Annotated in this window: 46 protein-coding genes and 1 pseudogene (2 of these 47 running past the window's edge); 22 read left to right on the top strand and 25 right to left on the bottom strand. The window is 72.0% G+C overall.

What is annotated here, in order from left to right:
* On the bottom strand, window positions 1-1,967 hold the 5' portion of the coding sequence (locus ABKA17_RS20490; RefSeq protein WP_353693551.1) for a hypothetical protein. It extends 328 nt beyond the left edge of the window; 1,967 of the gene's 2,295 nt are visible here — the first part of the coding sequence; it begins with the start codon at window positions 1,965-1,967; its stop codon lies off the left edge, out of view.
* 292 nt (window positions 1,968-2,259) lie between these two features.
* On the opposite strand from ABKA17_RS20490, the gene ABKA17_RS20495 reads away from it, so the two are divergent.
* Together ABKA17_RS20495 and ABKA17_RS20500 are read left to right on the top strand one after the other, a co-directional pair.
* Window positions 2,260-3,090 carry a DeoR/GlpR family DNA-binding transcription regulator gene (locus tag ABKA17_RS20495; protein WP_353693552.1) on the top strand — a complete coding sequence of 277 codons (831 nt, stop codon included), beginning with the start codon at window positions 2,260-2,262 and terminating at the stop codon, window positions 3,088-3,090.
* A 51-nt stretch (window positions 3,091-3,141) separates the two neighbouring features.
* Window positions 3,142-3,612: an SRPBCC family protein gene (locus tag ABKA17_RS20500; RefSeq protein WP_353693640.1), complete on the top strand. Its 471-nt coding sequence runs from the start codon at window positions 3,142-3,144 to the stop codon at window positions 3,610-3,612.
* 122 nt (window positions 3,613-3,734) lie between these two features.
* Here ABKA17_RS20500 and cds1 read toward each other — a convergent pair whose 3' ends face one another.
* A complete protein-coding gene (gene cds1, locus ABKA17_RS20505) occupies window positions 3,735-4,859 on the bottom strand; it encodes an L-cysteine desulfhydrase Cds1 (protein ID WP_353693553.1) in 1,125 nt (374 codons plus the stop codon).
* Between the two features lie 334 nt (window positions 4,860-5,193).
* Between cds1 and ABKA17_RS20510 the strand changes: the two genes are divergently transcribed.
* Window positions 5,194-5,517, top strand: coding sequence for a hypothetical protein (locus tag ABKA17_RS20510; protein ID WP_353693554.1), 324 nt, complete (start codon window positions 5,194-5,196; stop codon window positions 5,515-5,517).
* A gap of 188 nt (window positions 5,518-5,705) precedes the next feature.
* Complete coding sequence (locus ABKA17_RS20515) at window positions 5,706-6,242, top strand: ATP-binding protein (protein WP_353693555.1); 537 nt, start codon at window positions 5,706-5,708, stop codon at window positions 6,240-6,242.
* A 67-nt stretch (window positions 6,243-6,309) separates the two neighbouring features.
* Here the strand turns inward: ABKA17_RS20515 and ABKA17_RS20520 are convergent, their stop codons facing one another.
* From ABKA17_RS20520 to ABKA17_RS20530, 3 genes and pseudogenes are all read right to left on the bottom strand, one after another.
* Window positions 6,310-8,862, bottom strand: coding sequence for an ABC transporter permease (locus ABKA17_RS20520; RefSeq protein ID WP_353693556.1), 2,553 nt, complete (start codon window positions 8,860-8,862; stop codon window positions 6,310-6,312).
* Window positions 8,859-9,643 (bottom strand): annotated as a pseudogene (locus ABKA17_RS20525) (ABC transporter ATP-binding protein). Before ABKA17_RS20525 ends, ABKA17_RS20520 begins: the two are co-directional and overlap by 4 nt.
* Window positions 9,640-9,954 (bottom strand): SHOCT domain-containing protein, encoded by a 315-nt coding sequence (locus tag ABKA17_RS20530; protein WP_353693641.1) that lies wholly within the window; start codon window positions 9,952-9,954, stop codon window positions 9,640-9,642. Before ABKA17_RS20530 ends, ABKA17_RS20525 begins: the two are co-directional and overlap by 4 nt.
* A gap of 161 nt (window positions 9,955-10,115) precedes the next feature.
* On the opposite strand from ABKA17_RS20530, the gene ABKA17_RS20535 reads away from it, so the two are divergent.
* The 5 genes from ABKA17_RS20535 to ABKA17_RS20555 are packed head-to-tail and all read left to right on the top strand — an operon-like array spanning window position 10,116 to window position 12,819.
* Complete coding sequence (locus ABKA17_RS20535) at window positions 10,116-10,709, top strand: TetR/AcrR family transcriptional regulator (protein ID WP_353693557.1); 594 nt, start codon at window positions 10,116-10,118, stop codon at window positions 10,707-10,709.
* A 12-nt stretch (window positions 10,710-10,721) separates the two neighbouring features.
* Window positions 10,722-11,117 (top strand): (R)-mandelonitrile lyase, encoded by a 396-nt coding sequence (locus ABKA17_RS20540; RefSeq protein WP_353693558.1) that lies wholly within the window; start codon window positions 10,722-10,724, stop codon window positions 11,115-11,117.
* 11 nt (window positions 11,118-11,128) lie between these two features.
* Window positions 11,129-11,713, top strand: a complete 585-nt coding sequence (locus ABKA17_RS20545) for a DUF4865 family protein (RefSeq protein WP_353693559.1) — start codon at window positions 11,129-11,131, stop codon at window positions 11,711-11,713.
* Window positions 11,710-12,618, top strand: coding sequence for a phosphotriesterase family protein (locus tag ABKA17_RS20550; protein WP_353693560.1), 909 nt, complete (start codon window positions 11,710-11,712; stop codon window positions 12,616-12,618). The genes ABKA17_RS20545 and ABKA17_RS20550 overlap by 4 nt, the downstream gene beginning before the upstream one ends.
* A gap of 24 nt (window positions 12,619-12,642) precedes the next feature.
* Entirely contained in the window at window positions 12,643-12,819 is a 177-nt protein-coding gene (locus tag ABKA17_RS20555) for a DUF1272 domain-containing protein (protein ID WP_353693561.1), read from the top strand.
* A gap of 34 nt (window positions 12,820-12,853) precedes the next feature.
* Here ABKA17_RS20555 and ABKA17_RS20560 read toward each other — a convergent pair whose 3' ends face one another.
* Entirely contained in the window at window positions 12,854-14,323 is a 1,470-nt protein-coding gene (locus ABKA17_RS20560; protein WP_353693562.1) for a ketol-acid reductoisomerase, read from the bottom strand.
* Between the two features lie 88 nt (window positions 14,324-14,411).
* Between ABKA17_RS20560 and ilvY the strand changes: the two genes are divergently transcribed.
* Window positions 14,412-15,308 carry an HTH-type transcriptional activator IlvY gene (gene ilvY / locus ABKA17_RS20565; RefSeq protein ID WP_353693563.1) on the top strand — a complete coding sequence of 299 codons (897 nt, stop codon included), beginning with the start codon at window positions 14,412-14,414 and terminating at the stop codon, window positions 15,306-15,308.
* Here ilvY and ABKA17_RS20570 read toward each other — a convergent pair.
* Window positions 15,295-15,744 carry an RpiB/LacA/LacB family sugar-phosphate isomerase gene (locus ABKA17_RS20570; RefSeq protein ID WP_353693564.1) on the bottom strand — a complete coding sequence of 150 codons (450 nt, stop codon included), beginning with the start codon at window positions 15,742-15,744 and terminating at the stop codon, window positions 15,295-15,297. The two genes, ilvY and ABKA17_RS20570, sit on opposite strands and share 14 nt — an antisense overlap.
* A gap of 10 nt (window positions 15,745-15,754) precedes the next feature.
* A complete protein-coding gene (locus tag ABKA17_RS20575; protein ID WP_353693565.1) occupies window positions 15,755-16,756 on the bottom strand; it encodes a helix-turn-helix transcriptional regulator in 1,002 nt (333 codons plus the stop codon).
* 83 nt (window positions 16,757-16,839) lie between these two features.
* Between ABKA17_RS20575 and ABKA17_RS20580 the strand changes: the two genes are divergently transcribed.
* The gene (locus ABKA17_RS20580; RefSeq protein ID WP_353693566.1) at window positions 16,840-17,154 is read left to right on the top strand and encodes a hypothetical protein; all 315 of its coding nucleotides are present in this window, start codon (window positions 16,840-16,842) and stop codon (window positions 17,152-17,154) included.
* Here ABKA17_RS20580 and ABKA17_RS20585 read toward each other — a convergent pair.
* A complete protein-coding gene (locus ABKA17_RS20585) occupies window positions 17,121-17,828 on the bottom strand; it encodes an SDR family oxidoreductase (RefSeq protein ID WP_353693567.1) in 708 nt (235 codons plus the stop codon). The genes ABKA17_RS20580 and ABKA17_RS20585 overlap by 34 nt on opposite strands.
* Before the next feature lie 101 nt (window positions 17,829-17,929).
* Between ABKA17_RS20585 and ABKA17_RS20590 the strand changes: the two genes are divergently transcribed.
* Window positions 17,930-18,769 (top strand): helix-turn-helix transcriptional regulator, encoded by an 840-nt coding sequence (locus ABKA17_RS20590; protein WP_353693568.1) that lies wholly within the window; start codon window positions 17,930-17,932, stop codon window positions 18,767-18,769.
* Here ABKA17_RS20590 and ABKA17_RS20595 read toward each other — a convergent pair.
* Both ABKA17_RS20595 and ABKA17_RS20600 read right to left on the bottom strand, forming a co-directional pair.
* Window positions 18,755-19,999 (bottom strand): ROK family protein, encoded by a 1,245-nt coding sequence (locus ABKA17_RS20595; RefSeq protein ID WP_353693569.1) that lies wholly within the window; start codon window positions 19,997-19,999, stop codon window positions 18,755-18,757. The genes ABKA17_RS20590 and ABKA17_RS20595 overlap by 15 nt on opposite strands.
* 36 nt (window positions 20,000-20,035) lie before the next feature.
* Window positions 20,036-20,713, bottom strand: coding sequence for an alpha-ketoglutarate-dependent dioxygenase AlkB family protein (locus ABKA17_RS20600; protein ID WP_353693570.1), 678 nt, complete (start codon window positions 20,711-20,713; stop codon window positions 20,036-20,038).
* 67 nt (window positions 20,714-20,780) lie between these two features.
* On the opposite strand from ABKA17_RS20600, the gene ABKA17_RS20605 reads away from it, so the two are divergent.
* Entirely contained in the window at window positions 20,781-21,917 is a 1,137-nt protein-coding gene (locus ABKA17_RS20605) for a methyltransferase (RefSeq protein WP_353693642.1), read from the top strand.
* A 3-nt stretch (window positions 21,918-21,920) separates the two neighbouring features.
* Here the strand turns inward: ABKA17_RS20605 and ABKA17_RS20610 are convergent, their stop codons facing one another.
* The gene (locus ABKA17_RS20610) at window positions 21,921-22,775 is read right to left on the bottom strand and encodes a class II fructose-bisphosphate aldolase (RefSeq protein ID WP_353693571.1); all 855 of its coding nucleotides are present in this window, start codon (window positions 22,773-22,775) and stop codon (window positions 21,921-21,923) included.
* An 8-nt stretch (window positions 22,776-22,783) separates the two neighbouring features.
* Window positions 22,784-23,668 (bottom strand): SIS domain-containing protein, encoded by an 885-nt coding sequence (locus tag ABKA17_RS20615; protein ID WP_353693572.1) that lies wholly within the window; start codon window positions 23,666-23,668, stop codon window positions 22,784-22,786.
* Between the two features lie 137 nt (window positions 23,669-23,805).
* On the opposite strand from ABKA17_RS20615, the gene ABKA17_RS20620 reads away from it, so the two are divergent.
* The 4 genes from ABKA17_RS20620 (at window position 23,806) to argB (ending at window position 28,259) form a co-directional block, all read left to right on the top strand.
* Window positions 23,806-24,585, top strand: coding sequence for a DeoR/GlpR family DNA-binding transcription regulator (locus ABKA17_RS20620; RefSeq protein WP_353693573.1), 780 nt, complete (start codon window positions 23,806-23,808; stop codon window positions 24,583-24,585).
* A 58-nt stretch (window positions 24,586-24,643) separates the two neighbouring features.
* Window positions 24,644-26,470 (top strand): glycoside hydrolase family 15 protein, encoded by a 1,827-nt coding sequence (locus tag ABKA17_RS20625; RefSeq protein WP_353693574.1) that lies wholly within the window; start codon window positions 24,644-24,646, stop codon window positions 26,468-26,470.
* A 78-nt stretch (window positions 26,471-26,548) separates the two neighbouring features.
* Entirely contained in the window at window positions 26,549-27,205 is a 657-nt protein-coding gene (locus tag ABKA17_RS20630; protein WP_353693575.1) for an isochorismatase family protein, read from the top strand.
* Between the two features lie 208 nt (window positions 27,206-27,413).
* The gene (gene argB / locus ABKA17_RS20635) at window positions 27,414-28,259 is read left to right on the top strand and encodes an acetylglutamate kinase (RefSeq protein ID WP_502994318.1); all 846 of its coding nucleotides are present in this window, start codon (window positions 27,414-27,416) and stop codon (window positions 28,257-28,259) included.
* Here the strand turns inward: argB and ABKA17_RS20640 are convergent.
* Window positions 28,192-28,413, bottom strand: coding sequence for an MbtH family protein (locus ABKA17_RS20640; protein WP_353693577.1), 222 nt, complete (start codon window positions 28,411-28,413; stop codon window positions 28,192-28,194). The two genes, argB and ABKA17_RS20640, sit on opposite strands and share 68 nt — an antisense overlap.
* A 120-nt stretch (window positions 28,414-28,533) precedes the next feature.
* Here ABKA17_RS20640 and ABKA17_RS20645 point away from each other — a divergent pair, with 120 nt between their 5' ends.
* Window positions 28,534-29,619 carry an alpha/beta hydrolase-fold protein gene (locus tag ABKA17_RS20645; protein WP_353693578.1) on the top strand — a complete coding sequence of 362 codons (1,086 nt, stop codon included), beginning with the start codon at window positions 28,534-28,536 and terminating at the stop codon, window positions 29,617-29,619.
* Between the two features lie 12 nt (window positions 29,620-29,631).
* Here the strand turns inward: ABKA17_RS20645 and ABKA17_RS20650 are convergent, their stop codons facing one another.
* From ABKA17_RS20650 to ABKA17_RS20685, 8 genes are all read right to left on the bottom strand, one after another.
* Window positions 29,632-31,332 (bottom strand): ABC transporter ATP-binding protein, encoded by a 1,701-nt coding sequence (locus ABKA17_RS20650; RefSeq protein WP_353693579.1) that lies wholly within the window; start codon window positions 31,330-31,332, stop codon window positions 29,632-29,634.
* Window positions 31,319-42,211 (bottom strand): non-ribosomal peptide synthetase, encoded by a 10,893-nt coding sequence (locus ABKA17_RS20655; RefSeq protein WP_353693643.1) that lies wholly within the window; start codon window positions 42,209-42,211, stop codon window positions 31,319-31,321. Before ABKA17_RS20655 ends, ABKA17_RS20650 begins: the two co-directional genes overlap by 14 nt.
* A gap of 58 nt (window positions 42,212-42,269) precedes the next feature.
* Window positions 42,270-44,057, bottom strand: a complete 1,788-nt coding sequence (locus tag ABKA17_RS20660) for an ABC transporter ATP-binding protein (RefSeq protein ID WP_353693580.1) — start codon at window positions 44,055-44,057, stop codon at window positions 42,270-42,272.
* A gap of 2 nt (window positions 44,058-44,059) precedes the next feature.
* Complete coding sequence (locus ABKA17_RS20665; protein ID WP_353693581.1) at window positions 44,060-45,121, bottom strand: iron-siderophore ABC transporter substrate-binding protein; 1,062 nt, start codon at window positions 45,119-45,121, stop codon at window positions 44,060-44,062.
* A gap of 127 nt (window positions 45,122-45,248) precedes the next feature.
* Complete coding sequence (locus ABKA17_RS20670; RefSeq protein ID WP_502994319.1) at window positions 45,249-46,070, bottom strand: ABC transporter ATP-binding protein; 822 nt, start codon at window positions 46,068-46,070, stop codon at window positions 45,249-45,251.
* A gap of 56 nt (window positions 46,071-46,126) precedes the next feature.
* Entirely contained in the window at window positions 46,127-47,212 is a 1,086-nt protein-coding gene (locus tag ABKA17_RS20675; protein WP_353693583.1) for a FecCD family ABC transporter permease, read from the bottom strand.
* Window positions 47,209-48,267 carry a FecCD family ABC transporter permease gene (locus tag ABKA17_RS20680; RefSeq protein WP_353693584.1) on the bottom strand — a complete coding sequence of 353 codons (1,059 nt, stop codon included), beginning with the start codon at window positions 48,265-48,267 and terminating at the stop codon, window positions 47,209-47,211. Before ABKA17_RS20680 ends, ABKA17_RS20675 begins: the two co-directional genes overlap by 4 nt.
* Window positions 48,268-48,278: 11 nt before the next feature.
* Entirely contained in the window at window positions 48,279-49,658 is a 1,380-nt protein-coding gene (locus ABKA17_RS20685) for a lysine N(6)-hydroxylase/L-ornithine N(5)-oxygenase family protein (RefSeq protein ID WP_353693585.1), read from the bottom strand.
* Window positions 49,659-49,918: 260 nt separating this feature from the next.
* Between ABKA17_RS20685 and ABKA17_RS20690 the strand changes: the two genes are divergently transcribed.
* Window positions 49,919-50,866 (top strand): methionyl-tRNA formyltransferase, encoded by a 948-nt coding sequence (locus tag ABKA17_RS20690; protein WP_353693586.1) that lies wholly within the window; start codon window positions 49,919-49,921, stop codon window positions 50,864-50,866.
* Between the two features lie 110 nt (window positions 50,867-50,976).
* Here the strand turns inward: ABKA17_RS20690 and ABKA17_RS20695 are convergent, their stop codons facing one another.
* Complete coding sequence (locus ABKA17_RS20695; RefSeq protein WP_353693587.1) at window positions 50,977-51,921, bottom strand: DUF8832 domain-containing protein; 945 nt, start codon at window positions 51,919-51,921, stop codon at window positions 50,977-50,979.
* A gap of 177 nt (window positions 51,922-52,098) precedes the next feature.
* Between ABKA17_RS20695 and ABKA17_RS20700 the strand changes: the two genes are divergently transcribed.
* A complete protein-coding gene (locus ABKA17_RS20700) occupies window positions 52,099-54,357 on the top strand; it encodes a heavy metal translocating P-type ATPase (protein ID WP_353693588.1) in 2,259 nt (752 codons plus the stop codon).
* 65 nt (window positions 54,358-54,422) lie between these two features.
* Here the strand turns inward: ABKA17_RS20700 and ABKA17_RS20705 are convergent, their stop codons facing one another.
* Window positions 54,423-55,118, bottom strand: a complete 696-nt coding sequence (locus ABKA17_RS20705) for a type 1 glutamine amidotransferase domain-containing protein (RefSeq protein ID WP_353693589.1) — start codon at window positions 55,116-55,118, stop codon at window positions 54,423-54,425.
* 50 nt (window positions 55,119-55,168) lie between these two features.
* Between ABKA17_RS20705 and ABKA17_RS20710 the strand changes: the two genes are divergently transcribed.
* Window positions 55,169-56,098 (top strand): LysR family transcriptional regulator, encoded by a 930-nt coding sequence (locus ABKA17_RS20710; protein ID WP_353693590.1) that lies wholly within the window; start codon window positions 55,169-55,171, stop codon window positions 56,096-56,098.
* On the opposite strand, the gene ABKA17_RS20715 is transcribed toward ABKA17_RS20710, so the two are convergent.
* Window positions 56,099-57,055, bottom strand: a complete 957-nt coding sequence (locus ABKA17_RS20715; protein WP_353693591.1) for a zinc metalloprotease — start codon at window positions 57,053-57,055, stop codon at window positions 56,099-56,101.
* Between the two features lie 181 nt (window positions 57,056-57,236).
* Between ABKA17_RS20715 and ABKA17_RS20720 the strand changes: the two genes are divergently transcribed.
* Window positions 57,237-57,471 carry the 5' portion of a hypothetical protein gene (locus ABKA17_RS20720; protein ID WP_353693592.1) on the top strand. The gene runs 86 nt beyond the window's last position, so the window shows 235 of its 321 coding nt (coding positions 1-235); it begins with the start codon at window positions 57,237-57,239; its stop codon lies beyond the right edge, outside the window.

Below are 57,471 nucleotides of genomic sequence, written 5' to 3' on the forward strand. Positions count from 1 at the left end.
CCGTAGGTCAGCAGAGCGACCCGCCTGCGGTCGGCCGGCGTCAGCTGCCAGGCCGCGGCGGCGGCGAGGACGCTGCCCTGGGAGTGCCCGGAGATCACCAGCCGGCCGCCCGTCTTCCGCGTCCAGGTGGCCACCCGCCAGGTCAGGTCGGGTACCGCGCGCTCGGCGTAGCAGGGCGGCGAGAAGGGGTGCGCGGCGCGCGGCCAGAACGTGCCGACGTCCCACAGGATGCCGATGGTGCGGCGCGCGGAGGCGTCCTTGTAGGCGCGCCGGCCCCAGGTGACGAACAGGATGAAGCCCACCCCTATCAGCCAGGAGCCCAACGCCTGCGACGTCTCGGCGGCGCCCTGCACGAAGGCGTACGACTCCTGGGCCGCCTCGCTGGGTGTCCTGCCGGTGGTGAGGGCGCCCACCAGCGCGCCGGCGCCCAGGAGCAGGGTCGTGGCGGAGGTGACGGCGACGATCAGCGGGGCCCGGTCGGTGAGGGTGGCCAGCGCCCGCGTGGTGGCGATACCGCGGGTGCGGGTCCGGTCCTTGGGCTTGTCCGGGTAGTCGCTCTCCACGACCGCCAGCTCGGTGCGGCGCAGCTGCCAGGTGCGTCGGCCCAGCCAGGCGATCAGCACCAGCAGGACGACGATGAGCGGCGGGATCACGGAGGACTGCCAGGTCAGCAGGACCGGCGGGCCGGCGATGGAGCTCCCGGTGCCGTCCAGCCAGTCGGCGACACGCTGGGACACCCCGCCGGACATCACCCCGCCGAGGGCGCAGGCCAGCATCGCGACGGCCGGCCCGCCCAGGCCCCGCATCGCGGCGCGCGGGTCGGGGTGGGTGCGGTGCAGCAGGTGGGCCACCACGGCGAGGACGATCACGATCAGCCCCTGCACCAGGGCGATGCCGCCGAAGGTCGCGTCGCCCGGCAGCCGCCCGGACGACACCCATCCCGGGCGTTCCCAGCCGGCGTACACCAGGGTCAGGGCGAGCAGGCCGAGCGCGGCCAGGGGCAGCCGGCGTACGAGATGCTCGTCGAGCTCTCGGTCCAGGCGGTTCTCGCTGCGGCCGCGGCGGCAGACCACCCAGACGGTCATGACCGCGCCGCCCGCCAGCGCCACGATCAGCGCTCGGCCCAGCAGGTCGAGCAGGGCGGGCCCGCCGGGGCGGCGGTCGAAGCGAGCCGCCGCGGAGCCGACGGCCGCGGCGACCGTGAGCAGGGCCGCGGCGGTGTGGGCGGCGCGCAGCCGGGCCACCAGCCGGCGTCCGTACCAGAAGCCGGGGCGGCCGAGGGCGGTGCGGGCCGTCTCCTCGTCGGGCTCGGACGGGCGGGACATCGGTGCCTGCGACTCGTAGGCGTTCCAGGTGCGGTGGGACAGGTACCACAGCAGGCAGGTCAGTACGGCGGGCAGCAGGGCGGCGAGGGCGAGCCTGCGGCCGGGGTCGCTCCACCAGCCGCCGCCGGAGACGGTCGGCGACAGGAAGCCCAGCCAGGTGTGCCGGTCGGCGCACGCGCGCGTGCCGGCGCACTGCCATGCGGTCAGGTCGACGGCCACCTCGCAGACGGCCGCGACCAGCAGCACCGTCAGGGACAGCCCTGCGAGCCGCACCAGCAGTCCGTACAGCCGGACCGTGCGGGTGCGGCCCCGGGCGGCGGGGCGCATCCAGTGGGTGAGGTTGACCACCATGAACGGCAGCAGCAACAGCCACAGGGCGCGCGAGGCGTTGCCGGAGGTGAGGTTGCACCACACGTAGGCCTCGGGGACCGGCTCGCTCCGGGGACCGGCGGGTCCGGTGTCGGCCCCTTCGACGTCCTCGGCGCGCCGGAACATCGCCGCCGTGTCGTCGCCGGTGATCCGCACCGCGCGCGGATCGTCGAGCATCTTCTCGGGCGTCGTACCGCCCACCCCGTGGACCAGAAGCTCCAGCGCGGAGCCCTCCGGCCCGCCCGTCGAGGCACGTTCCTGCACATGTTCCACTGTGTCGCTCTTCCCCCGTGACGCGCCGTACGCAGATGTCGGTGCGGGCTCAAGGATCTCCGCTGCGGTCCGGTCGTACACCCCTCGTCACGGAATCTCCCCGATCCGTGTCACGATCGGGGCGGCGATGAGACCGAGGTGACATGCGCGCGTCGTGACGGTCGGTGGCACGACCGGTACGGTGCCGTGCGAGGATGGGGCGTCCACGCACCGGGTCACGGGGAGAATCTCCTCGTCGGAGCAGGTGCGCCGGGCGTGTCGGACGGGTTGAGGCGAAAGGACCGGAGCGTACGTGAGCGAGAATCAGAACCTCCTCGCGGAGCAGCGGCGCGCCCTGATCCTGGACGAGGTCCGACGCCGCGGCGGCGTCCGGGTGAACGAGCTGACCCGCAAGCTCGGCGTGTCGGACATGACCGTACGGCGTGATCTGGACGCGCTCGCCCGGCAGGGCGTGCTGGAGAAGGTGCACGGCGGCGCGGTCCCGGTGGTCGAGGCGAGCACCCACGAACCGGGCTTCGAGGCCAAGTCGGGCCTGGAGCTGAGCGCCAAGGAGGACATCGCGCGAGCGGCGGCCGAACTGGTGGCCCCGGGCTCCGCGATCGCCCTGTCGGGCGGTACGACCACGTACGCGCTCGCCCATCACCTGCTCGACGTCCCCGACCTCACGGTCGTCACCAACTCGGTGCGGGTGGCCGACGTCTTCCACGCGGCGCAGCGCACCTCGGGCCCCCGTCAGGGCGCGGCCACGGTCGTGCTGACCGGCGGGGTGCGTACACCGTCGGACTCGCTGGTGGGTCCGGTGGCCGACCAGGCGATCGCGGCGCTCCACTTCGACGTGCTGTTCCTCGGGGTCCACGGGATATCGGTCGAGGCCGGTCTGTCGACGCCGAACCTCGCGGAGGCGGAGACCAACCGCCGGCTGGTGCAGTCGGCGCGCCGGGTCGTGGTGGTCGCCGACCACACCAAGTGGGGCACGGTGGGCCTGAGTTCGTTCGCGGCGCTGGACCAGGTCGACACGCTGGTGACGGACGCGGGGCTGCCGGCCGAGGCACGCGAGGAGGTCGCCGAGCAGCTGCGGCGACTGGTGGTGGCCGGCGAGTCCGGTGGGGCTACAGACAGCTGACTGGTCGTCAGTTAGGGTGTCACCCCTCTGTCGTCAGCTGGGGGTGTGACCGTGGCTCACCAACTGCGCGCCGTGGGGCTCGACTTCATCGAGGTCGCTCCCGTGCGCATGGTCTTCGTCCGGCAGATGGCCGCCGCCCCGGAGGCCGTCTACCGGGCCCTCGCCGACGATGTGCCGGGCTGGTCGGAGTGGTTCTCGGCGGTCACCTTCGCCCGGCCGACCGGCGACGGCTCGACGCGCGAGATCCACCTCAGGGGCGGCGGACGCTTCCAGGAGACGATCATCGCGGCGAAGGAGCCGGAGGTGTACGCCTACCGCGTCGACGTGGCGAACACCCCCGGCATCCGCGCTTTCGCCGAGGAGTGGCGGCTCACTCCCTCGGGGACGGGCACCCTCGTGCGCTGGACCTTCGCCCTCGACGGCACGGCCCCGATCCGCCTCGCGGCGAAGCTCGGCCGCGCCGGGCTGAGGCGGGCGTTCCGGGGCGCGGTCGCCGCGCTGGACCGGCGTATCGCCGTCTGAGCGGGTCGGGTGAAGTCTTTTACGGTTCGGCAGCGCCCTGAAGGGGCGCGGGGAACTGCGCGACCAGCCACGACGGCGCAGCAGACGGACGACGGCACATCGCGGCACTTCCCGCGGAGCGCCTAGCAGGGCCAGACTCCCGTCTCGAGCAGCGACTCGATCGCCGCCGCGTACGGCTGGATGTCCAGGCCCTGGTCGGCCAGCCACGCGTCCGAGTAGTACTTGTCGAGGTACCGGTCCCCGGGGTCGCACAGCAGTGTCACCACGCTGCCGCGCCGCCCCTCGGCGACCATCTCGGCGACGATCTTCAGCGCGCTCCACAGCCCGGTGCCGGTCGAGCCGCCCGCCTTGCGGCCGATGGCCTGCTCCAGCGCCCGTACGGCGGCGACGCTGGCCGCGTCGGGGACCTTCATCATCCGGTCGACGGCGCCGGGCACGAAGCTCGGCTCCATGCGCGGCCGGCCGATGCCCTCGATGCGGGAGCCGCAGTCGCAGGTGACGTCCGGATCGCCGGTGGTCCAGCCCTCGAAGAAGCAGGAGTTCTCCGGGTCGGCGACACAGATGCGGGTGTCGCGCTGGGTGTAGTGGACGTAGCGGGCGATGGTCGCCGAGGTGCCGCCGGTGCCGGCCGTGGCGACGATCCACGCGGGTTCCGGGAACCGCTCCAACTCCAGCTGGCGGAAGATGGATTCGGCGATGTTGTTGTTGCCGCGCCAGTCCGTGGCGCGTTCCGCGTAGGTGAACTGGTCCATGTAGTGGCCGCCGGTGTCCACCGCGAGCCGGGCCGACTCCTCGTACATCCGGCGCGAGTCGTCCACGAAGTGGCACCGCCCGCCGTGGAACTCGATCAGGCGGATCTTCTCGGCGCTGGTCGTGCGCGGCATGACGGCGATGAAGGGCACGCCGATCAGTCCGGCGAAGTACGCCTCGGAGACGGCCGTCGAGCCGCTGGACGCCTCGATCACCGGGCGGTCCGGCCGGATCCAGCCATTGCACAGGCCGTAGAGGAACAGGGAGCGGGCGAGGCGGTGCTTGAGGCTGCCGGTCGGGTGGGTCGACTCGTCCTTGAGGTACAGGTCGATGCCCCACTTCTCCGGCAGCGGGAAGCGCAGGAGGTGGGTGTCGGCCGAGCGGTTGGCATCGGCCTGGACCTTGCGGACGGCCTCTTTCAGCCAGGCGCGGTAGGCGGCGTCGCTGTGGTCGACGTCGAGGGTGGCGCCGGTCCGGATCTGCTGAGGGGTGCTCACGGCGGGGCTCCTTAGGCTGAGCGCCGGCGGCGGGTCGCGCGGCCGACGCACCGATCATAAGCACCTTCCGCACGCTTCTCACCTGCATAAACACACCTTTGAGCACCCCAAAGACCACCCTGGGGTGCGGGCTCCGCACGGTCATGGGGGCGCATTCGAACGAGTGCTCCGGGCGCTCGCAAGCGGCAGCGCATGCGTACTGGTGCTCGACGCCGGGTGCGGGCAGACTGCACCGGACGGGACGCGCCGGTCCCGGACGGGGGCGCACACTGGATCACGTAACGAGCCGGATCACGGGCCGGCACACCCAGGACGCACGAGGGGGCGGGGAGGCATGGCGGAGCCGGAGTTCACGGCCACGGGCGTGCGGATCGGGAAGCGGCTGCGTTCGCTCACCCGGGCCGGACAGGTCCGGATCAGCGACGGCAGGCTGGAGTTGCTCACCAGCTACGGCAGCGAGATCGACAGCGCGCCGGTCCAGGCGGTGCGGGCGTCCAAGCCCTGGTTCGCCGCGGACGACCGGGCCCTCGCCGACCTCAACGGCAAGCGGTACCTGCTGACCCTGGGCGATCACGATCCGGCACCGGGCGAGCCCGGCCCACCCGCGGCACGCCGGTTCATCGAGGCCGTACGGAAGGCCGCGGGACGCAACGGATGAGGCACCGCGAGTTGCGGGGTCTCGTCCCCTGAGTCACGCTGTTCACACGTCACTCTGGGTTTACCGGCGATAACGCTGCGAACCAGCCCGCCGGGCATGGCAGCAGGCGGCCGTCTCACCAGGCACCCTGCTGGATCGATCCGAACTCCGTGTTCTGCCGGACCTCTGTCAGTCGGGGAGTCGCAGCCGTGATCAGTCACCCAAGCAGGCACTGCACGGTGGAGCTCCAAGCCCTGCCGTCGCGGATCGGCCAGGTCCGCAGAATCGTCTCTGCGCAATTGCGCTACTGGCATCTGGACCCCCTCATAGACCGGGCGGCGCTCGGTGTGACGGAGTTGTTGACCAACGTCCACCGGCACGCCCAGCCCGACAAGATGTGCACCGTCGAGATCGAGCTGCTGCTCGACCGGCTCATGGTCTCGGTGCACGACCACGACCCGCGTCTGCCGGTCGTGGCGGACCCGCAGGAGGCCGACACCGACGCGCTCGCCACATGTGGACGAGGGCTGTCGATGGTGGCCGCCGTGAGCGAGAGCTGGGGGGTGCGGCCGGACGGGGAGGCGGGGAAGGTCGTGTGGTTCGCGCTGTCCGCGCCGGCCGCCGTGAAGGCCGGGGCGGCGCGTCCGCCGCGGCGTGCGGCGGTGGAGAAGACACCTCGGGTGTTCGCCGAGGTCGACTCCCATCGGGTCGAACATGCTCCCGCCCGGTCGGCCGTTGTCGGCTGACCGGGCGGTGACGTGCCGAGTACGTCGACTGCACTTTTGTTGACTCGGTGGGCCCGGGCCCTCCCGCTCACTCCGTGGCGATCGCTCGCAGTACGTCCAGGCGCGCCGCCCTCCTGGCAGGGCGCAGGCCCGCGAGGGCGCCCGCCGCCAGGCCGACCAGGGCCACGATCGCGAGCTGGGTCGGCGGCAGCGCGAAGGCGAAGGCGCCGTCGGACGCCTTGACCAGGACCCAGCCGAGGAACGCGCCGAGGGCCAGACCGCCGACCGTGCCGAAGGCGGCGACCAGGACCGACTCCCAGCGGACCATGGCCCGCAGCTGGGGGCGGGTCTGCCCGACCGCCCGCAACAGGCCCAGTTCCCGGGTGCGTTCGTGGATCGCCAGGGTCAGGGTGTTGGCGATGCCGAGGAGTGCGATCAGGACCGCCAGGGCCAGCAGGGCGTAGACCAGGGTGAGCATCATGTCGATGCCGCCCGCCGAGGACTGCGCGTACTCGTCCCGGGTCTGCACCTCGGGGTTGCCGTAGCGCTCGGCCACCTTCTCGACCGCGGCCTTGCCGGTGACGGCGTTGACGCCGTCCTTGAAGGAGACGGCGACGAGACTGTCGGAGTCCTGGGTGCGGTGCGGTTCCCAGGCCGCGCGGGTGATGACGTACTCCCCCGCCAGTTCGGACCGGCCGAAGACCGCGCGGACCGTGAAGGTCTGCTGCTCACCGTCGGTGAAGGTCAGCCGGGTCGTGTCGCCGGTCCGCACGCCGAGCTTGTCCGCCTCGCTGCCGGTGATGGCGATGCCGTCCGTGCCGAGGTCGTCCAGGGAGCCCCGGATCTCGCCGAGGTCGAAGGTGCGCTTCAGTGCGCGCGGGTCGGTGACGGTCAACGCCCTTCCCCTGCCGTCGACTTCGGCGACGCCGCGACCGAGTCCGACCGCCGTGTCCACCTCGGGCAGCGCGCTGACGGCGTCGGCCAGACGAGGGCTCAGCCCGCTGCCGCCCGCGCCGAACGACGGGGTGCTCACCGCGATGTCGCCCGCGAAGGAGCGGGAGACGGTCTGGTCCATGGTCGCCTTCAGGGAGGCGCCGAACACCGTGAACAGGGAGACGACCGCGACGCCGATCATCAGGGCACTGGCGGTGGCGGCGGTGCGCTTGGGGCTGCGCAGGGCGTTGCGGCGGGCGAGGCCCCCGGTGACGCCGCGCAGCCGGTCGAGGGGGCCGCCGAGGACGCGTACGGCCGTGGTGGAGGCGACCGGGCCCAGGACCACGAAGGCGGCCGGCGCCAGAACGGCTCCGGTGCCTGCGAGCCAGAGGGACGGGGAGAGGAGGACGCCGCTGAGCGTCACACCGAGGGCCAGGGCGGCGAGCCCCATGCCCGTGACGGCACGGACGCGGGAGGCGCCCGAGGTGTCGACGGCCGTCTCGCGCAGTGCCGCCATGGGTGCGGTGCGGCCCGCCCGTAGCGCGGGCAGGAGCGCGGAGCCGAGGCAGACCACGACGCCGACCGCGAACGGCAGCAGCAGGGACAGGGCGCTGACCACCAAGTCGCCCTCGGGGAAGGGGAATCCGATGGCCGGGAACAGTGCCTGGAGACCCGCGGCGATCCCGATGCCGCCCGCCAGGCCCGCGAGGGACGCCGTCACCGCCACCACGGTCGCCTCGCCGAGGGTCGACGCGGTGATCTGGCGACGGGAGGCGCCCAGGGCGCGCAACAGGGCGTTCTCCCGGGTGCGTTGGGCGACGACGATCGCGAAGGTGTTGTGGATGGAGAAGGTCGCGACCAGCAGGGCGACGCCGGAGAAGACGAGCAGGAAGAGCGTGAAGACGGTCAGGAACTGACTGGCGATCATCTCCGTGTTCTCCTCGGCCGACTCCTGACCGGTGATGGCCTCGACTCCCTTGGGCAGTACGGGAGTCAGCCGGTCGACGAGCTCCCGCTGGCTCACTCCGGGTCCGGCGCGCACCTGGATGCTCGACGCCTCGCCGGGGCGTGCGGTGAGGTACTTCTCGGCGTCGGCCCGGGTCATGCCGGTGAAGGTCACCTGGGCCATGCCGTCCTCGCCGCCGAAGGTCGCAAGGCCGACGATGGTCACCTCGACCGGGTCCGGCGTGCGCAGCGTCGTCCTGTCGCCGATGTTCAGGTCGCCGCGCTTGGCGGTGCCGCGGTCGATGACGACCTCGCCCGGCTTGGCGGGGGCGCGGCCCTCGGCGAGCTGGTAGGCGTTGAGTTCGGCGGGGTCGGTGATCCAGTTGCCCGCGAGGGTGGGCGGTCCCTGGCCGCCGATGGGGTCGCCGTTCGCGCCGACGAGCTGGCCGGCGCCCTGGATGACGGGGGCGGCGGCCGCCACGACGGGCACCTTCTCGAGGGCGTCGGTCAGGTCGGCGGCGACCGGTTGGCGGACGCCCTCGCTCTCGCCGGGCGTGGTGATGGCGTCGGCGCTGCGGACCACGGCGTCCGTGCCGCTGGTCGCCCTGCCGAACATGGTGTCGAAGCTGGCGCGGAGGGTGTCGCCCATGACGAGCGTGCCGGCCAGGAAGGCGACGCCGAGGAAGACCGCGAGGAAGGTGCCGGCGAAGCGGCGCTTGTGGGCGCGCAGGGAGGACACACTCAGGCGGACGGCGGCGTTCATGACAGCTCCTCCAAGGACGGGGGTGCCTCGCGGGACGGCGTGTCGAAGGCCTTCATGCGGTCCAGGACCTTGTCGGCGGTGGGGGCGGTCATACGGTCGACCAGGCGTCCGTCCGCGAGGAAGACGACCTCGTCGGCGTGGGCGGCGGCCACCGGGTCGTGGGTGACCATGACGACCGTGCGGGACGTCTGGCGCACGGCGCGGCCGAGCAGGCCGAGGACCTCCCCGCCGGAGCGGGAGTCGAGGTTGCCGGTCGGTTCGTCGGCGAACACGACGTCGGGCTGTCCGGCGAACGCGCGGGCCACGGCGACGCGTTGCTGCTGACCGCCGGAGAGTTCGGAGGGACGGTGGTGGAGGCGGTCGCGCAGTCCGACGACGTCGACGAGCGCGTCGATCCACTCGCGGTCGCCCCTGCCGCCCGCCAGGTCGAGGGGCAGCGTGATGTTCTCCGCGACGGTCAGCGTCGGCACCAGGTTGAAGGCCTGGAACACGAAGCCCACGCGGTCGCGGCGCAGCAGGGTGAGGCGGCGGTCGTCGAGGGAGCCCAGTTCGGTGTCGCCGATGTGGGCGGTGCCCGAGGTGAGGGTGTCGAAAGGCCGGCCGCGCAGTGCATCAGGGTGGACTTGCCGGAGCCCGAGGGCCCCATGATCGCGGTGAAGCGGCCGACCGGGAAGTCGACGCTCACCCCGTCCAGGGCCCTCACGCTGGTGTCGCCGGTGCCGTAGACCTTCACGGCGTCGACCACCCGGGCGGCCGACCGGGTCGCGGTCGCGGTGGTCATGCCGCACCGCCCTTGCCCGTACGGCCGAACTGCTCGTCCAGGACGGACAGCCGGCGCCAGTACTCGTCCTCGTCGATCTCGCCGGCGGCGAAGCGGCGGCCGAGCATCGCGATGGGCGAGTCCCCGGACGGGCCGGTGGCGTCCGTCGCACGCCACGGGGCGTCGGACATCCCACGCCACGGGCCACGGCGGCCGCGCCAGACGGTGCGGCGCAGGACGGTGACGGCGCCGACCACGACGGCCGCCCAGATCAGCGGGAAGAGAAGAATCCACGGGCCGGGCCCGCCGTCCCAGTGCGCCAGGGTCTGCATCTCGGTCATCTCCCTTGAGGTGTGTTCCGTTGATGCATCGAGACTGGCTCCGGGGAGGGGTCCGGGTCGTCGTACGGCCAGCGGCAGTACGCGTACCTCCCGGGGAGTACGCGGGGTCGTGCCGCCTGCTTCCTCAGGGCTCGACTTCTGTAACTACTAGTATGTACAGTGCGTGTATGAGCACCCCGGAGCGTCTGATCGAGTCCACCCGCGAGCTGCTGTGGGAGCGCGGTTACGTGGGCACCAGCCCCAAGGCCATCCTGGAGCGTTCCGGTGCCGGGCAGGGCTCCATGTACCACCACTTCAAGGGCAAGCCCGACCTGGCGCTGGCCGCGATCCGGCGGACGGCCGAGGAGATGCGGGCCACCGCCGAGGGAGTACTCGCCGGCCCGGGGACGCCGTACGAGCGTATCCAGGCGTATCTGCTGCGCGAGCGCGACGTGTTGCGCGGCTGTCCGGTCGGGCGGTTGACGATGGATCCGGACGTCATCGCGAGCGACGAGCTGCGCGCGCCGGTCGACGAGACGCTCGATTGGCTCCGGGAACGGCTCGCCGGGATCGTCGAGGAGGGCAAGGAGCAGGGACAGTTCGCGCCCTCCCTCGACGGCGAGGCGATCGCGGCGACCGTCGTCGCCACCGTGCAGGGCGGCTATGTCCTCGCCCGCGCGTCCGGTTCGCCCTCGGCCTTCGACGCGGGCGTCCGCGGCCTGCTCTCGCTGCTCGCACCGCTCCCCTCTCCCGCGCCGATCCACTAGGAGTCCACGCACGTGCACATCACCAGGAAACGTCCCGACACCCGGCAGGGTCCGGCCGAGAACTTCACCGGCACGGTGTGGCTGGACGAGGTCGCCGCGCCCCAACCCCCTTCCCGGCTGCGGATGTTCAACGTCCACTTCGCGCCGGGCGCGCACACCGCCTGGCACCGCCATCCGCACGGCCAGGTCCTGCACGTCCTGGAGGGTGAGGGCCTGGTGCAGCGGGAGGGCGGCGCGGTAGAGCCGATCCGGGCGGGCGACACGGTGTGGATCGAGCCGGGCGAACGGCACTGGCACGGCGCCGGGCCGCGCACCTTCATGACCCACCTCGCGGTCGTGGAGGCCGCCGAGGACGGCACGACCACCCACTGGGAAGCGCACGTCGACCCCGCGGAGTACCCCGCCTGAGGAGGCACGCGATGCATGCCATGCAGTACGAACTCACCCTCCCCGCCGACTACGACATGGGGATCGTCCGCGGCCGCGTGGAGCGCGTCGGGCATCTGCTGGACGCGTGGGAGGGGCTCGGTCTGAAGGCGTACCTGCTGCGCGAGCGCGGGCTGCACGGCTCCCCGGTGAACCAGTACGCGCCGTTCTACCTCTGGGACACCGTGGCCGGCATGAACACCTTCCTGTGGGGCGGCGCCTTCCAGGGGCTGAGCGACGATTTCGGGCGACCGTCGGTCCGGCAGTGGACGGGGCTGGCCTACGAGGAGGGCGGCGCCGCGGGTTCGCCCGCGCGGGTCGCCGTGAGGCGGCGGCAACCGGTGCCGGACGGGGTGGAGTTGGCGGAGTTCATGGGCGACGCGGCGCACGAGGCGGGGCGGCTCGCGGCGCAGGACGGGGCGGTGCTGGCGGCGGCCGCGGTGGACCCGAGCCGTTGGGAGCTGGTCCACTTCTCGCTCTGGGCGCACGACACGCCCAAGGCCGACGGTGAGGTGTTCCAGGTGCTGCACCTGTCGGCGCCCGGCCTGGCCGGACTGGAGCGGGGGCGCCAGTGGTGAGCGCGGTCCGAACAGTGCTCGGGGACGTGGCGCCGGAGGAGCCGGGGGTGTGCGACGCGCACGACCACCTGTTCTTCGGCAGCCCGCGACTGCCCGGACAGGAGCTGCGGGACGTCGCCGCGGCGCGCGCGGAGTTGGCGGCCTTCCGCGCCGAGGGCGGGAACAGTGTCGTGCAGTGGACGCCGTACGGGCTGGGACGGCGGGCCGCCGATCTGCCCGCGCTGTCCCGGGAGTCGGGCGTCCTGGTGGTGGCCGCGACCGGACTGCACCAGGCCGTCCACTACGACGACCGGACCCTGGCGGACCTGCGCGGCAGGCTCGCGGAGGTCTTCGTCGCCGAACTGACCGACGGGATCGGCATATCGGGGGTGCGCGCCGGGATCATCAAGGTCGCGGGCGGCTTCCACGCCCTCGACGCGCACGCCCGCCGGACGATGAGCGCGGCGGCCGAGGCGCACCATGCGACGGGCGCGCCGATCGCCGTGCACCTGGAGCTGGGCACGGGCGCCCTCGACGTACTGGACCTGCTGTGCGGCGAGTTGGGGGTGCCGCCCCACCGGGTGATCCTCGGCCATCTGAACCGCTCCCCCGACTCCGTGGTGCACCTCCAGGCCGCGGCGAGCGGCTGCTATCTCGCCTTCGACGGCCCCTCACGCGCGAACCACGCCACGGACTGGCGAATGCCGGAAGCCGTACGGGCCCTGGCGGAGGCGGGGTTCGGCGACCGGCTCCTGCTCGGCGGCGACACCACGACCGCCGCCGCGCGCTCGGTGAACGGCGGCCCGGGGATGCCGTATCTGCTGCGCCGGGTGCGGCCTCGTCTGGTCGCCGAACTGGGCGCCGAGCTGGTCGGACGGGTCATGAGCGAGAATCCTGGTCGGGCCCTCGCCGTCGAGTGGCACTGACCGGGATCGAGCACGGGAGCGGACATGGCACTGGAGATGCGCGAGAGATGCGAACGCTGCGAGACGGCCGAGCTGCCGCCGGACGCGCAGGCCCGCATCTGCTCGTACGAGTGCACCTTCTGCGTGCCGTGCACCGAGGCCATGAACGACATCTGCCCCAACTGCGGCGGCGAACTGGTTCCCCGGCCGCGTCGCGGCTGATCGTCCTAGCAGACGTCCGCCGACTGCCAGAGGGCTAGGCCACGGAGATGTCCACGGACGGCCGCAGTTTCGCCGCCGCGGACAGGGCCTCGTGGACCGGGTGGGTGTCGAAGGACGTCAACAGGGCCTGGTCGGCGGGGAGTTCGGTGGCCGGGAAGGCGATCTGCTCGTAGGCGCTCTGGAAGCGCGGGCCCCAGCGGCGGGCTCCGAGACGGGCCGTGCGGGAGCAGTTGTCGACCATGTGGGCGACGTCGCGCGCGTGCATGTAGGGCAGGAGCGAGTCGACGGCCTCGATGACGGACTCGTTCACGATCTCGGACCAGGGGTGGCCGCGGTCGACGAACTCGTCGATCTGGGCGGTCATCGTGGCGACGAAGACACCGGCGGTGAACGGGTCGACCGGCAGGTCGTGGGATGCGCGGCGGGCGTGTGCCCGCTCGCTCACGGACCACATCGGCGAGCCCCCGATCCGGCTCATCTCCCGGGCGCCGAGCCGCTGTTCGGCCAGGACGACACTGCGCAGCTCGGTGCCGTCAGCGACCTCGTCGTAGATCTCCGCGACGATCTCGCGGGCGGGGGCGTAGGTCGCCGTGTACGCGCGGTCGAACACGTCACGGGCCGGCGCGTCGAGGTTCTCGCGGACCGCTCGCAGTCCGTCCCGGGAGATCGTGCGGGCGATCGGGCCGGTCACGTTCTCGCAGGAGCGCTCGTACGCGGTCACCTCGTCGTCCCCTGCGAGGCGGTAGTGCGTGAAGAGGCTCTCGACGATGCCGTGGACGGCGCCGAGCAGGACGGCGCGTTCGCCGACGATGTCGGAGAGGTATTCGCTGTCGAGCGTGGTGCGGAAGGTGTACGGCGAGCCGAGCGCCACCGACCAGCCGAGCGCGAGGTCGACGGCGCGGCCGTCGGGGTCGGCGTGGACGGCGTAACTGCTGTTGATCCCGGCGCCGTTGATCTCCGCGCCCTGCTGGTACAGCCGTCGCACGGAGTCGCCCATGCCCTTGGGGCAGACCGCGATCACGGCGTGGTCCGGCGGGAAGTCGCCCCCGGTCTCGCGGAGGTGGCCGAGCAGGAAGCCGTGGGACAGTCCGATCGCGGCGCCCTTCTTCAGCGCCGCGAAGATCTCCTGGTGGTGGGCGGCGAGCGCGGCGTCCGCGATCAGCAGGATCACCAGGTCGCTGTCGGCGGCGACGGTGAGCCAGTCGCCCAGCGTGCCGTCCTCCTCGGTGAAGCCGTGGGCGCGGGCGTCGGCGGCCGAGGCCGAGCCGGGGCGCAGGCCGACCGCCACCCGGATGTCCGTGCCGGCGAGGGAGTCGCGCAGGTTGAGGGCCTGGGCTCGACCCTGCGGGCCCCAGCCGAGGACGCCGATGCGGCGGACCCCGGCGAAGGCCTGCGGGAGCAGCGGGAAGAGGTGCCTGCCGCCGCGCAGGATGGTCTCGGTGCCGCCGGGCACCTCCATCGTCTCGAGCGGGAAGACACGGGAGCTGTACGTGGTCGAGGTCATGGTCGAGTTGTAGGCTCCGGGAGAGCATTGCGGCAAGCGCAACTTCCGCATCGCACTCTTACGCGAACTGAAAGACACAGGTCACGGTATGCGCGACGACCATCGCGAACTGCGCCTCTTCCTGCATCTGGCGCAGACGCTGAACTTCGGGCGGACCAGTCTCGACTGCCATGTCAGCGCGGCGACGCTGACGCGGACCGTGCAGCGGCTGGAGGCCGGGCTCGGGCACCGGCTGTTCGACCGGGGGCCCCGCGGGGTGTCGCTGACCGCGGAGGGGCACCGGTTCCGTGAATACGCCGCCGAGGCACTGGAGTTGTGGCGCTCCTACCGCGAGGAGCACCCCGACCCGGCCGAACTCACCGGCCGCCTCGCCGTGTTCGCCACCGTCACCGCCTGCCAGGCGCTGCTGCCGGACCTGTTGGCCCCGTTCCGCGCCGCCCATCCCCAGGTCCGGCTCGACCTGCGTACCGGTGACGCGGCGGCGGCGCTGGCACGGCTCGACGAGGGGGAGGTGGACGTGGCCGTGGCGGGTATCCCGGCGCGGCTGCCGGAGCCGCTGGTGGGCCGGACCGTCGCCGTCACCGAGCTGGTCCTGGTCACGGCCCTGGACCGCCCGGACCCCGGCCTCGACGGACCGTTCGTCCTCCCCCACCGCGGGCTGGTCCGGGACGCGGCCGACCGCTGGTTCCGCGCCCGCGGCCCCGCGCCGGAGGTGGCCTGCGAACCCGACGGTCACGAGGGGCTGTTGACGCTGGTCGCCCTCGGCTGCGGCACCGGCCTGGTCCCTCGCCTCGTCCTGGAACACAGCGCGGTACGCGACCGGCTCGCGGTGATCCCGGCGGATCCCGCGCCCGAGCCCTTCCCCATCGGGCTGTGCGTACGGCGGGCCGATCTGCGCCGACCACTGGTGGCCGCCCTGTGGAGCCTCACGGCACCCGAGGTCACGGCACCCGGCGTGACGACACCCGGGGTCACGGCTCCCTGAGGTCCAGGCGTCCGATCCGGGCCACGTTCTCCCGGTCCTCGGCGTCCTCGCTGGCCGCGCCCGCGAACCAGGCGTCGAGGATCTCCTTGAGCAGGGGCTCCGAGGTCAGACGCAGGCTGAGGGCGAGCACATTGGCGTCGTTCCAGCGGCGGGCGCCGTCCGCGGTGTACGCGTCGGTGCACAGCGCGGCCCGTACGCCAGGAACCTTGTTCGCGGCGATCGAGGCGCCCGTGCCGGTCCAGCAGCACACGACCGCCTGGTCCGCCGTACCGGAGGCGACGTCCCGGGCCGCCGCCTGCGAGCACACGGCCCACTGGGGGTCGGAGCCGGGGGCGAGGGCCCCATGGGTGAGGACCTCGTGGCCACGGGAACGCAGTTCGGCGACGAGGCCGCGGGCCACGGGTTCGTCCATGTCCGAGGAGACGGAGATCCGCATGACCCCGAGCCTACGCGCCGAGCGCGCGGGCGAGCAGGTCGCGTCGGTTGTGGGTGCCGGTCTTCGCGAACACCGACTTCAGGTGGTCCTGCACGGTGTGTTCGGAGACGTACAGGGCGGCGGCGAGCGTGCGGCTGTCACCGCCTTTGGCGAGCAGGCCGAGCAGTTCGGTCTCGCGGGCGCTGAGGGCATGGGCCCGGCAGAAGACGGAGAGCCGCTCGGCCGGTGCGGACTCCTCGATGGTGACGGCGACGGCGCCGGCCATCCGTGCGGCGCGCAGGGTCAGCCACAGTCCGTCGGCGAGGTGCACCCGGGCCCTGGGCGGGTGGTCGTCGACCCCGGCCTCCACGGCCAGGAGCTGGGCGGCGACGTTGTACGCGCCGGCGGGCACGGTCGGGCGGCCGTCCTCCGGAGGGACCAGGACACGCAGATAGGCGTGGGTGCCGGGGGTCTGGCCGACGACGCCCAGGTCGGGTGAGAGCACCAGCACCAGGGGTTCGGCGCGGGGCTCGTGGGAGGGTCGGACGACGAAGGTGGCGGCCTGGGCCCGGCGCAGTGCCGTGGTGACGGGCGCGGTGAGGTCCGCGAGGTGGGCGGCCTCCCCCGCGGTGAAGTCGCGGTCGCGGCGCCACAGGTCGAGGAAGCCCCAGGTGCCGTGGCGGTCCCGGAAGACGGTCGAGGCGATGTCACGGATGCCGTGGTGGCGCAGGAGGTCGTTCCACAGAGGGCTGACCGAGCGGTCGGGGAGTTCGCTCAGCAGAGCGGTCCGCCGCAGGTCGGTCCAACGGTTCGCCCGGGTCAGGTACTTGAGGCGGATGGCCCGGGGCAGCTCCCGCAGAACGGGCACGTCGGCGAGGGGCGCGCAGCCGACCGCGGTCTCCGGGTCGGTGAGGACGAAGGCGTACGCGTCGAACCCGATGGCGGCGCGGAGCTCGTCGAGGATCCGCAGGCGCAGTTCCCGGGCGTCGCCGCCCGCCTCGCACAGCCGCACGACGCGGTCCCGTCCGGACATGGACCGAGCGTATCCCCAACTTTCTGGGATGGTCGGCGGCGAGCGCCCGGGCGCAGCCTGGTGACAAGCGCCGAGGAGGAGTCATGGCCACCCTGCACATCGAACACCCGATCACCGACTTCACCGTCTGGAAGGAGGCCTTCGACCGCTTCGCGGCAGCGCGCGCCGACGCCGGGGTACGGCGCCATCGGGTCCAGCGGCCGGTCGACGATCCCGCCTACGTCGTCGTGGACCTGGATTTCGACGAGGTGGCCGACGCCGAGCGGTTCCTGGGGTTTCTCCGGTCACGGGTGTGGGCCTCGGCCGAGAGCGCCCCGGCGCTTGCCGGGACGCCGCGGACGCGGATCCTGGAGACCGCGGAGGATCACCAGGGCAGTGGGCCGTCGACGTCGACGTAGGCGCCGGTCGGGCCGTCGGGGCCGATCCGGGCCATGCGGACGATGATCTCGGCGCCCTGTTCGACGGTCTGGGTGCCGGTGCGGCCGTTGAGGTCGGTCGAGGTGAAGCCCGGCTCGACGGCGTTGATCCGCAGGTTCGGGAAGGCCTTCGCGTACTGCACGGTGATCATGTTGACGGTGGTCTTGGAGGCCGGGTAGGCGACGGCCTGGTAGAAGTGCGCCGGTGCGTTGGGGTCGGAGAGCCGGGACAGGGAGGCCAGGCCGCTGCTGACGTTCACCACGACGGGGGCCGGTGACCGCTGGAGGAGCGGCAGGAAGGCGTGGGTGACGCGGACGACGCCGAAGACGTTCGTCTCGAACACCGTGCGCATCTCGTCGGCGGTGGTGTCCGCGGCGGCGGGGATGGCGTTGTCCTCGCCGCGCACCTCGATGCCGGCGTTGTTGACCAGGACGTCGAGTCCGCCCTCGGCCTCGACGGTCTTCGCGGCGGCCTCGACGGAGGCGTCGTCGGTGACGTCGAGCTGGACGAACCGGGCGCCCAGCTGCTGGGCGGCCCGGCGGCCTCGGTCTGCGTCCCGGGCGCCGACGTAGACGGTGTGCCCCGCGGCGACGAGGCGGCGGGCGGCCTCGAAGCCGAGGCCCTTGTTCGCTCCGGTGATGAGTGTCGTAGTCATGCCTCCACGGTCCGGCCGGGCCGGGAGGACAGCCAGGAGACCGGTTTTCCTGGGACTCGCAGTACCAGGCATCTCGCTGCCCGAAGCGGTTCACTGGGGGCATGACGACGACCGAGCTGGGGCAGGCGCTGCGGCGCTGGCGCGACCGGGTCGCTCCGGAGAGCGCGGGGCTGCCGGCCGGTGGCCGACGGCGTGCGGCGGGGCTGCGGCGCGAAGAGCTGGCCCTGCTGGCGGGGGTCTCGGTCGACTATGTCACCCGTCTCGAACAGGGGCGGGCGGCCAGTCCGTCGGCGCAGGTGGTGGAGACGCTGGCGCGGGCGCTGCGGCTGTCGGGGGACGAGCGCGGGTATCTGTTCCGGCTGGCCGGGCTGGCGGCGCCGGGGCCCGAGACGGTGCCCGCGTACATCACGCCGAGTGTGCAGCGGCTGCTGGACCGGCTGGTCGGCACGCCCGTCGGGGTCTCCGACGCGGCGATGACGCTGCTGGTGGTCAACCCGCTGTACGCGGCGCTGATGGGCGACCCCTCCGGCCTGCGCGGCTTCGAACGCAACGGGGTGTGGCGCAACTTCCTCGGTGCGCCCGGCCGGGTCCGGCACACCCCGGACGAGCGCCGCGCGTTCGAGAGCGGCATGGTCGCCGAACTGCGGGCGACGGCCGGCCGGTATCCCGCCGACCGCCAATTGCGCGGTCTGATCGCCGAGTTGCGGGCGAAGAGTAAGCGGTTCGCCGAGCTGTGGGACGCGGGTGTCGTCGGGCGCCTGGAGGTCTCGCGCAAGACGATCGAGCATCCGCTGGTGGGCCCGCTGACGTTGGACTGCGATCTGCTCCGGGTGGACGGCAGCGATCTGCACGTCCTGGTCTACTCGGCCGAGCCGGGCACCGAGGCCGCCGAGAAGCTGGAGCTGCTCTCCGTCGTCGGGACCCAGTCACTGACGGGATAGCGCTCCCAGCGGATCGTCGAGCACCGGCTGCCACGCCAACTCGGCCGCGCCGACGAGGCTGTTGTGGTCCAGGGTGCAGGCCAGGATCGGTACGCCGCCGCTCTGCCCCCACAGGCTGCGGTCGGCGACGACCGCGCGCAGCCGGTCGGGGTCGGCGTCGAGGAGGGTGCGGTGCAGTCCGCCGAGGATGATGCGGTCGGGGTTGAGGATGTTCACCAGGCCCGCGAGGCCGAGGCCGAGCCGGTCGATCAGGGCCTCGGTGGCCGTGCGGACGGCCGGGTCGTCGTAGTGGTCGCGGATCAGTTCGTTGGCCTGCTGGAGCAGGGACATCTCGGGGCCGGGGTCGCGGCCCGCGGCGTTGAGGAAGGCCAGCGGGTCGGCCTCGACGTCCAGGCAGCCTCGGCTGCCGCAGTGGCAGGGGCGGCCCTCGGGGTTGACGGTGAGGTGGCCGACCTCCAGCGCCAGGCCCGAACTGCCGGTGTGCAGACGGCCGTCGAGGACCAGCGCCCCGCCGACGCCCCGGTGTCCGGTGGCCACGCACAGCAGGTCTCGGGCGCCGCGGCCGGCGCCGTGCCGGTGCTCGGCGAGCGCGGCGAGGTTGACGTCGTTGCCCGCGAAGGCCGGTCCGGTGAGGCCGGCCGCGCGCACGCACTCCGCGAAGACCCGGCGCACGGGGGCGCCGACGGGCCAGGCCAGGTGCAGCGGGTTGAGCGCGGTGCCGTCGGGTTCGGCGACCGCGGAGGGGACGGCGAGACCGGCGCCGACACAGCGGCGGCCGGTGGTGCGCAGCAGTTCGGCGCCCGCCTCGACGACCGAGACCAGGACCTTCGCCGGGTCGGCGTCGACGGTCTCGCAGCCGGGCGCGGTGGCGACGATCCGGCCGCCCAGCCCCACCAGTGCCGCCCGGAACCCGTCGGCGTGCACCTGCGCGGCGAGCACGACGGGCCCGTCCTCGGCGACCGCGAGCCGGTGCGAGGGCCGGCCCTGCGAACCGGCGGCCGCGCCGGGCCGGGCGTCGACCCTGATCAGCCCGAGCGCCTCCAGTTCGGCGGCGACCGCGCCGGCCGTGGCGCGGGTCACGCCGAGTTCGGCGGTGAGCACGGCTCGGGTGGGCGCGCGTCCGGTGTGCACGAGCTCCAACGCGGGCCCGAGCGCACCGCGCCCCCGGTCCAGCCGCGTCCTCGAGGTGGTCCCTTCCCCCGCCGGCCGGGGGTCCGCGTCGCCGCTCATGAGGGCGAGTCTCCCATGATCCGCCGCACGGGCGTCCTACAGCCCACTGACTCTGAGCGTGATGTTCAACCGCCCGGTCAGCCCCAACTCCGGCGGCGCGGTACCGGGGTGCACCTGGGGCACTCCGTGGTACGCGAGCCGGGCGGGCCCGCCGAACACGAACAGATCGCCGCTGCGCAGCTCGACGTCCGTGTACGGCCGCGCCCGGGTCTCGGTGTTGCCGAACCGGAAGACACAGGTGTCACCGAGGCTGAGCGACACCACCGGCGCGTCCGACTTCTCGTCGCCGTCCCGGTGCATCCCCATCCGGGCCGCGCCGTCGTAGAAGTTGATCAGTGCGATGTCGTACGAGGGTGAGGGCGTCCCCGGCGCGTCCGGCACCGCACCGCCGCCCGGCTCCCCCAGCGCGTCCCGCACCGCGTCCCGCCCCAGCTCGGCCAGCCATCCCGGGAACGGTTTCACCGGCGCACCGTCGCCGTCGACGACCGTGCGGGCATAGGCGTACGGGTGCCAGTGCCAGCCCAGACACACCTGGCGGGCGGTCATCGTGCCGCCGCCGGGTGTGCGGACCGTGCGCAGGCCGGCCGGTGGACGGGCCCACTCCCGGCACGCGTCCAGCAGCTCGCGCTGGCGCGGCAGGTCGAGCCAGTCCGGGACGTGCACCGCGCCGGGCGCGATCTTTGCCCGGGATCGGGGGAACAGCTCGGCGTCCATGGCCCCATCCTGCCGGAACAGTCCTGAGCTGCGCCTCGGCTAGCCTGGGTGCACGATGAACGACCGTATGACGACGCCCTGGGGCGAGCTCGCGCTGGCCCGTTTCCCCGAGGATCCGCGCGACCGGCTGCGTGCCTGGGACGCCTCGGACGAGTACCTCCTCAAGCACCTGGCCGAGCGGGAGATCCCGCTGTCCGGCACGGTCGTGGTGCTCGGCGACCGCTGGGGCGCGCTGGTCACGGCGCTGGCCGCGCACCGGCCCGTGCAGATCACGGACTCCTACCTCGCGCAGGAGGCGACCCGCGCCAACCTGGCCCGGGCGGGCGTCGAGGCCGGTGCGGTCCGGCTGCTCACCACCCAGGATCCGCCGCCCGACCGGATCGACGTGCTGCTGGTGCGGGTGCCGAAGAGCCTGGCCCTGCTGGAGGACCAGCTGCTGCGGCTGGCGCCCGCGGTGCACGAGGGCACGGTCGTCGTCGGCACCGGGATGGTGAAGGAGATCCACACCTCGACGCTGAAGCTGTTCGAGCGGATCCTGGGGCCGACCCGCACCTCGCTCGCCGAGAAGAAGGCGCGCCTGATCTTCTGCACGCCGGAGCCGTCGCCGAAGCCCGCGGCCGGCAGTCCGTGGCCGTACAGCTATGCGCTGCCCGACGGCATCGGGCCGGTCTCGGGGCGCACCGTCGTCAATCACGCCGGGGTCTTCTGCGCGGACCGGCTGGACATCGGTACGCGGTTCTTCCTCGGGCATCTGCCGGTCGGCGAGGGCGCCCAGCGGGTGGTGGACCTCGGCTGCGGCAACGGTGTGGTCGGTACGGCGGTGGCGCTGGCCAATCCCGAGGCCGAGGTGCTGTTCGTGGACGAGTCGTTCCAGGCGGTGGCCTCCGCGGAGGCGACGTACAAGGCGAACGGTGTGCCGGGGCAGGCCGAGTTCCGGGTCGGGGACGGGCTGGCCGGGGTGTCGGCCGGGAGCGTGGACCTCGTGCTGAACAACCCGCCGTTCCACTCGCACCAGGCGACCACCGACGCCACGGCACGGCGGATGTTCACGGACGCGGAGCGCGCGTTGCGGCCGGGTGGTGAGCTGTGGGTGATCGGCAACCGCCATCTGGGGTATCACGTGACGTTGCGGCGGCTGTTCGGCAACAGCCGCCTCGTCGCCGGTGATCCGAAGTTCGTGGTGTTGAAGGCCGTCAAGCGCTGAGGGTCATGCGCGGCCGAGCACCCGGACGATCCTCTCCACGGCCCGCGTCATCGCCTCGCGCCCCACGCCCAGGTACTTGCGGGAGTCGACCGCCTCGGGGTGCGCGGTGAGGAACTCCCTGATCGCGCCGGTCATGGCGACGTTGAGGGCGGTGCCGATGTTGACCTTGGCGATGCCGCCCGCCACCGCCGCGGTCAGTTCCTCGTCCGGCAGTCCGGAGGAGCCGTGCAGGACGAGCGGCACGTCCAGCGTCGCGGACAGCCGCTTGAGGAGGCCGTGGTCGAGGGTGGCGGTGCGGGTGGTCATGGCGTGCGAGCTGCCGATCGCCACCGCGAGGGCGTCCACACCGGAGTCCGCCACGAAGGCGCGGGCCTCGGCGGGGTCCGTGCGGGCACCGGGCGAGTGGGCATCGAGCGGAGCCTGACCGCTCTTGCCGCCGACCTCGCCCAACTCGGCCTCCAGCCACAGCCCTTGGGCGTGCGCCCAGTCGGCGGCGGCGCGGGTGACGGCCAGGTTCTCCTCGTAGGGCAGCCGGGAGGCGTCGTACATCACGGAGCTGAATCCGGCGTCCGGCGCCTGCCGCAGCAGGGCGTCGCTCTGGACGTGGTCGAGGTGCAACGCGACGGGGACGCGGGCGCGTTCGGCGGCGGCGACGGCAGCCCGGGCGAGGGGCAGCAGGCGTCCGAGGCGAAACCTGACGGCGTTCTCGCTGACTTGAAGGACGACGGCGGCCTGTGCCGCCTCGGCGCCGGCGACGACGGCCTCGATGTGTTCGAGTGTGACGACGTTGAACGCGGGGACGGCGGTGTGCGCGGCGGCGGCCCGTGCGACGAGCTCGCCGGTGGTCACGAGAGGCACGGCTGCTCCTAGGAACCGGCGAGGATCACCGAGCGGGTGAGATGGCGCGGCCGGTCCGGGTCGAGGCCGCGGGCCGCGGCGAGGGCGACCGCGAGGCGCTGGGCGCGGACCAGTTCGGCGAGCGGATCGAGGCCGCCCTCGACCCACAGCCCGCCGGTCTCCCGCACCTGGTCGGCCAGCCCTTCGGGTGCCTCGCCGAGCATCCAGGTGGCGGTCCCCCGGGTGGTGATGCTGATGGGACCGTGCCGGTACTCCATCGCGGGGTAGGACTCGGTCCAGGCGAGCGAGGCCTCGCGCATCTTCAGGCCGGCCTCGTTGGCCAGCCCCACGGTCCAGCCGCGGCCGAGGAAGGTGAACTGCCCGCAGTCGAGGAGCCCTTCGGGCAACGGGGTGACGAGCGCGGTGCGCGCGTCGGCGACGACGGCGTCGGTGTGCAGTCCGAGATGGGCGCGGAGCAGGGTCAGCGCGGTGGTCGCGAACCGGGTCTGCACGACCGAGCGTTCGTCCGCGAAGTCGAGGACGACCACGTCGTCGGCGGCCGTCATGACGGGCGTGTGCGGGTCGGCGGTGATCGCCGTGGTGCGCGTGCGCCCCTTCGACCGGTCGAGCAGTTCCAGCACCTCGGTGGTGGTGCCGGAGCGGGTGAGGGCCACCACCCGGTCGTACGCGCGGCCGTGGGGGAACTCCGACGCGGCGAAGGCGTCCGTCTCCCCCTGGCCCGCGCCCTCGCGCAGCGCGGCCGCGGACTGCGCCATGAAGTACGAGGTGCCGCACCCCACGATCGCGACCCTCTCCCCCGGCGCCGGCAGCGCGGCTGCGTGCCGCGGTGCCTCGGCCGCCGCCCGGATCCAGCATTCGGGCTGGCTGACCAGCTCGTCCTCGACATGCGTCATGTCGCGACCCCTCCCCACCCACCGAACGATCGATGCTCGTTTCTGCAAGATATAGCGAGCTTTCGAGCAGAATCAAGCATTCGGTCGGCATCGGGGTGCGCTAGGGTCGCCGGGAGATCGAGGATGGGAGGGTGCGGATGTCCCGCGACGCCCGCTGGAAGACGCTGCTGGAACTGCTCGTCGAGCGCGGCCGGCTGGACGTCGAGGAGGCGGCCGCCGAGCTGGAGGTCTCCGCCGCCACGATCCGCCGCGACTTCGACCAGCTGGCCGAGCAGCAGATGCTCGTGCGCACCCGGGGCGGCGCGGTCGTGCACGGGGTCTCCTACGAGCTGCCGCTGCGCTACAAGACGGCCCGGCACGCCTCCGAGAAGCAGCGCATCGCCAAGGCGGTCGCCGGGCTCGTCACCCCCGGCGAGGCGGTGGGGCTGACCGGCGGGACGACCACCACGGAGGTGGCACGGGCGCTGGCCGTACGCGCCGACCTCGCGTCCGGCTCCCCGGCGCTCACCGTGGTCACCAACGCGCTGAACATCGCCAACGAGCTGGCCGTACGCCCCCAGTTCAAGATCGTGGTGACCGGCGGGGTGGCGCGTCCGCAGTCCTACGAGCTCATCGGGCCGCTCGCCGACGGGGTGCTGAGCCAGATCACCGTCGATGTGGCGGTGCTCGGTGTGGTCGCGCTCGACGTCACGCACGGCGCGGCCGCGCACGACGAGGCGGAGGCGGCGATCAACCGGCTGCTGTGCGAGCGGGCCGAGCGGGTGATCGTGGCCGCCGACTCCAGCAAGCTGGGGCAGCGCGCGTTCGCCCGGATCTGCGCGGTCGAGGCGGTGGACACCCTGGTGACGGACACGGCGGCCGGGGCGGACACCGTGCGGCGCTTCGAGGAGGCGGGGGTCCAGGTCTTCACGGTCTGAGTCCGTTCACGGCACCCGGCGGGCCGAAGCGACCTAGGCTGGTGGCAGGGAGGCCGCGATGACCGCTACACCTGTGGACCAGCTGGACCGGCCGTATCTGCCGATCGCCGAGCACGGGCTGATCGGGGATCTGCGCAGTGTGGCCCTGGTGGGCACGGACGGCACGATCGACTGGTACTGCTGCCCGTCCTTCGACGCCCCCAGCGTCTTCGCCTCGATCCTCGACGCGGAGCGGGGCGGCTCCTTCGAGCTCTCGGCGTCGGTGCCGGCGCGGACGAAGCAGTTCTACTTCCCCGACACCAACGTCCTGATCACCCGCTTCTTCACCGAGGACGGCGTCGGCGAGGTGCAGGACTTCATGCCGGTCGACGGCGAGTCGGCCGAGCCCGAACGGCACCGGCTGATCCGGCGGGTGGTGTGCGTGCGCGGCTCCCTCCCGTTCCGCACCCGGGTCGCCCCGCGGTTCGACTACGGCAGGCGGCCGCACACCGTGCGCAAGGTCGGCGATGTCACCGTCTTCGATTCGGAGGGGCTGTCGCTCGGCCTGACCGCGACCGTGCCGCTGGAGAGCGACGGCCAGGACGCCCGCGCCGACTTCAAGCTGGCCGAGGGCGAGTCGGCGGTGTTCGCGCTGGACCAGGTCGGCGGCGAGGTGACACCCCGCAGGTGCGCGCGGACCGAGGCCGAGGAACAGTTCAACAGCACGGTCGACTACTGGCGCCGCTGGCTCTCCGCCTCCAAGTACCGGGGCCGCTGGCGGGAGATGGTGCACCGCTCGGCCCTCACCCTCAAGCTCCTCACCTACGCGCCCACCGGCGCCATCGTGGCCGCCCCGACGACGAGCCTGCCCGAGCAGCTCGGCGGGGAGCGCAACTGGGACTACCGGTACGTGTGGGTGCGCGACGCCGCGTTCTGTGTGTACGCGCTGCTGCGGCTCGGCTTCACCGGCGAGGCCGAGGCGTTCATGAACTTCGTGACCCGGCACATCAGTCCGGGCGACGGCAAACCCTCCGGTCCACTTCAGATCATGTACGGCATCGACGGCCGCACCGACCTCACCGAGTCCGAACTCCCCCATCTGGAAGGGCATCAGGGCTCCGCGCCGGTACGCGTCGGCAACGCGGCGGCCGACCAGCTCCAGTTGGACATCTACGGCGCGCTCATCGACTCGATCTACCTCTACGACAAGTGGGCCAAGCCCATCTCCAGCGGCCAGTGGGACGATGTGTGCGCCCTGGTGGAGTGGGTGTGCGAACACTGGGACCAGCCCGATGAGGGGATCTGGGAGACCCGGGGCGGCCGCAAGAACTTCCTGTACTCGCGCCTGATGTGCTGGGTGGCGATCGAGCGGGCGATCCGGATGGCCAACCGGCGCGGGCTGCCGGCCGATCTGCCGCGCTGGCGGGAGTGCCGCGACACGATCTACCGGCGGATCATGAGCCGCGGCTGGTCCGAGAAGCGCCAGGCGTTCGTGCAGCACGAGGACGGTGACGTGCTGGACGCGGCCGTCCTCATGATGCCGCTGACGAAGTTCATCGCACCGACCGACCCCAAGTGGCTGTCCACGCTGGACGCGCTCACCCAGGAACTGGTCTCCGACTCGCTCGTCTACCGCTACGACCCGCTGGCCAGCCCCGACGGACTGCGCGGCGACGAGGGCACGTTCTCCATCTGCTCCTTCTGGTACGTCGAGGCGATGGTGCACGCCGGCCGGGTCGACGAGGCACGCCTCGCCTTCGAGAAGATGCTCACCTACGCCAACCATCTCGGCCTGTACGCCGAGGAGATCAGCCACACCGGCGAGCAACAGGGCAACTTCCCCCAGGCGTTCACGCATCTGGCGCTGATCAGCGCGGCGTTCAACCTGGACCGGGCGCTCGGCTGATCCGCCAGGACCCGCTCGCGTTCGGGCTTCCCGCCACCCTCTATCTGTCCAACTAAGGCTAGGCTAAGCTTAGTTGCTATGGGCTTGCCGAGCATCGACCCCTATCCCATGCCGGGCCGCTCAGCCCTTCCCGGCTCCAAGGTCACCTGGAGGATCACCCCGGCACGCGCCGCCCTCCTCGTCCACGACATGCAGAACCACTTCGTCGAGGCGTTCCCCGTGGGGTGCTCGCCTGTCGTGGAACTCGTCGACAACATAGCGACGCTCCGGGAACTCGCGGCGACGCTGGACATGCCCGTCGTCTTCAGCGCGGAGCCGGCCGGACAGCCGCCCGGGCAGCGCGGACTCGTCGCCGACATGTGGGGGCCGGGCATCGGCGCCGAACCGGAGGCCGCCGCGATCATCGCGCCACTGACGCCACGCCCCGGCGAGCATCTGCTGGCGAACGTCCGCCACAACGCCTTCCTGCGCAGTCATCTGGGCAGACTGCTGCGCTCGAAGGGCCGTGACCAGCTGATCATCTGCGGGGTGTACGCACATCTGGGCGTGCTGCTGACAGCAGCCGACGCCTTCATGAACGACATCCAGCCGTTCGTCGTCGCCGACGCCGTGGCCGACTTCTCGGCCGAGGAACACGCGCTGGCGCTCCGCTGGGCCGCGCGCAGCGGCGTGGTCTGCACGACCGACGCCCTGCTGCGCGCCCTGCTCCGACACCGGGAGCCGCGCAACGCGTGACGGCTTGGCCCCGCACGACAACTCCGCACCCCGCGCGCACCGCGCGTCACGAGAGGCAGGCACGAGCATGGTCGGGATCGTCGCAGAGCACGCGGACACGGAACCCACGGCCTCGGCACCCACGGCCGCGGAACCCACCGTCGCGGAACCCGCTTCGGGACAGGCGCCGCCGAGCGGCATCGTCGTCGTCAAGTACGGGGGCAACGCGATGGTGGAGGGCGCTCTCCAGCGCGGATTCGCGAGCGACGTGGTGGAGTTGCGGCGCGCGGGCCTGCGGCCGGTCGTGGTGCACGGGGGCGGGCCGCAGATCAGCGCGATGCTCGACCGGCTCGGCCTGGAGACCCGTTTCGAGGCGGGGCTGCGGGTCACCACGCCGGAGGCCATGGACGTGGTGCGCATGGTGCTGTCCGGGCGGGTGCAGCGCGAACTGGTGGGCCACATCAACCGGCACGGGCCGTACGCGGTCGGCATGACCGGGGAGGACGCCCACACGATGACCGCCGAGCGGCGGCGGGTACGGGTGGAGGGGCGTCTCGTGGACATCGGTCTGGTCGGCGATGTCGTCCGCGTGAACCCGGGTGCGGTCAACGGCCTGATGACCCAAGGGCACATCCCCGTCGTCTCCCCCGTGGCCCGCGGCGAGGACGGTCAGGTCTACAACGTCAACGCCGACATCGCGGCGTCGGCCCTGGCCGTGGCCCTCGGCGCCGAACGGCTGGTGATGCTCACCGACGTCGAGGGCCTGTACGCCGGGTGGCCGCACGACACCCGGGTGATCGAGCGCTTGACCGCCGGTGAACTGGAGGCGCTGCTCCCGGAGTTGGCGAGCGGGATGCTGCCCAAGATGGAGGGCTGCCTGCGTGCCGTCCGGGGCGGGGTCCGCAGCGCGCAGGTGCTGGACGGCCGGGTGCCGCACGCCCTGCTCCGGGGCGTCCTCGGAGAGGACAGCCCCGGCACCACGGTCGTCCCGGACGGCTCCGCGACCGCTACGCGGGGTCGGACTCCAGGGTCGCCGCGAGTGAACGGGGGCGCAGATCGGTCCAGTTCGCCGTGACGTAGTCCAGACACGCCTCTCGGCTGTTCTCCTCGAAGACGGTCCGCCACCCCCCGGGAACCTCGGCGAAGGCGGGCCAGAGCGAGTGCTGGCCCTCTTCGTTCACCAGGACCAGAAAGCGCCCATCGGCGTCGTCGAAAGGATTGGTGCTCACGTTCCATGCCTCCTCGGGAACCGACGGACCGGTGACAGCCGGGGAATATCATGATTAGGTTAGGCTCGCCTAATTACGGCGAGCTTAGCCTCTCCCTTTCGCTCTCACAAGGAGACGTTCATGCCGCGGAACGCCTTCGTCGAGTTCGGACTGTCCGGGGAACCCGGGACCGACGCGTTCTGGGCGACGGCCCGGGGCCCGGTGTCGGTGCCGGCCGACGACGGTGGCTGGACCACCTTGTTCCTGTGGCGCGGATCCGAGGCGAGCGTCGACTTCGAGAGCTGGTCCGAGCCGGTCCCGCTGCGCAGATGGCACGACACGGACTGCTGGTACGCCGAGGTGCGCATGCCCCGACGGCTGCGGGTGACCTACCAGTTCCGCACCGACACCGCCGCGCACGCCGACCCGTTCAACCCCTGCGGCGCGGGCGGCGACCGGTCCCTCGCCGCGACCCCCGACGCCCCGGCCCAGCCGCACTGGCCCGCCCTGGGCCCGGACGACGTCCTCCCGCTCCCCCGCACCCGGATCCGCTGGAGCAGCGAGCGGCTCGGCGGACGCCGTACCGTACGCGTCCAACCCGTGGGCGGCGGCGGGCCGTTGGTCCTGCTGCTCGACGGCGACGACTGGCTGTATCTGCACCCGGCGACGACCGCCTTCGAGTCGGCCGTCGCCCAGGGCGAGTCACCGCCCGTCACCCTGGCCTTCCTTCCGGCCAGGGACCGGGAGGCCGAGTTCGCCTGCCGGCCCGGGCTCTGGGAGGCGGTCAGGGACGAACTGCTGCCCCTGGTGGCGGAGTCCGGGGTCCCCGCCGACCCGGACCGGCTGGTGGTCGCCGGACAGAGCCTCGGTGGGTTGAGCGCGCTGTACGCGGCGCTGGAATTCCCGGACCTGGTGTCCCGTATCGCCTGTCAGTCGGGGTCGTTCTGGTGGACGCCCGACGCCCTGGAGAGCGCGGACCCCCTGGGCGGCCCGGTCGGCGGCACCGTCGCCACGCGGCTGCGGGAGAGCAGCCCCGACCTTTCCGGTCTGCGGATCGCCTTCGACGTGGGGGAACACGAGACGCGGATGCTCCCCCACTGTGAGCTGACCGAGTCCTTGACCGAACGGGCCGGTGCGACGGTGCGCATCTCGCGCTCGCCCTCGGGGCACGACCGCGCGGGCTGGCGGGAGGCCCTCCTCAGGGACGTGGTCTGGGCCCTCGGCTGAGGGCCGGGTCGGCTATCTGGCCACCGCCGGACCGTAACTCGGCTCGGTGGCCAGCAGGTTGCGGTGGGTGTCGTCGGCGGTGATGACGCCGTCGTCCAGGACGAGGACCCGGTCCGCGGCGTCCAGCAGGGCCGGGCTGCTGGTGAGCACGACGGTGGTCCGGCCCCGCCGGACTTTCGCGATGTTGCGCGCGATGAGCTGTTCGGTGACCGCGTCGACGGCAGTCGTCGGATCGTGCAGGACGAGGATGTCGGTGTCGGCGGCCAGGGCTCGGGCCAGCGACAGCCGTTGGCGCTGCCCTCCGGACAGGTTCGCGCCGCGGTCGCGCACCCCGTGGTCGAGGCCCTCCCGGTGCAGGGCGACGACATCCGTCAGCAGGGACGCCTCGACCGCCTCGGGCACCGTCCGGCTGTTGCCCGAGGGGTCGATGTTGCTGCGCAGGGTGCCCGCGAAGATCTCCCCGTCGTAGGGATTGACCAGGAGGTGCTCCCGGACCGCCTCGACCGACAGGTCCGCGAGGTCCCGGCCACCGAGCCGTACGACTCCCTCGTAGGAGTCCGGTGGGACCCGCACGGCCAGGATCGACGCCAGGTCGGCCGCCGCGCGCGGCTGATAGGCGGCGATCGCCACGAACTCCCCCGCCGCGACCTGGAACTTGAGCTCGCGCAGGGTTCCGTGCCGGACGCCGTCGATCTCCAGGTCCCCGCCTGCGGCCGGGCGTTCCGGTCCCGGGGTCGTCACCGGCGGCGCCGCCAGCACGAGCGCCATCCGGGCGGCCGACGCCCGCGCGATCATCACGTACTTGGGCATCTCCGAGAACAGCTTCAGCGGTTCGATGATGAACTGCGCGAGCCCGACGGCCATGACGAGCTCGCCGACGGTGATCCGGCCCTCGAAGGCGAGCCAGCCCGACATGAGGGTCACCGCGGCCGCGAGGATCGCGTTCAGGGCCAGCGCGGCGCCCGCGTAGGCGCCGTTGACCCGGGCGACGGTGATCGCCTGGTGCTTCGCCTCCGTGCTGACCTTCCGGTAGGAACCGAACGCCGCGTGGTTGCCGCCGAAGCCGTGCAGCGGGCGCAGACCGCTGATCAGGTCGGCGACCTTCGCGCCGGCCCGCGCCACCCGGGCCTGCTGTTCCTGGGTGCTGTCGCCGATCCGTTTGGACAGCACGCTCAGGATCGACAGGATCGCCACGGTTCCGACGATCACCAGCAGTCCCAGCCGGATGTCGGCCACGCCCAGTGCGACGGCCGCGACCAGCACCGCGACCAGCGAACTGACCAGCAGCGGCACCACCTCGATGATGTCGGCCGTCTGGTCGGCGTCCTCGGTGGCGATGGTCAGCACCTCGCCGGACTTCAGATCGACGTCCCGGGCGACCGGTTGGAGGCCGCAGGCCGCGACCCGTACCCGCCAGCGGTGCGCCTCGGTCGTGTTGGCCTTCTGCAGGACGCGCATCCCGAACCGCCACGACAGCGACACGGTCGTGACGATCACGGCGAGCGCCCCGATCGACAGACCGAGCGCGCCGAGGCTCCGGTCCTGCATCGTGTGCTCGACGATCAGGCCCAGCGCGATCGGGAACGCCGTCTCGCCGGCCTGGTACAGGCCCATCAGGACGGTGCCCCAGATCATGGCGCCGACGTTGCGGCGCAGGGCGATCCGGAGGATGTCGGCCCCCGAGCGGGGCTGCTGTGTGTCAGGAGTTGTCATCGAGATGGCGGGCAATCGCTTCCGGGGTGCGCAGGGTGAACAGGTCACGGATCGTGATGACGGGGCCGAACTCCCGGCGGAGCAGCCCGACCAGGCGTACCGCCAGCATGGAGTGTCCCCCCAGGGACACGAAGTCTCCCACCGCGCTCACCTCGTCGTCGTCCAGGTCCAGTGCCTCGGCGAAGTACTCGCACACCAGGGTCTCCGTCCCGGTCCGCGGGCCGCGCTCCCCCGATGTGGTCAGCGCGCCCAGCGGCTTGGCCTCCGGCAGCGCCTTGGTGTCGGCCTTCCCGTTCACGGTCAGCGGGATGCTGTCGACCTGGGCGTAGTGCGTCGGGCGCAGGAAGTCCGGTAGTCCGGCACCCACTTGGGCGGCGACCTCGGCCAACTCGGCGCCCTCCAGCACCAGATAGGCGGCGAGCCGGTACGCCCCGTCGACCTGCGGGTCGGCCTGGGCCACGGCGGCCACGAAGCGCACCGCCGGATGCGCCGCGAACACCGCCTCGACCTCGCCGAGTTCGACGCGGTGCCCACGTATCTTGACCTGCTGGTCGGTGCGGCCCAGGTACATCAGGTTCCCGTCGGGCCTGCGCACGACCAGGTCGCCCGTGCGGTACATGCGCTCACCGGGCGCACCGAACGGGCACGCCACGAACCGGTGGGCGGTCTGCGCCGGTTGGCCCAGATAGCCGCGCGCGATACCGATGCCCGCCACGTACAGCTCGCCCGGGACACCGTCCGGCAGGGGCCGCAGCCAGGGGTCGAGGACGTACACGTCGGTGTTGTCGATGGCCACGCCGACCACCGGGTCCTCGCACTCGAAGGTGCCGACGCCCAGGGTGTTGATGGTGTACTCGGTGGGCCCGTACAGGTTGTAGCCGACGGTCCCCTCGGTCTCGGCGAGCCGCTGCCACAGTGTGGGGGTGACGGCCTCACCGCCCAGCAGGACCAGTGGCGGCCGCCGCTCCGGGTTGTCCAACAGGCCCTCGGCGAGCAGCTGTTGCGCGTAGGTCGGGGTCACGTTGACGACGTCGATGGCGTGCTCCAGGCAGTACTCCACCAGTCGGGGCGCGTCCCGGCGCAGCTCCTCGTCACAGATGTGCACCTCGTGTCCGTCGGCGAGCCACAGCAGCTCCTCCCACGACATGTCGAAGGCGAACGACACGGTGTGCGCGATCCGGAAGAGCCGGTGGCCGTGCTCGGCCAGCACCGGTTCGAAGATCCGGCGCTGGTGGTTGATCAGCATGTTGGTGAGTCCGGCGTACTCGGTCACCACGCCCTTGGGCTTCCCGGTCGAGCCGGAGGTGTAGATCGTGTACGCGGGGTGCCGCAGCCGGTGCGGATCGTCCGGGTCGAACGTTACGAACGGCTCCGCCGGGGGCAGCGGCCGGTCCAGCTCGATCAGGTCACGGGCCGGCCCGGGCAGCCGGGGCGACACGGCGCTCACGGTGAGGATCACGTCCGGACGGGCGTCCTCGACGATGGCCGCGATCCGTTCGTCGGGGTGGTCCAGCTCCAGCGGTACGTAGGCGGCGCCCGCGCGCAGGACGGCGAACAGCGCCACGATGGAGTCGAGGGAGCGCGGCACGGCGAGACCCACGGTCCGCTCGGGGCCGATGCCCCGCGCGGCGAGCACTCCCGCCACCGCGCGGCTGCGGTCGCGGAGCTCGGCGAAGGTCATGCTCGCTCCCTGGGCGACGAGCGCCACCCGCTGCGGATCGCGGTCCGCCGCCCGGTCGAAGCGGTCGACGACGGTGTCCGTGCCGACGTCCGTGCGCGCACCGGACTCGGGTCGGCGGCCCGGGCCCGGCAGCGCGCCCAGCGGCCCGGTGGCGCGGGCCAGGTTCTCCAGCGTCCGCAGGTAGTCGTCGAGGAGACGGCGGGCGCCGGCGGTGTCGTCGTCGCGGTACTCGAGCTTGACCGTGAGGCGGTCGCCGGGGGTGACGACCCAGGTGAACGGGTAGTGGGTGGAGTCGTCGGCCTTGACCGAGGTGATGCCGTGCCGGGCGTTCATCTCGGCGAAGGCGTCCAGGTCCAGGAAGTTCTGGAGCACGAACAGGTTGTCGAACAGGGTGTCGTGTCCGCTGGCCCGCTGGATCTCGCCCAGCCCGAGGTGCTCGTGGTCCATCGCCGCGACCCGGTCGGCCTGTACGGCCGTCAGATACGCGCGGACGGTGTCGTCGGGGCGGGCCCGTGTCCACGTGGGCACGGTGTTGAGCAGCACGCCGACGACGTCGGCGAGCCCTTCGCCGTCCCGGCCGGAGACGGTGACACCGAAGACCGCGTCGCCGCGGCCCGTGTGCGCGCCGAGCAGCAGGCCGAAGGCGCCGGTGAGCACGGAGTTGAGGGTGACGCCGTGCTGACGGGCCGCGTCCCGCACCAGGTCCGACAGTTCGGCGGAGACGGTGTGGACGACAGCGCGCGGCAGGTCGTCCGTGAGGGTGGGTCGCGGTCCGGCGAGCAGGGTCGGGCCGGAGAGACCCGCGAGGTGCTCGGCCCAGAAGCGTTCCGAGACGGCGGGGTCCCTGGCGGCCAGTGCCCGGGCGTGGTCCTCGAAGCTGGGCGTGGCGGGGACCGCGGTCGGCGTCTCGCCCGCGAGCAGCGCCCGGTAGGCCTCGAACAGGTCCCGCAGCACGATCTCGCGGGACCAGCCGTCCCACAGCAACAGGTGGTAGCTGAACAGCAGGCCGTCGCGCCCGTCGGGCAGCCGCACCACGGTCAGCCGGAGCAGCGGGGGCTCGCCCGGGTCGAAGCCGGTCGCGCGGTCCCGGGCGCGCAGCTCGTCGACCGCGGCGTCCGTGGCCACCTCGACCGTGCGGACGTCGACCCGGCGGTGGGCCTTGAGCACCTGCACCGGGTTGCCGTCGTCGTCGGTGGTGAAGCCGGCGCCCACCACCGGGTGCCGTGCGATGACGTACGCCATCGCCTGTGCCGGCGCGTCGGGGTCCAGGCGCCGGTCGAAGGTGAACCAGCTCTGCGCGACGTAGGGTCCGGTCGAGCCCGCGAGCTGGGCCTGGAAGTACAGGCCGCGTTGGAGCGGGGTGACCGGAGCCGTGCGCTCGGCCGTCGTGGCGCTGTCCGCGACGCGCTCCAGGGCGTCGAGCCAGTGCCCGGTGATGTCGTCGGGGACGCCGTCGGCGAGGGTGAACTCCGCGTGCAGGCTTGCGGTGGTCTCGTCGAGCCAGGCGTTCACCTCGACGGCGTACGGGCTGCCCTGGTCGCCGCCGGTCAGGCGGACGGCCTGCGACTCGGTGCCGCGGCCGAGATAGTTGAACAGCACCTGCGGGCGGCCGGTCAGCGACGGGGCCGTCTGCGGGTTGAGATACCGGAGCCCGCCGTAGGCGAGGTGCGTGCGCTCGTCCGGTCGGCGTTCCGCGAGCTCGCGGGCCGCGGCCACGGGGTCGGTGTGCGCGGTGAGCCGTACGGGTGCGATGGCGGTGAACCAGCCGACGGTACGGCTGTAGTCGTGGTGTTCCAGGACGGGTACGCGGCCGTGGTGCTCGAGGTCGATCGCGAGGTCGGTGGGCTCGGGCTGGATACGGGTCAGCGCCGTGCGCAGGGCGCCGCACAGCAACTCGGTGAGGCCGACGCCGAGTGCCGCGGGGGCGGTGCGCGTCAGGCGGCCGGTGACGTCGGGCGCCAGGACGACCGTGGTCTCGCGCAGCCCCTCGGCGGGCGGAAGGGGCGTGGGCGCCTGGAGTGTGCCGGTCCAGTGCGCGAGGGTGTCGAGCGACCGGGTGGCCTCGAGCGTCAGCGCCTCGGCGTACTCGGCGTAGGAGGTGGTCGCGGGCGCCAGGGGCTCACGGCGCAGCGCGGCGGCCAGGTCGTCCAGGAGGATCAGCCAGGACACCGCGTCCACGGCGAGATGGTGCACCGTGATCACCAGTGTGCGGCTCGACTCCAGCCAGGCGAAGGCGACGACGTCCCCCGACTCGGGGTCGAGGCGCTCGGCGGCGTCGTTCGCGGCCCTCGTCGCGTCGGTGGTGTCCGGCCGTAGGACCGTGATGTCCCGGGCGGATTCGGTGTCGAGCGCCCATACGCCGTGCTCGGTGCGGAGTCTGAGGCGCAACGCCGGGTGTGCGGCAACGACGGCACGCGCGGCTCGTTCGATGCCCGCGAACTCGGTGCCCTCCGGTGCCGTCAGTGCTCTGGCCTGCGCGAACCCGGCGAGGGATCCGCCCAGTTCACGCTGGCGCAGCACGATCGGCGTCGGGGGCAGCGGGCCGTCGACCCGGGGGGCGGGCGCCGGCGCCGGGTCGGTCTGCGGGGTGCGGGTGCCCAGTCGGTCCGCGAGCGCGCGCGGTGTCCTGTGCAGGAACACGTCCCGGGGGGCCATGGGCAGACCGAGCGCCCTGGCCTGGTTGACCACGGTGATGGCGACGATGCTGTCGCCGCCGGCCGCGAAGAAGTCGGTGTCGCCGTCCACCGCGGCGCCCGGCAGCGTCTCGGTGAAGATCTCGACCAGGGTGGTGAGCGCGGCGGCGCTCGTGGCCACGGGGGTGGTGTCCTGCGCGGCCCGTTCGGTCAGGGCCTTGCGGTCCAGCTTGCCGTTGACCGTCAGCGGCAGCGCGTCGACCGTCAGCACCCGGCCCGGCACCATGTACGCGGGCAGCTTCGTGGACAGCAGGGCGGCGAGGTCGGCGGGCGCGCTGCCCACGAGGTGCGCCACCAGGTGGTCGCCGCTAGCCGCCACGGTCACGGCGACGTCGATCACGCCGTCGAGCTCCCTGATCGCGGTCTCCACCTCGCCCGACTCGATGCGGAAGCCCTTGAGTTGGACCTGGTCGTCGGCGCGTCCGACGAACTCCAGCTCGCCGTCGAGGGTACGGCGGGCGAGGTCGCCGGTGTGGTACATGCGGGAGCCGTCGGCCGCGAACGGGTCCGCCACGAAGCGGCCCGCGGTCAGCTCCGGCCGGCCCAGATATCCGAGCGAGACCTGGTCACCGGCGACGTAGATGGCGCCGACCCGGCCCGGCGGCACCGGTCGTAGCCGGTCGTCGAGGAGGTGGGTGACCAGGCCGGGGATCGGCCCGCCGATCGGGCTGGTGTCGTCGCCGTGGGCGAAGTCCGCGTCGGTCAGCACCCGGTGGGTGACGTGGACGGTGGTCTCGGTGATGCCGTACATGTTCACCAGCTCCGGCGAGCCGGTGCCGTGCCGCTCGACCCAGTCGCGCAGCCGCCCGAGGTCCAGTGCCTCGCCGCCGAAGATGATCCGCCGCAGTGCGGGCAGCGGCGCACCGGCGTGCCGGTCGGCCTCGATGAACTGGTAGAAGGCCGAGGGGGTCTGGTTGAGCACGGTCACCCCGAGCTCCCGGACCAGCCGGTGGAAGTCGACCGGGGAGCGGGTCAGCCCGTACTCCGGCACCAGCAGCTCACCGCCGTGGGCCAGCGCGCCCCACAGCTCCCAGACCGCGAAGTCGAAGGAGTACGAGTGGAACTGGACCCATACGTCGTCCGGGCCGAAGTGCATCGCGGGCCGGGTGTTGGCCAGCAGGGTCACCACGCCGGCGTGCGGTACGACGACGCCCTTGGGACGCCCGGTCGAGCCGGAGGTGTAGATCACGTACGCGGGGTCCTGCGGCTGGACCTCCGGCAGCGGCGCGGCCCCCGGCGGCTCCTCCCCCTGCACGAGCACCCGGGCCGGGATGCCCGCCCGGGCCAGCAGTTCCGTGAAGCGCTCACGTTGCCCGGCGTCCACGAGGACGACCTCGGGGGCGGAGTCGGTGAGGACGTACTCCAGCCGTTCGTCGGGGTAGGCCAGGTCGAGCGGCACGTACGCGCCGCCCGCGGAGACGATCGCGACCAGGGCCACGACCTGCTCCAGAGAACGGGGTACGGCGACCGCGACCCGTTTGCCCGGGCCGACCCCGGCCGCGGCCAGGGCAGCCGCCAACGCGCCCTTGGCTTCTGCGAGTTCGCCGTAGGTGAGGGAACGCGTGCCGCCGTCGAGCGCGCACTGGGTGACGGCGGTGGCGGTCGGATCGCGGTGTGCGGCGGCGTCGAAGAGCGCGCCCAGTGTCGTCGGGGTGGCGTGCGCGGGGCGGCGGGCGGTGTCGGTGGCCAGGTCGTCGACCGGGGTGTCCGGGCGGGTGAGCAGGCCCGTCAGGGTCCGTTCGAAGTCGTGCAGGATCCCCTGGGCGCTCGACTCCCGCAGCAGGTCGCCGTCGTAGATCAGGTTGAAGCGGGGGCGGCCGTCCGAGTCGCGCTCCACCACCAGGGTCAACGGGTAGTGCGGGGCGCCCTCGTTGACGATGTCGGTGACGGCCACCTCGTCGCCGGGCCCGCGCAGCGTGGCCGGGTCGGTCGCGACGTCGAAGACCACCAGGGTGTCGAACAGCGAGCCCGCACCGACCTGTCGGCCGATGCGTGCCAGCGAGACGTGCTGGTGGGGCAGTACCGCGCTCTGGTGCTCCCGCACCGAGGCGAGGAGCTCGCGCGATGTGGTGGCCCGGGACCAACGGGCCCGCACGGGGATGGTGTTGATGAACAGGCCCACCATGTCCTCGATGCCGGGCACGTCCACGTCCCGCCCTGACACGGTGGAGCCGAACACCACGTCCCTGCCGTGCAGGATGCCGCCCAGCGTCACCGCCCAGGCGCTGTGCACGGCCACGCTGAGGGGGACTCCGGCCGCCCGGGCGGCCGCGTCGATGTCGCCGTCCGGTTCCAGGGCGGTGTCGGCGAACCTGTCCGAGGGGGTGTGTCCCTCGGCGACCAGTGAGGGGCCGGGCAGCTCGGCGAGTTCGGCGCGCCACACCCGGTCGCTCTGGTCCGCGTCGCGCTCGGCGAGGCGGCGCACGTAGTCGGGGAAGCCGCGCAGCGGGTACACCGTTCCCGGCGCGTGGTACTCGGCGAGCAGCGCCCGGAGCATCGGGGGCACGGACCAGCCGTCGGCGATGATGTGGTGCACGGTCTGCACCAGGACGGTGCGGCCCGCGCCGGCGCGGACGAGGGTGTACCGCATGAGTGGTCCGGTGGCCAGGTCGAACCCGGCTCGGCGGTCCCGCTCGGCGTACGCGCGGATCTCGTCGTCGGTGATGCCGGGGCGGTCCAGCGTGGTGAACGGCGCTCGTACCCCGCGTTCCAGTACGGAGACCACGCGGCCGTCGGCGAGGGGCACGAAGCGTGCGGCCAGGTTGGGGTAGAGCTCCAGCAACCGGGTCGCCGCGGTCGCGAGCCGCTCTGCGTCCACCTCGCCCTCGAGGGTGAGGAGTTGCTGTTCGACGTAGGCGCCGGCCGAGTCGTCGTCGAAGACGGAGTGGAAGTACAGGCCCTCCTGCAACGGGGTCAGCGGCAGGACGTCCCGCAGCTGCGGTCCGTCGAGGGCGTCGACGTCGGCCTGGGTCAGCGATACCAGGTCGAAGTCGCTGGGCGTGTGGCCGCCCTGCTCGAGAGCGGCCAGCCCGGCGAGGGCGGTGCGGAAGTACCCGCCGATCGTGGTGATGTCCTGATCCGTGAACATCTCCTCGGGCCAGGAGATGCTGGTGACCAGCTCGTACTCGCCGTCCGGACCGGGCTCGGCGATCGCGTTGAACTCCAGGGCGCGCGGCAGCCGCATCCGCGGGTCGCGCTTCTCCCCCAACTGCCCGGTGGTACCGGCGAGTTGCCAATCCTCGGTGTCGCCCGCGGCGAAACGGCCCAGGTAGTTGAAGAGCACCTGGGGTGCGGGGGCGTCGAACTCGGCGTGGGTCAGATACCGCAGGGCCCCGTAGGAGACGCCGTTGTCCGGGACCTGGGCGAGATCCTCCTTGACGGCCTTGAGCGCGGCGGCCAGATACGCGGGTGCCGTGAGGTCGGCTGCCGTGCCGGGGTCGACGAGCACGGGGAAGAGGGTGGTGAACCAGCCGACGGTCCTGGACAGTTCGGGCTCGAAGCCGGCCGTGTCCGCCACGAAATGGCCCTCGCGGCCGTGGCCCTCCAGCTCGATGTGCGCGAACGTCTGGTCCTGCCCCCGGTCGCGGCGCCACCGGGCGAGGGTGACGGCGAGCGCGGTCAGCAGCACATCGTTGACGCCCGCGTGGAACTTCGCGGGGATCTCGCCGAGCAGGGCGGCGGTGACCTCGGGGCCGACCGAGACGGTCCGTACCCGTTCCCGTGCGACGGTGTCGGCGTCGGACAGCGGGCGCAGGGCGAGGGGGTCGTCCCGCCCCGGCAGGGGTCGACGGTAGTAGGAGCTGTCCGCGTCGAAGGCCGCGCGTTCCAGCAGCAGCGTCCAGCGCCGGAACGACGTACCTCCCGCGGGCAGTTCGATCGGCAGGCCGGAGGTGTGCTGCCGCCACGCGGTGGCTAGGTCCTCCATGAGCACCCGCCAGGACACGCCGTCGATGACCAGGTGATGGGCGGCCAGGACCAACTGCCGTGCCTCGCGCCGCCATACGGCCCGCAGCATCACGCCCTGGTCGGGGTCCAGTCCGGCGGTGGCGAGTGCGACGCACTCGTCGAGCGGCAGATCGCTGCGCTGCCAGGCCGGTTCGGACCGGTCCGCCTGCGGGATGTCGAAGCTCCAGCGGTCCGCGCGCACCAGCCGGGCGCGCAGCATGTCGTGCCGGGCGAGCACGGCGGCGAGGATCGCGTCGAGGGCGTCGGCCGTCAGGTCGGCGGGCGTGTTCAGCACGACGGACTGCACGAATCCGTCGATCGCGTCCGTGGTCTCACCGAGCCACTGCACGATGGGCGAGCCCACGACGGCGCCGGTCGCGACGTCGCGGTGGTCCACGGTCGTGACGACCTCGCGGCTCGCCACGGCGGCCAGTGCCCGGACGGTGCCGTGGGTGAAGATCTGCCGTGGCGTGGCGTGCAGGCCCTCCTCGCGCAGCGCGCCGAGCAGCGAGATCGCCAGGATGCTGTCGCCGCCGAGCTGGAAGAAGTCCTGGTCGGCGCCGACCTCTTCGAGCCGCAGGACCCGGGCGACCGCGCGGGCCACGGCCCGTTCGTCGTCGGTGGCGGGCGAGACGAGCGCGCCCGAGGTGAGCTCGGGTTCCGGCAGCGCGTTGCGGTCGAGCTTGCCGTTGGCGGTGAGCGGGAACTCCCGCATCACGACGATGTGGGCGGGCACCATGTACTCGACCATGTGCTCGCCGGCCCAGGCCCTGACGGCGTCGGCCCGCAGCTCCTCGTGGCCGGCGGCCGGGATGACGTATCCGACGAGGTAGGTGCCGCCCGCCGAGTTCTTGCGGGCGACGACGCAGGTGTGCCGTACGCCGGGGTGTTCCGCGAGACCGACCTCGACGTCCTCGATCTCCAGCCGCATGCCACGGATCTTGATCTGGTTGTCGACCCGGCCGAGGAAGTCCAGTGAGCCGTCGGGGGCGAACCGTGCGAGGTCGCCGGTGCGGTAGAGGCGGGAGCCGTCCGAGGCGAAGGGGTTGGCGACGAAGCGGGACGCGGTGAGGGCGGGTGCGTTGACATAGCCGCGGCCCAACAGGAAGCCGCCGACGTAGAGTTCGCCGCCGACCCCGACCGGGACGGGTCGCAGCTCGTCGTCCAGGACGTACAGCCGGGTGTTGGGGTTGGCCTTGCCGATCGAGGTCGACAGGCGTTCGGCCGCGCCCCGGTAGATGACGTGGGAGACGCCGATGGTCGTCTCGGCCGGTCCGTAGCCGTGGTACATGGGGATGTCGAGCTTGGTGCGGAACCGTTCGTACAGCTCCGGGGTGAGCACCTCGCCGCCGCACCACACGTGGCGGAGGCTGTCGAGGCGGCCGGAGTCGCCCGCGATCTCCAGCAGTACGTCCAGCATGGACGACACCAGGTAGGTGAAGGTGACGCGCTGTTCGGCGATGACGCCCAGCAGGTGGTGGGGGTCGCGTTCGCCGCCGGGCCGGAGGACCACCAGGCGGGCGCCGGACACCAGGGGCAGGAAGATCTCGTTGATGGAGATGTCGAAGGACAACGGCGCCTTGAACAGGGACGCGTCGTCGTGGCCGAAGCCGAGGATCTCGTGGACCTGCCACAGCAGTCGTTCGCTGATGGCCTCGTGGCGGATCATCGCGCCCTTGGGGCGGCCGGTCGAGCCGGAGGTGAAGATCACATACGCCAGTGAGTCGCCGGGCGCGGTGATCCCGGTGCCGCCGGTCGGGTAGGAGCCGAACCGCCAGTCGTCGAGGTCCACGGCCACGGCGTCCGGTTCGCTCGGGTCGTGGTCGCCCGAGTCGTTGAGCTGGACGACGACCGAGGCGTCCTCGATGACGACGGCGCGGCGTGCGGCGGGCCACTGCGGGTCGAGCGGGACGAACGCGCAGCCCGCCTGGAGGACGCCGAGCAGCCCGATCACCATCTCCGCGGAGCGGCCGAGGGAGATACCGACGACCTGTTCGGCGGTGAGCCCCCGCTCGACCAGGTGGTGAGCCAACTGACTGGAGAGCTCGGCTGTCTGACGGTAGGTCAGGGTGCGGTGCTCGTCGACGACGGCGATGGCGTCCGGCCGGTCGCGGGCCTGTTCGCGGAACATCTCCACGATGGTCGGGCGGACCCGGTCGGCGTCGGTGTCGTTCCACTCGGCCAGGGTCGCGAGCCGCGCCGCCGCACTGGAGGGGCCGATGGTGCCGAGAGGGCGGTCCGGGAAGTCGGCGAGGTCGTTCAGGGCCAGTTGCGCGTCGGCCGCCTCGACTCCGTCCGGTACGGCGATGCTCCAGCCGCCGTCGTCGGTCCGCCGACTGCCGGGCCCGGCACCGCCGTTGTCGACCCAGCCGAGCACGTCGGCGAAGAGTGTGGCGGGGGTGAGGTCGATGCCGTCGGGGCTGCGGCCCGTGGCCCAGTAGGCCAGCCCGATGGCGCACGCCTCGGCGACGGTCCGATCGGGGTGATCGCCGACTCGCCGGCGCAGGGCTGCCAGGTGGGTGAGGGAAAGCAGTACGAGACGAGCGCGCGGTTCCATCATCGAAAGACTCAGCACCCTTCCACGGTAAGAAAGTTAGGCTAGCCTAAGTTAGGTCTCCCTAACTACCCTCTCGCCAGGCCCGCCACAGACGTGCGTACCGGCCGCCCAGGGCCACCAGCTCCTCGTGCGTCCCCAGCTCCACGACCCGACCCGCGTCCAGCACGGCGATCCGGTCCGCCGCCATCGCCTGGGTGAGCCGATGGGCCACGAAGAGCGTGGTCCGGCCCGCGCACGCGGCCAGCACGGCCCGCTCCAGCTCGGCGGCGCCCTCGCTGCCCGCCTCGGCGGTCGACTCGTCGAGCACCACCACCGGCGCGCGGCCCAACACCAGCCGCGCCAGGGCGATCTGGGCGACCTTGGTGACGTCCAGACGCTCACCGCCCTCACCGACCGGGGTGTTCAGCCCCTCGGGCAGCTCCGCGACCCAGCGGTCGGCGCCGACCGTGCGCAGCGCGTCCGTCAGCTCCGCGTCCGTGGCCCGGGGCGCGGCCAGTCGCAGGTCGTCGGCGAGCGGACCGGAGAACACATGCGTCTCCTGGGTCAGGATGCTCACCAGGGCCCGTGCCCCGGCCTCGTCCAGTCCGGCGAGGTCGGTCGCCCCGATGCGTACGGTGCCGGCCTGCGGGGTCCCGATGCCCGCGACGAGCGCGGCCAGCGTCGTCTTGCCCGCGCCGGTCGCCCCCACCAGCGCCAGGGAACCGCCCGCCGGGATCGTCAGGTCGACGTCCCGCAGGACCGGTTCGTCGGAGTCGGGGTAGCTGAAGGTCACCCCCTCCACCGTCACCGGGTACGACAGGGAGTCCGCCCGTGCGACGGCCTCGTCACCCACCAGCCGGTCCGCCGCGCCCTCCCCCAGCACCCCGACCAGCCGGGTCAGGCTGGCGCCCGACTTCTGCGCCTCGTCGAAGGTGAACATGATGGAGCCGAGCGGGACGAACAGCCGGTGGAACAGCAGGGGGGCCGCCGACACCTCGCCGAGGCTGGCCGCGTCGGCTTCCAGCAGCGCGTAACCCACCAGCAGGATCAGGGTCAGTCCGATGAACTCGGCGCGGTTCTCCCGGCCGACGAACCGGCCGAAGAAGTGGAACACCTCGATGCCCAGGTCGCGCACCCGCCGTGACTCGCGGTCGACCTTCTCGCGGAAGGCCTCCTCCAGGCGGTAGGCCCGCACGGTGTCGATCCCGTTCAGACCGCTGATCAGCGCCTGGGCCCGGTCGGCCTGGGCCGCGCGCTGGGTGCGGTACAGGGGGGCGGAGCGCGGCAGGTACCAGCGCAGGGCCAGCGCGTATGCGGGCAGCGCGCAGGCGCCGGCCAGACCGAGCCGCCAGTCGAGGCCGAACATCCCGGCGGTGGCGATGACCACCAGCACGCCCGCCGAGAACACCGTGGGGACGGCCATGCGGATGCCCCGGGAGAGCACGGCGACGTCGTCGCCGACCCGGGACAGCACATCGCCCCGGCCGACCTGCTCGATCCGCGCGCTCGGCATCCCGAGCACGGCCCGGACGGCGGCCTCCCGCAGCTTCGCGAGCAGATCCGCGCCGAGCCGGCCGATCAGATAGGTCGACATCGCGGTGGCCACCGCGCCCAGCAGCGCGGCGGCCACCATCAGCACCCCGATCCTGACCAGGACCGTGCGGGACTCCCCGTCCACGACCCCGTCGACCACCTGGCCGAGCAGCAGTACCGGAAGCACCTGGAGCGCCGCTCCGGCCACCGAGGTGACCACGGTGGCCGCGGTCAGCCAGGGCACCTCACGACAGTGGGCCGCGACCCACCGGGCCGCCTCCCGCCCTGTCGTGGTGTGCAGGGCGGCCGAAGCGACCCGCGCGTCGGTGACAGTCACACCTAACCGGCCGCCGACTTGACGAGCTCGTCGATCGCGTACGGCATCGACGGCAGGGTGCCCTGCGAGATGGCCGCGCCGATGGCCGGGCCCTCACTGTCCAGCAGGTACGACACGTTGCCCTTCTTCACGGCGTCCAGGTTGGCGAAGAGCTTGAACTTCTTCAGCGCCTCGGTGTCGGCCTTGTCGTTGATGACGAAGATGTGGTCGACGTCGACGAGGTCGATGCGCTCCGGGGAGAGCTTGGTGTAGAAGCTGCCGTCCGCGACCTTGTCGATCTCGGTCTGGTACTTGAAGCCGATGCCCGACACCAGCCGGCCGCGCACATCGGTGGAGGTGAAGGGCGCCACCGAGTTCTCGTACCAGGACAGCACGACGGCGGTCTTGTCGGCGAACTCCGGGTGCGCCTTCTTCGCCGCGTCGAGTTGGCCCTGGACGTCCGCGATCATCTTCTCGCCCTCGTCGGCCTTGCCGAGCGCCGTGGCGATCTGGAGCGCGTTGTCCTGCCAGGGCGCGCTGAACGGCTCCTTCTCGGCCTTGGTGCGGCCGACCGTCGGAGCGATCTTGGAGAGCTTGTCGTAGGCGGCCTGGTCGACCTCGGAGTAGACCGCGATGATCAGATCGGGGCGCAGGGCGGCGATCTTCTCGTAGTTGGGGCCGGAGTCACCGTTCTTCATGATGACCTCGGGCTTGGTGTCGCCCCACTTGTCCTTCACCCAGGGCCACTGGGTGTTGATGTCCGGGCTCTGGCCCGGCGGGTTCGGGTACTGGTCCACCATGCCGACCGGCTTGATGCCGAACGCCAGGACGGTCTGGTCGTCGGTGTAGCCGACGGTGACGACCCGCTCGGGGGCCTTCTTGACGGTCGTGGACCCGAAGGCGTGCTCAACCGTCACGGGGAACGCCCCGGCGTCGGCCGCTGCCGCGGTGTTGTTGTCGTCGCTCGGCTCGTCCGAGGAGTCGGAACCGCATCCCGCGAGGAGGCCGACGGCGAGGGTCGCTGCGGACACCGTCGCCGCCAACCGCCGCCAAGGCTTCATGAGGGTCGTTCTGTGGAGGAGCATCCGCCATCCCTTGCCTTCGCACTGTCCACTGCGCCTCGTTCTAAGGGCAGGCAAACCTTATCCACAAAAATGAGGTTAGCCTAGCCTAACTGGACTTGTTTCCCTCGGAAGTTCGGCCAGGGGCGGCTCAACCGCCCGCGTGCGTACGGCCGATGGGCACGATGAGCGGTCGGTCTCCCGCCGGGTCGTCGATCACCATGGCGCGCAGCCCGAACGCCTCTTGCAGCAACTCGGCGGTGACCACCTCGCGCGGATGCCCCTGCGCCAGGACGGCCCCCTCCTTCATCACCACGAGGTTGTCGCTGTAGCGCGCGGCCAGGTTCAGGTCGTGCAGCACCATCACCACGGTGCAGCCCGACTCGTGCAGGTCGTCCACCAGATCGAGTACGTCGATCGCGTGCGCCAGGTCCAGATAGGTGGTCGGCTCGTCCAGCAGCAGCAGGTCGGTGCCCTGAGCCAGGGTCATCGAGATCCACACGCGTTGGCGCTGGCCGCCGGAGAGTTCGTCGACCGGGCGGTCGGCCAGGTCGGCCACCCCGGTCATGGCCAGCGCACGCCCGACGACGTCGGCGTCGTCCGAGGACCACTGCCGCAGCCAGCTCTGGTGCGGATGGCGCCCCCGGGCGACCAGGTCGGCGACCGTCAGCCCCTCCGGCGCGACCGGCGCCTGCGGCAGCAGGCCCAGCTTCTTCGCCACGTCCCTGGTCCGGAGCCGGGCGATGTCGTCGCCGTCCAGCAGGACCGTCCCCCCGACCGGCTTGAGCAGCCGCGACAGTGTGCGCAACAGGGTCGACTTCCCGCAGCCGTTGGGGCCGATGATGGTGGTGATCACCCCCGGCGGGATCGCCACGTCGAGCCCCTCGATGACGGTCCGGCCGCCGTACCCCACCGTGACGTCCCTGGCGGTCAGCCGTGCGGCCTGCCCGACCGTGGACTCGATCTCGGTCATGTCCTGAGCGACCACGTGGCCCCCTTGCCTTGAGGCTTGCCTGACTTGCGCATCATCTACCGGAGGTTCGCCCGCACCAGCAGGTAGACGAGGAACGGCCCGCCGATCGCCGCGGTGACCACACCGACCGGCAAGGACACCGGCAGCGCCGTACGGGCGACGAGGTCCGCGCCGATCAGCAGCAGCGCGCCCACCAGTCCGGAGGCTGCCATCGGTGGCGTCGGGAACCTCGCCAGCCGCATCGCGACCTGCGGCGCCACCAGCGCCACGAACGGCACCGGTCCCGCCGCGCTCACCGCGGCGCCGGCCAACAGGACCGCGCACAGCAGCATCACCGCCCGCACCATCGAGTACCGGACGCCCAGACCCGCCGCGACCTCGTCGCCGAAGTGCAGCGGCTTGAACTGGAAGGCGACGCACCACACGACGACGAGCAGGACGAGCGTGCACCACAGCGCCACCCGCACCTCGCCCCAGGAGCGGTCGTCCAGCGAACCGACCAGCCACGCCTGGGCCCTGGCCACGTCCCGGATGTCGGCCGTGGCCAGCAGCCAGGTCGTGATCGCCTCCGTCACGGCGGTCACCGAGAGGCCGATGAGGATGAGCCGGAACCCGTCGATCCCGCGCCGCCACGCCAGGAAGTACACCAGCAGACCCGTGCCGAGACCGCCCGCGAGCGCCGCCGTCGACAGGCCCACGGTGTTCGTGATCGCCGCGGCGGTCCCGCCCGAGACCGTCACCAGGAACACCGCGACCGCGCTGGCCCCTCCGGTGATCCCGAGGATGTCCGGACTGGCCAGCGGATTACGGGCGATGGACTGCGTGATCGCCCCGGAGACGCCCAACGCGATCCCCACGACGAGCCCCGCCATGGCCCGCGGCATCCGCAGGTCCATGATCACGAACTCGTCGACCTGTTCCCCCCGGCCGAGGATCGTGGCGATCACCCGGGGCAGGCTGATGGGGAAGTCCCCGATGCCGATGGACAGACAGAACAGCAGGAAGGTCGCCACGGCCAGCAGCAGCGTGACGCACAGGAGCCAGGGCCGCCACACGAACGACACCCGGCCCAGCCGCACCCCGGGCATCGGCGCCGACTCGGCGTCCGCCCGGTCCCTTGCCTTCACGTCCGCCCCGCTCATGCGTTCTTGAACTTTCCGAGCCACACCAGCGCCGCGAAGAACGGGGCACCGAGCAGCGCGACGACGACACCCGCGTCCAGCTCGCCCGGCCGTACCACCAGCCGACCCACGATGTCGCAGACCAGCAGGACGATCGCGCCGAGCAGACCGGCGTACGGCACCAGCCAGCGGTAGTCCGGGCCGGTGAGGTAGCGGGCCACGTGGGCCACCATGAGCCCGAGGAAGGCGATGGAACCGCACGCCGCCGTCGCCGCACCCGCGAGCAGGGTGATGGCGACGATGCCGACGGTCCGGCTCAGCGCGATGTTCACACCGAGCCCCCGGGCCACATCCTCGCCCAGGTTGAGCAGGCTGATCGAGGGCAGCGTGGTCAGCGCCAGCACGAGCCCCGCCGCGATGAACCCGGTCACCGGCCAGATGACGTCGAACCCGACCCCGGCGACGGAGCCCGCGTTCCAGAACCGCAGCGCGTTGAGCGCCGCCTGGTCCGTGAGCGCGATCGCCGTCGTCATCGCCGCGAGGAACACCGCGACCCCCTGCCCGGCCAGGGCGAGCGTCAGCGGGTTGCCCGCTCCCCTGCCGAGGCTGGACAGCCCGAACACCACGACACCGGCGGCCGCCGCGCCCAGGAAGCCGAACCAGACGTACTGGAACGGATTCCCGAGCCCGAACAGGGTGATCGCCGACACCACGGCGAACGAGGCACCGGAGTTCACCCCCAGCAGGCCGGTGTCGGCGATCGGATTGCGCGTGTACCCCTGGATCAGCGCCCCGCCGACGCCCAGGGCGATGCCCGCCACCACGGCGAGCACCGTCCGGGGCACCCGTACGGTCTGCACGATCAGCCTGATCTCGGTGTGCCGTTGGTCGGAGTCGGGCGCCGCGAACAGCCCGTGCCACACCTCGGCGGGGCTCAACGCCCGTGCCCCGACGGCCAAGGAGAGTGCCGCCGCGACGACGAGGATCACCACCAGGGCGCCGAGACCCACAACTCGACGCCGCCGGGCAGGCGTTGAGACCCGGGGCGCGGTGCGCTCGACTGCAGTCATGCCCATGTGGACGTACGTTATCCCTTTGATCGAACCGGCTGCGCGCCAGGCGTCACCGGCAGCGCGGCCGCGACCGAACGGGCCTCGTCCGAGGCGACCTTGAGGGTTCGGTCGACGATGGAGTCGAGGATCTCACCGACCCTGATCGCGGTGTTGGACAGCAGCGACGAGGTGATGCCGTGCGTGTGCTCCGTGCCGCCCTGGAGGTAGATACCGCAGCGCAGGTCGGGGTCGGTGGCGACACGGTAGTCCCGCAGGACGCTGACCCGCCCCTGATCGTCGCGCCGGCACAGGTCGGCGACCTCCCCGATGAGCCCTAGGGGGTCGACGGGGCTGTAGCCGGTGGCGCAGACCACCACGTCGGCGTCCAGGGCGGTCTCCTCGCCGGTGACCAGGGACGTCACGGCGGCCCGCACCCCGTCCGGGGTCTCCTCGACGCCGGTGAGACGCGAGACGTTGAGGAACCGCAGCCGCTCGGTGCCGAGGACCTTCTCCTGATACATCTGCCGGTACAGGTCGTCGATCAGATCGATGTCCACCACGGAGTAGTTGGTGTTGCCGTGGTAGTCCATCAGGCTGCGTTTCACCTCGTCCGGCGCGCCGAAGTACTCGTCGACCGCCTCGGGGTCGAAGATCCGGTTCGCGAAGGCGCTGTCGTCGGCCGGGCTGTAGCCGTAGCGGGTGAAGACGGCGCAGATCTCGGCCTGCGGGAAGCGCCGGTGCAGATAGGCGACGTTCTCGGCGGCGCTCTGACCGGCGCCCACGACGACGAAGCGCGAGGGCGCGGTGTCCGCCAACTCCTCGACCTTGGTGAGCAGTTCGGCGTTGTGCCAGACGCGGTCGGTGCGCTCGACACCCTCCGGCATCAACGGGCGCAGGCCGGTGCCGATGACGAGGTTGCGGGTCCGGTGGAGCGCGAGCCCCTCGCCCGAACGGACCGTCACATCCAGGTGGTCCACGACCCCGTCACGGACGACGGGTGACACGGAGACGACCTCGTGGCCGTAGGAGACCATGTGCCCGACCTGGGCCGCGGCCCACTCGAAGTAGTCGTGGAACTCCACCCGCAGCGGGAAGAGGTTCTTGTGGTTGATGAAGTCGATCAGCCGCCCCTTGCTCTTGAGATAGCAGAGGAAGCTGTACTCGCTGGTGGGGTTCCGCAGCGTCACCAGGTCCTTGAGGAAGGAGACCTGCATGGTCGCGTCGTCGATCAGCATGCCGCGGTGCCAACCGAAGCTCGGCTGCTGCTCGAAGAAGTGAGCGCTGACCGCTTCCCGCCCTTCGACGCGTGCGTTGTGCTCGTCGAGCGCGATCGCCATGGCCACGTTGGAGGGCCCGAAGCCAACGCCTATGAGGTCGTGGATCAGTGATGCGTCGTCAGGAAGAGCGGGTGTCATGTCACTCCCATCGTGCGGTCGGCCGCCCTGTGGAGCGGCCGATGGTCGAGCGTCGGGAAGATCTGGAATCGAGCACGCCTGTGGAGGCATCGGCTCAAAACTTAGGTAAGGCTAAGCTGATCCTGTGCGGCTGTCGATAGGCAAACCGGGCATCAGGGGGCGCGCCGCCGCCCAACTTGCGCCCCAACGAGCGCCATTGCGCGCTTAGGTAAGCCTTGCTTTACTGGCGCCGGTCAGTCCCTGCTCCGAGGAGGAACCGCATGCGGGTCGTCATGTTCGGCTATCAGACCTGGGGGCACCGGACCCTCCGAGCCCTCCTGGACTCCGAGCACGACGTGGTCCTGGTCGTGACCCACCCCAAGAGCGAGCACGTCTACGAGAAGATCTGGAGCGACTCGGTGGCCGACCTCGCCGAGGAGCACGGCGTGCCGGTCGTGATCCGCAACCGGCCTGACGACGACGAGCTGTTCGCACGCCTCAAGGAGGCCGACCCCGACATCATCGTCGCCAACAACTGGCGGACCTGGATCCCCCCGCGCATCTTCGACCTGCCCCGCCACGGCACGCTCAACGTGCACGACTCACTGCTGCCGAAGTACGCCGGCTTCTCCCCGCTGATCTGGGCCCTCATCAACGGCGAGACCGAGGTGGGCGTCACCGCGCACATGATGGACGACGAGCTCGACGCCGGCGACATCGTGCGCCAGGAAGCGGTGCCGGTCGGACCGACGGACACCGCCACCGACCTCTTCCACCGGACCGTCGACCTCATCGCCCCGGTCACGATCGGCGCGCTCGACCTCATCGCCTCCGGACAGACGGAGTTCACCCGGCAGGACCGCTCCCAGGCGAGCTTCTTCCACAAGCGGTCCATCGAGGACAGCCGTATCGACTGGGCCTGGCCCGCCGAGGACCTGGAGCGCCTGGTCCGCGCCCAGTCCGAGCCCTACCCCAGCGCGTACACCTTCCACCGCGGCAAGCGGCTCGAGGTCCTCGCCGCGGTCGTCTCCCAGGGGCGGTACGGCGGAACGCCCGGCCGCATCTTCTACCGCGAGGGCGACGGAGTGGTGATCGTGGCCGGGGCCGACGCCCGTACGGGCCGCAACCACGGCCTGGCGATCACCCGGGTGCGCACCGAGGACGGACGGGAGCTGCCCGCGACGGAGTACTTCACCTCCATGGGCGGCTATCTCACCCACCGCCCCTGACCCTCCACCCACCGGACAACTGCCCACACATGCGCAGTCGGCCCGGCGCCCCCGTCCGGGGCGCCGGGCTCCTGTTGTCCGGTGGGCACGGCCCTGCCACCGCGGACCGGTCAGTGCCCGTGACCGCCCTCCTCCGCGTGCCCGGCCTCGGGCTCGGGCGCGGCCGTCACCTCTCCGGCCGTCACGGTGAACGCCGCGGTGTGGACCTTCCCCTCGTGCTTGAAGTCCAGGAACAGTCGGTACGAGCCCTCGCTGGGTGCCGTGGCAGTGAACGAGATCCCGGGGCCGGACTCGGTCGCGCCGTCGCCGGGCTCGCCGTTGGGGTGGACGTGGAGGTAGGCCAGGTCACCGGAGCGCAGGGCGACGAGGTGGCCGTAGGCGCCGAGGTAGGGCTGGAGGTCGGTGACGGGCCTGCCGCCCCGGAAGACCTTGAGCTCGACCTCACTCTCGCCTCCCGGGCGCAGCCCGCCGCTCAGTTCGACCTTGTAGCCGTCGACGGTGGCGGTCGCGTTGCGCGCCGGGAGCCGCTGCGGCTCGTAGGCGCCCGAGGCCGCCAGGTCCGCGCCGAGGGTGAGGTTCTCGGCGCCCTTCCTCGCCGGGGTGAAGTCGGCGAAGACGCGGTAGCCGCCCGCGCGGGGCAGCTCGACGGGGATGCTCCAGGTGCCGTCGGCGGCGCGGGTCGGGTGCAGGTGGCGGAAGGTGACGAGGTCGCGTGAGGCGACGATGAGATGGAGTTCCTTCTCGTGCTCGCGCCGGTAGTCGGTGACGGCGCGGCCGCTCGCGTCGCGTACGACGAACCGCAGCTCGGCCCGCTGTCCGGCGGTGACGCTCGGGGTCCGCAGGTCGAGGGTGTAGCCGCCTTCGGAGATCTGTAGGCCGCCCGGGACATGTCCGCCGCCCGCCGCCGCGGAGGGGCTCGCCTCCTCGTGGCTGTCATGGCGTGCGGGCGCGCTCTCCGCGACGACCGGGTCGACACCCTTGCCCACGCCGTAGGCGGTGCCGAAGGTCGCGGCCAGCGCGGCGGCGAAGGCGGAGATCTTGAGTCCAGCGTGCATGGCCAGCTCCTGGGAAGACATTGCCCCCGGCTCGGACGCGGGGCCTCGATATGATCTGACCATACCCCTGGGGGGTACCAAGTCAAGCCCTTCGAACAACTTGCCTCAGATACCCTGTGGGGGTATACAGACCCTACAGCACGAATACCCCCGCCCCGTATCTCACGAGGAGCAGCGATGACCACCACCGCGACCGGAGCCACTACCGAGGTAGAGCTCGTCATCGGCGGCATGACCTGTGCCTCGTGCGCCGCGCGTATCGAGAAGAAGCTCAACCGCATGGACGGGGTCACCGCGACCGTCAACTACGCCACCGAGAAGGCGAAGGTCAGCTACGACGGGGACCTCACCGTCCAGGACCTGATAGCGACCGTCGAGAAGACCGGGTACACGGCCGAGGAGCCGACACCACCCGAACCGGACCCCGCCGATACCCCGGACTCCTCACACGACGAACTCCGGCCGCTGCGGGAGCGGTTGGTCACCGCCGTGACGCTCGCGGTCCCCGTCATCGCCATGGCGATGATTCCCGCCCTCCAGTTCGAGTACTGGCAGTGGCTGTCGCTGACGCTGGCGGCGCCCGTGGTGACGTACGCCGGATGGCCTTTCCATAAGGCGGCGTTCACCAACGCGCGGCACGGCGCGGCGACGATGGACACGCTGATCTCGGTCGGCACGCTCGCCGCGTTCGGCTGGTCGCTGTGGGCGCTGTTCTTCGGGACCGCGGGGACGCCGGGTATGACGCACCCCTTCGAGCTGACGATCGCCCGGGGTGACGGCGCCGGGAACATCTACCTGGAGGCCGCGGCGGGTGTCACCGCGTTCATCCTGGCGGGGCGGTACTTCGAGGCCCGGTCCAAGCGGAAGGCGGGGGCGGCGCTGCGGGCGCTGCTGGAACTGGGCACGAAGGACGTCACCGTGATGGGCGCCGACGGTCGTGAACGGACCGTGCCCGTGGGCGAGTTGAAGGTCGGCGACCGCTTCGTGGTGCGGCCCGGCGAGAAGATCGCCACCGACGGGACGGTGGTCGAGGGCTCCTCGGCGGTGGACGCCTCGATGCTCACCGGCGAGTCCGTGCCGGTGGAGGTCACCGCGGGCGACGCCGTCACCGGTGCCACGGTCAACGCCGGCGGGCGGCTCGTCGTCGAGGCGACCCGGGTCGGCGCGGACACCCAGCTGGCCCGGATGGCGAAGCTCGTCGAGGACGCGCAGAACGGGAAGGCCGCGGCACAGCGGCTCGCGGACCGTATCTCCGCGGTGTTCGTGCCGATCGTGATCGCCCTCGCGCTGGGCACCCTCGGCTTCTGGCTCGGCAACGGGGCGGGTCTGACTGCCGCGTTCACCGCCGCGGTCGCCGTGCTGATCATCGCCTGCCCGTGCGCCCTGGGCCTGGCCACGCCGACCGCGCTGCTCGTGGGCACCGGTCGTGGCGCACAGCTCGGCATCCTGATCAAGGGCCCCGAGGTCCTGGAGTCCACCCGCAAGGTCGACACCATCGTCCTGGACAAGACGGGCACGGTGACCACGGGCCGGATGACCCTGCTGGCCGTGCACACCGCCGAGGGCACCGACGAGGCCGAAGCCCTGCGACTGGCGGGCGCGTTGGAGCACGCCTCGGAGCACCCGATCGCCCGGGCGGTGGCCGACGGGGCGCTGGCGAAGCTGGGCTCGCTGCCCACCCCGGAGGACTTCGCGAACGTGCCGGGGCTCGGTGTGCAGGGCATCGTCGAGGGCCACGCCGTGCTCGTCGGCCGGGAGCGGCTGCTGGGTGAGTGGGCGATGGAACTGCCCGTGGAGCTGGCCCGGTTCAAGTCCGAGGCCGAGGCGTCCGGTCGTACGGCCATCGCCGTGGCCTGGGACGGGGAGGCGCGGGCGGTCCTCGAGGTCGCCGACGCGGTCAAGGAGACCAGTGCCGAGGCGATCACCCGGCTGCGGGCACTGGGGCTGACGCCGATCCTGCTGACCGGGGACAACGAGGCGGTGGCCCGGGCAGTGGCCGAGGAGGTCGGGATCGCGCCGCAGAACGTCATCGCCGAGGTGCTGCCGCAGGACAAGGTCGATGTCGTCAAGCGCCTTCAGGGCGAGGGCTGTTCGGTCGCGATGGTCGGCGACGGTGTCAACGACGCGGCCGCGCTCGCCCAGGCCGACCTGGGGCTGGCCATGGGGACCGGCACGGACGCGGCGATCGAGGCCGGCGACCTCACCCTGGTCCGCGGTGACCTGCGCGCGGCGGCGGACGCCATCCGGCTGGCCCGCCGGACCCTCGGCACGATCCGCACCAACCTGTTCTGGGCCTTCGCCTACAACGTGGCCGCACTGCCGCTCGCGGCGGCCGGACTGCTCAACCCGATGCTGGCCGGCGCGGCGATGGCGTTCTCATCGGTGTTCGTGGTGGGGAACTCGCTGCGGCTGCGGTCCTTCAAGGCCGCGCGGTAGACAGGAGAGCGAGAGCGAGTGAAGGGCCGGCGCGAATCGCACCGGCCCTTCAGCCAACTGCCGTGTCAGCCCAGCTTCTTGAGGAGTTCCACCGCCAGGGGCGCGGAGGACGCCGGGTTCTGGCCGGTGACCAGGTTGCGGTCGACGACGACCTTCGGCGCCCACGGTTCGCCCACCTCGACCTGCACGCCGGCCTCCGTCAGCCGGTCCTGGAGCAGCCACTTGGCCTTGTCTGCGAAGCCGGCCTGGGTCTCCTCGGCGTTGGTGAACGCGGCGATCCGGTAGCCGGCGAAGCTGTTGGCGCCGTCGGCCTTGACCGCGGCGAGCATGGCGGCCGGGGCGTGGCAGACGACGCCGAGCGGCCTGCCGGACTCCAGGGCGCGGGTGAGGAGTTCACCGGAGTCGGTGTTGACCGCGAGGTCCTCCATCGGACCGTGGCCGCCGGGGTAGAAGACGGCGGCGTAGTCGTCGAGGTTCACGTCCTCGAGGCGGATCGGGTGCTGGATCTCGGTCGCGGCGGCGATGACGCCCGCGATCCGGTCGGCGTTCTCCTGTCCGCCGTTCACCTCGGCCGCGAGGCTGCCCTTGTCAACGGTGGGGACGACCCCACCCGGGGTGGCCACGGTGATCTCGTGACCGGCGGCCTTGAAGGCCTCGTACGGGGCGACGGCCTCCTCGGCCCAGAAGCCGGTGGGGTGCTGAGTGCCGTCCGCCAGCGTCCAGTGGTCGACGCCGGTCATTACGAAGAGGATCTTTGCCATGGTCCGACCGTAATTCTTTCCACCCATAGGAATCCAATAGGCTCACGTATGTGAGAGATAGGGAATCCAATCACCACCCGGTCGCGGCACCGCTGGACCTCAATCTGCTCCGCACGTTCCTGACCGTCTACCGCACCGGCTCCTTCACCGCGGCGGCCCGTCTCCTCGGCCTGTCGCAGCCCACGGTCACCACCCAGATCCGCGCGCTGGAGCGACAACTGGACCGGGAGCTGTTCGAGCGGCTGGCCCGAGGGGTGGCGCCGACGGCGTACGCGGACGAGTTGGCCGCCCGGATCGTCGACCCGCTGGACTCGCTCGCCACGGTCACGGGAGCGGACGACTCCCCGGCCGAGCCCGTGCATCTGGCCGGGCCCGCCGAGTTCCTCACCCGCTCCGTGCTGCCCGCCATCGCACCCCTGGTGGAGAAGGGCGTACGGCTGCGCATCACGCCCGGTCTCACCGAGCCGCTCCTGGAGGATCTGCGCGCGGGCCGTCACGACCTGGTGATCGCCACCTTCCGGCCGCGTGGCCGCACGCTGGCCGCGGTGCCCCTGAACGACGAGGAGTTCGTGCTGGTCGCCGCGCCCGAACGGGCGGAGCGGATCGGTGGTCCGGCGCGGATCGCGGCCGAGGGGGAGGCCGCGCTGCACGGCGTCCCGCTGATCGCGTACGCCGAGGATCTGCCCATCGTGCGCCGCTACTGGCGGCACGTCTTCGGCAAGCGCCTGGTGCGCGACCCCGCGGTCACCATGCCCGACCTCAACGCGGTGAAGGCGGCGGTCGTGGGCGGCGCCGGGTTCTCGGTGCTGCCCCGCTATCTGTGCGCGGCGGAGCTGGCGTCCGGGACGCTGATCCTGCTCCACGACCCGGACGACCCGCCCATCAACACCGTCTTCCTCGTGCAGCGTCCGGGCGCCTCCGGCAATCCGCACGTGCCCCTGGTCCGCGACCATCTGCTGCGGACCGCCCAGGAAGGCTAGCTACGCGTTCGTCTTCAGGAACGACGAGCGCGGACCTTCGAGGGTGGCGTCCATGCGGGCCACCTGACCCTGGGTGAACATGAACATGCCCGCGTCGTCGGTGTAGTCCATGTAGTTGACGAACATGTCCCCGTCGGGAGCGTTGTTGCACGTCACATGGGGGAACCTGGGTGTGCCGAAGTTGGGGCCGCCCGCGTTGGGGGTGTCCGCGACGAAGTCGCTGCCGCTGCACCCCTCTCCGTCGTCGCCCCAGATGTGGAACAGGTTGAGCCAGTGGCCCACCTCGTGGGTGGCCGTGCGGCCGAGGTCGAAGGGAGCCCTCGCGGTTCCCGTCGTGCCGACGAAGGTGTGAGTGATGACGACACCGTCCGTGGCGTCGGGACCGCCCGGGAACTGGGCGTAGCCGAGGATCTCCCCCACGTTGGGGTCCTCGAGGCGTGGGGCGACCCAGAAGTTGAGGTACTGGTCGGCGGGCCAGGCGTCCTGCCCACCGCTCTCGGTGAACTTGATCGCGTCGTCCATCCCGAAGGTGTCCGTCGCGGTCCGGGTCCGGGTGATGCCGTTGGTCGGCTCGCCGTGGGGGCCCTGGGAGGCGAGCCGGAACTCGATGCGGCAGTCCGCGACGAGAGGCTGCCAGACCTCGGGCACCCGCGAGACGTCCGGGTTGAGCATCCGGTAGTCCTGGTTCAGGACGTCGATCTGGCTGACGATCTGTTCGTCGCCGATGTCCTGCTCGGGCGTGTGGTGGATGACGTGCACCACGACGGGGATCACCGTCACACCCGTGCGGGCCGGTGTCTCCAGCCCCTGCTCGAAGGCGAAGGCCCGGTTCTCCAACGCGTCCCGCGCGACGGCGTAGGAGCGGTCCTCGGTCAGCAGCCGCCGGTGGACCGGCATCGTGCCGCAGACACGCTGTACGGGGGCGGGGGTGGTCTCGTCGGTCTCGTTCTCGGGCACGCTGCACCGCCTGGAGATGGCCGCACCGCCAGCGGTGCGGAAGTGAGGGTGGAGCGGGCCCGTTGAGGTTTACCGTAGGGCGACGGAACGGACACGGTAAGCAGAACCGCGAATTCCGCCGTAAGTACGGCGTTGTCTTCCGTATCGGGTCAACTGACGACAGATCAGGAGGTGCCCGACCATGAGCGGCCCACCACCGGAACTGATCGGAACATGGGTGCATTCGTACGAGGAGGACTCCCCCGGCGTCACGGTGTACCGCCCCGCGGGCTACCCACTACCACCCGCGCGCGGCCGCCGCGGGTTGGAGTTCGCCGCGGACGGCACCTTCACCGAGCGCCCCATCGGCCGCGGCGACGCACCTGGGCGGCGCACCGGCACATGGGCGCCGGCGGACCCGGCCGACAGCCGCCGGC

It is taken from the genome of Streptomyces sp. RG80 (genome assembly GCF_040446465.1).
Lineage (GTDB): Bacteria > Actinomycetota > Actinomycetes > Streptomycetales > Streptomycetaceae > Streptomyces.

Bases quoted from the DNA above. Each gene is read 5' to 3' on its own strand.
- ABKA17_RS20510 (WP_353693554.1), top strand. From the start codon at position 5,194: ATGGCGGAGCCGGAGTTCACGGCCACGGGCGTGCGGATCGGGAAGCGG.
- ABKA17_RS20520 (WP_353693556.1), bottom strand. From the start codon at position 8,862: ATGAACGCCGCCGTCCGCCTGAGTGTGTCCTCCCTGCGCGCCCACAAG.
- ABKA17_RS20530 (WP_353693641.1), bottom strand. From the start codon at position 9,954: ATGCAGACCCTGGCGCACTGGGACGGCGGGCCCGGCCCGTGGATTCTT.
- ABKA17_RS20535 (WP_353693557.1), top strand. From the start codon at position 10,116: ATGTACAGTGCGTGTATGAGCACCCCGGAGCGTCTGATCGAGTCCACC.
- ABKA17_RS20545 (WP_353693559.1), top strand. From the start codon at position 11,129: ATGCATGCCATGCAGTACGAACTCACCCTCCCCGCCGACTACGACATG.
- ABKA17_RS20555 (WP_353693561.1), top strand. From the start codon at position 12,643: ATGGCACTGGAGATGCGCGAGAGATGCGAACGCTGCGAGACGGCCGAG.
- ABKA17_RS20560 (WP_353693562.1), bottom strand. From the start codon at position 14,323: ATGACCTCGACCACGTACAGCTCCCGTGTCTTCCCGCTCGAGACGATG.
- ilvY (WP_353693563.1), top strand. From the start codon at position 14,412: ATGCGCGACGACCATCGCGAACTGCGCCTCTTCCTGCATCTGGCGCAG.
- ABKA17_RS20570 (WP_353693564.1), bottom strand. From the start codon at position 15,744: ATGCGGATCTCCGTCTCCTCGGACATGGACGAACCCGTGGCCCGCGGC.
- ABKA17_RS20575 (WP_353693565.1), bottom strand. From the start codon at position 16,756: ATGTCCGGACGGGACCGCGTCGTGCGGCTGTGCGAGGCGGGCGGCGAC.
- ABKA17_RS20580 (WP_353693566.1), top strand. From the start codon at position 16,840: ATGGCCACCCTGCACATCGAACACCCGATCACCGACTTCACCGTCTGG.
- ABKA17_RS20585 (WP_353693567.1), bottom strand. From the start codon at position 17,828: ATGACTACGACACTCATCACCGGAGCGAACAAGGGCCTCGGCTTCGAG.
- ABKA17_RS20590 (WP_353693568.1), top strand. From the start codon at position 17,930: ATGACGACGACCGAGCTGGGGCAGGCGCTGCGGCGCTGGCGCGACCGG.
- ABKA17_RS20595 (WP_353693569.1), bottom strand. From the start codon at position 19,999: ATGAGCGGCGACGCGGACCCCCGGCCGGCGGGGGAAGGGACCACCTCG.
- ABKA17_RS20600 (WP_353693570.1), bottom strand. From the start codon at position 20,713: ATGGACGCCGAGCTGTTCCCCCGATCCCGGGCAAAGATCGCGCCCGGC.
- ABKA17_RS20605 (WP_353693642.1), top strand. From the start codon at position 20,781: ATGACGACGCCCTGGGGCGAGCTCGCGCTGGCCCGTTTCCCCGAGGAT.
- ABKA17_RS20615 (WP_353693572.1), bottom strand. From the start codon at position 23,668: ATGACGCATGTCGAGGACGAGCTGGTCAGCCAGCCCGAATGCTGGATC.
- ABKA17_RS20620 (WP_353693573.1), top strand. From the start codon at position 23,806: ATGTCCCGCGACGCCCGCTGGAAGACGCTGCTGGAACTGCTCGTCGAG.
- ABKA17_RS20625 (WP_353693574.1), top strand. From the start codon at position 24,644: ATGACCGCTACACCTGTGGACCAGCTGGACCGGCCGTATCTGCCGATC.
- ABKA17_RS20630 (WP_353693575.1), top strand. From the start codon at position 26,549: ATGGGCTTGCCGAGCATCGACCCCTATCCCATGCCGGGCCGCTCAGCC.
- argB (WP_502994318.1), top strand. From the start codon at position 27,414: ATGGTGGAGGGCGCTCTCCAGCGCGGATTCGCGAGCGACGTGGTGGAG.
- ABKA17_RS20645 (WP_353693578.1), top strand. From the start codon at position 28,534: ATGCCGCGGAACGCCTTCGTCGAGTTCGGACTGTCCGGGGAACCCGGG.
- ABKA17_RS20650 (WP_353693579.1), bottom strand. From the start codon at position 31,332: ATGACAACTCCTGACACACAGCAGCCCCGCTCGGGGGCCGACATCCTC.
- ABKA17_RS20655 (WP_353693643.1), bottom strand. From the start codon at position 42,211: ATGATGGAACCGCGCGCTCGTCTCGTACTGCTTTCCCTCACCCACCTG.
- ABKA17_RS20665 (WP_353693581.1), bottom strand. From the start codon at position 45,121: ATGCTCCTCCACAGAACGACCCTCATGAAGCCTTGGCGGCGGTTGGCG.
- ABKA17_RS20670 (WP_502994319.1), bottom strand. From the start codon at position 46,070: ATGACCGAGATCGAGTCCACGGTCGGGCAGGCCGCACGGCTGACCGCC.
- ABKA17_RS20675 (WP_353693583.1), bottom strand. From the start codon at position 47,212: ATGAGCGGGGCGGACGTGAAGGCAAGGGACCGGGCGGACGCCGAGTCG.
- ABKA17_RS20680 (WP_353693584.1), bottom strand. From the start codon at position 48,267: ATGGGCATGACTGCAGTCGAGCGCACCGCGCCCCGGGTCTCAACGCCT.
- ABKA17_RS20685 (WP_353693585.1), bottom strand. From the start codon at position 49,658: ATGACACCCGCTCTTCCTGACGACGCATCACTGATCCACGACCTCATA.
- ABKA17_RS20690 (WP_353693586.1), top strand. From the start codon at position 49,919: ATGCGGGTCGTCATGTTCGGCTATCAGACCTGGGGGCACCGGACCCTC.
- ABKA17_RS20695 (WP_353693587.1), bottom strand. From the start codon at position 51,921: ATGCACGCTGGACTCAAGATCTCCGCCTTCGCCGCCGCGCTGGCCGCG.
- ABKA17_RS20700 (WP_353693588.1), top strand. From the start codon at position 52,099: ATGACCACCACCGCGACCGGAGCCACTACCGAGGTAGAGCTCGTCATC.
- ABKA17_RS20705 (WP_353693589.1), bottom strand. From the start codon at position 55,118: ATGGCAAAGATCCTCTTCGTAATGACCGGCGTCGACCACTGGACGCTG.